Annotated in this window: 57 protein-coding genes and 4 pseudogenes (2 of these 61 only partly in view); 27 read left to right on the top strand and 34 right to left on the bottom strand. The window is 57.4% G+C overall.

Translation table 11 applies throughout. The features are described from left to right. The 7 genes in view from CKA81_RS12145 to CKA81_RS12115 are tightly spaced (at most 43 nt apart) and all read left to right on the top strand, a layout consistent with a single transcriptional unit that may run on beyond the window. Window positions 1-1465 carry the 3' portion of a class I adenylate-forming enzyme family protein gene (locus CKA81_RS12145; RefSeq protein WP_128355494.1) on the top strand. 110 nt of this gene lie to the left of the window's left edge, so the window shows 1465 of its 1575 coding nt (coding positions 111-1575); its start codon lies off the left edge, out of view; it ends in the stop codon at window positions 1463-1465. 21 nt (window positions 1466-1486) lie between these two features. Further along, window positions 1487-2653: an ABC transporter substrate-binding protein gene (locus tag CKA81_RS12140; protein ID WP_128355493.1), complete on the top strand. Its 1167-nt coding sequence runs from the start codon at window positions 1487-1489 to the stop codon at window positions 2651-2653. 15 nt (window positions 2654-2668) lie between these two features. Beyond that, a complete protein-coding gene (locus tag CKA81_RS12135) occupies window positions 2669-3541 on the top strand; it encodes a branched-chain amino acid ABC transporter permease (RefSeq protein ID WP_128355492.1) in 873 nt (290 codons plus the stop codon). Continuing rightward, window positions 3538-4491, top strand: a complete 954-nt coding sequence (locus CKA81_RS12130) for a branched-chain amino acid ABC transporter permease (RefSeq protein WP_128355491.1) — start codon at window positions 3538-3540, stop codon at window positions 4489-4491. The genes CKA81_RS12135 and CKA81_RS12130 overlap by 4 nt, the downstream gene beginning before the upstream one ends. Then, window positions 4478-5188: an ABC transporter ATP-binding protein gene (locus CKA81_RS12125; RefSeq protein ID WP_128355490.1), complete on the top strand. Its 711-nt coding sequence runs from the start codon at window positions 4478-4480 to the stop codon at window positions 5186-5188. Before CKA81_RS12130 ends, CKA81_RS12125 begins: the two co-directional genes overlap by 14 nt. Continuing rightward, on the top strand, window positions 5185-5886 hold the full coding sequence (locus CKA81_RS12120) for an ABC transporter ATP-binding protein (protein WP_128355489.1): 702 nt from the start codon (window positions 5185-5187) through the stop codon (window positions 5884-5886). Before CKA81_RS12125 ends, CKA81_RS12120 begins: the two co-directional genes overlap by 4 nt. Before the next feature lie 43 nt (window positions 5887-5929). Then, on the top strand, window positions 5930-7102 hold the full coding sequence (locus CKA81_RS12115; RefSeq protein ID WP_128356774.1) for a TIGR03862 family flavoprotein: 1173 nt from the start codon (window positions 5930-5932) through the stop codon (window positions 7100-7102). Here CKA81_RS12115 and CKA81_RS12110 read toward each other — a convergent pair. From CKA81_RS12110 to CKA81_RS12035, 16 genes are all read right to left on the bottom strand, one after another. Continuing rightward, the gene (locus CKA81_RS12110; protein WP_128355488.1) at window positions 7088-7711 is read right to left on the bottom strand and encodes an ANTAR domain-containing response regulator; all 624 of its coding nucleotides are present in this window, start codon (window positions 7709-7711) and stop codon (window positions 7088-7090) included. The genes CKA81_RS12115 and CKA81_RS12110 overlap by 15 nt on opposite strands. A gap of 6 nt (window positions 7712-7717) precedes the next feature. Then, window positions 7718-8869, bottom strand: coding sequence for a transporter substrate-binding domain-containing protein (locus tag CKA81_RS12105; protein ID WP_128355487.1), 1152 nt, complete (start codon window positions 8867-8869; stop codon window positions 7718-7720). 65 nt (window positions 8870-8934) lie between these two features. Continuing rightward, on the bottom strand, window positions 8935-9267 hold the full coding sequence (locus CKA81_RS17570) for an FmdB family zinc ribbon protein (protein WP_128355486.1): 333 nt from the start codon (window positions 9265-9267) through the stop codon (window positions 8935-8937). Window positions 9268-9336: 69 nt separating this feature from the next. After that, window positions 9337-10560 carry a formamidase gene (fmdA, locus tag CKA81_RS12095; protein WP_128355485.1) on the bottom strand — a complete coding sequence of 408 codons (1224 nt, stop codon included), beginning with the start codon at window positions 10558-10560 and terminating at the stop codon, window positions 9337-9339. Between the two features lie 87 nt (window positions 10561-10647). Then, window positions 10648-11337 carry an urea ABC transporter ATP-binding subunit UrtE gene (urtE, locus tag CKA81_RS12090; RefSeq protein ID WP_128355484.1) on the bottom strand — a complete coding sequence of 230 codons (690 nt, stop codon included), beginning with the start codon at window positions 11335-11337 and terminating at the stop codon, window positions 10648-10650. Between the two features lie 7 nt (window positions 11338-11344). Further along, a complete protein-coding gene (urtD, locus tag CKA81_RS12085; RefSeq protein ID WP_128356772.1) occupies window positions 11345-12082 on the bottom strand; it encodes an urea ABC transporter ATP-binding protein UrtD in 738 nt (245 codons plus the stop codon). A gap of 59 nt (window positions 12083-12141) precedes the next feature. Continuing rightward, window positions 12142-13194, bottom strand: coding sequence for an urea ABC transporter permease subunit UrtC (urtC, locus tag CKA81_RS12080; protein WP_128355483.1), 1053 nt, complete (start codon window positions 13192-13194; stop codon window positions 12142-12144). A 2-nt stretch (window positions 13195-13196) separates the two neighbouring features. Further along, a complete protein-coding gene (urtB, locus tag CKA81_RS12075; protein WP_128355482.1) occupies window positions 13197-14099 on the bottom strand; it encodes an urea ABC transporter permease subunit UrtB in 903 nt (300 codons plus the stop codon). 120 nt (window positions 14100-14219) lie between these two features. Beyond that, the gene (locus CKA81_RS12070) at window positions 14220-15416 is read right to left on the bottom strand and encodes a transporter substrate-binding protein (protein WP_128355481.1); all 1197 of its coding nucleotides are present in this window, start codon (window positions 15414-15416) and stop codon (window positions 14220-14222) included. A 384-nt stretch (window positions 15417-15800) separates the two neighbouring features. Continuing rightward, window positions 15801-18407, bottom strand: a complete 2607-nt coding sequence (locus tag CKA81_RS12065) for an EAL domain-containing protein (RefSeq protein WP_128355480.1) — start codon at window positions 18405-18407, stop codon at window positions 15801-15803. Next, complete coding sequence (locus CKA81_RS12060) at window positions 18404-19720, bottom strand: HD domain-containing phosphohydrolase (RefSeq protein ID WP_128355479.1); 1317 nt, start codon at window positions 19718-19720, stop codon at window positions 18404-18406. Before CKA81_RS12060 ends, CKA81_RS12065 begins: the two co-directional genes overlap by 4 nt. Then, window positions 19717-20979, bottom strand: a complete 1263-nt coding sequence (locus CKA81_RS12055) for an ATP-binding protein (protein ID WP_128355478.1) — start codon at window positions 20977-20979, stop codon at window positions 19717-19719. The genes CKA81_RS12060 and CKA81_RS12055 overlap by 4 nt, the downstream gene beginning before the upstream one ends. 190 nt (window positions 20980-21169) lie before the next feature. Next, the gene (locus CKA81_RS12050) at window positions 21170-21550 is read right to left on the bottom strand and encodes a RidA family protein (RefSeq protein ID WP_128355477.1); all 381 of its coding nucleotides are present in this window, start codon (window positions 21548-21550) and stop codon (window positions 21170-21172) included. Window positions 21551-21599: 49 nt separating this feature from the next. Continuing rightward, window positions 21600-22574 carry a tripartite tricarboxylate transporter substrate binding protein gene (locus CKA81_RS12045; RefSeq protein ID WP_128355476.1) on the bottom strand — a complete coding sequence of 325 codons (975 nt, stop codon included), beginning with the start codon at window positions 22572-22574 and terminating at the stop codon, window positions 21600-21602. Window positions 22575-22588: 14 nt separating this feature from the next. Beyond that, window positions 22589-23506 (bottom strand): fumarylacetoacetate hydrolase family protein, encoded by a 918-nt coding sequence (locus CKA81_RS12040; protein WP_128355475.1) that lies wholly within the window; start codon window positions 23504-23506, stop codon window positions 22589-22591. A gap of 5 nt (window positions 23507-23511) precedes the next feature. After that, window positions 23512-24180 (bottom strand): GntR family transcriptional regulator, encoded by a 669-nt coding sequence (locus CKA81_RS12035; RefSeq protein WP_128355474.1) that lies wholly within the window; start codon window positions 24178-24180, stop codon window positions 23512-23514. 140 nt (window positions 24181-24320) lie between these two features. Between CKA81_RS12035 and CKA81_RS12030 the strand changes: the two genes are divergently transcribed. Beyond that, window positions 24321-24665 (top strand): zinc ribbon domain-containing protein YjdM, encoded by a 345-nt coding sequence (locus tag CKA81_RS12030; protein ID WP_128355473.1) that lies wholly within the window; start codon window positions 24321-24323, stop codon window positions 24663-24665. Between the two features lie 46 nt (window positions 24666-24711). Continuing rightward, window positions 24712-25398 carry a type 1 glutamine amidotransferase domain-containing protein gene (locus CKA81_RS12025; protein WP_128355472.1) on the top strand — a complete coding sequence of 229 codons (687 nt, stop codon included), beginning with the start codon at window positions 24712-24714 and terminating at the stop codon, window positions 25396-25398. Window positions 25399-25450: 52 nt separating this feature from the next. Here the strand turns inward: CKA81_RS12025 and CKA81_RS12020 are convergent, their stop codons facing one another. After that, window positions 25451-26158: a TerC family protein gene (locus tag CKA81_RS12020; RefSeq protein WP_128355471.1), complete on the bottom strand. Its 708-nt coding sequence runs from the start codon at window positions 26156-26158 to the stop codon at window positions 25451-25453. A 227-nt stretch (window positions 26159-26385) separates the two neighbouring features. Further along, window positions 26386-27144: a class I SAM-dependent methyltransferase gene (locus CKA81_RS12015; protein ID WP_228255711.1), complete on the bottom strand. Its 759-nt coding sequence runs from the start codon at window positions 27142-27144 to the stop codon at window positions 26386-26388. 311 nt (window positions 27145-27455) lie between these two features. Between CKA81_RS12015 and CKA81_RS12010 the strand changes: the two genes are divergently transcribed. Both CKA81_RS12010 and CKA81_RS12005 read left to right on the top strand, forming a co-directional pair. After that, the gene (locus CKA81_RS12010; protein ID WP_199287540.1) at window positions 27456-28946 is read left to right on the top strand and encodes a hypothetical protein; all 1491 of its coding nucleotides are present in this window, start codon (window positions 27456-27458) and stop codon (window positions 28944-28946) included. A gap of 11 nt (window positions 28947-28957) precedes the next feature. Then, window positions 28958-30019: a coiled-coil domain-containing protein gene (locus tag CKA81_RS12005; RefSeq protein ID WP_128355469.1), complete on the top strand. Its 1062-nt coding sequence runs from the start codon at window positions 28958-28960 to the stop codon at window positions 30017-30019. Between the two features lie 76 nt (window positions 30020-30095). On the opposite strand, the gene CKA81_RS12000 is transcribed toward CKA81_RS12005, so the two are convergent. The 3 genes from CKA81_RS12000 to CKA81_RS11990 are packed head-to-tail and all read right to left on the bottom strand — an operon-like array spanning window position 30096 to window position 32283. Continuing rightward, entirely contained in the window at window positions 30096-30905 is an 810-nt protein-coding gene (locus CKA81_RS12000) for an HpcH/HpaI aldolase family protein (RefSeq protein ID WP_128355468.1), read from the bottom strand. Continuing rightward, window positions 30902-31237, bottom strand: coding sequence for a cupin domain-containing protein (locus CKA81_RS11995; RefSeq protein WP_128355467.1), 336 nt, complete (start codon window positions 31235-31237; stop codon window positions 30902-30904). The genes CKA81_RS12000 and CKA81_RS11995 overlap by 4 nt, the downstream gene beginning before the upstream one ends. A gap of 56 nt (window positions 31238-31293) precedes the next feature. Further along, a complete protein-coding gene (locus tag CKA81_RS11990) occupies window positions 31294-32283 on the bottom strand; it encodes a Bug family tripartite tricarboxylate transporter substrate binding protein (protein ID WP_128355466.1) in 990 nt (329 codons plus the stop codon). Between the two features lie 207 nt (window positions 32284-32490). Here CKA81_RS11990 and CKA81_RS11985 point away from each other — a divergent pair, with 207 nt between their 5' ends. The 7 genes and pseudogenes from CKA81_RS11985 to CKA81_RS11955 all read left to right on the top strand — a co-directional run bounded on the left by CKA81_RS11985 (window position 32491) and on the right by CKA81_RS11955 (window position 38330). Beyond that, window positions 32491-33333 (top strand): helix-turn-helix domain-containing protein, encoded by an 843-nt coding sequence (locus CKA81_RS11985; protein WP_128355465.1) that lies wholly within the window; start codon window positions 32491-32493, stop codon window positions 33331-33333. Continuing rightward, entirely contained in the window at window positions 33330-33851 is a 522-nt protein-coding gene (locus CKA81_RS11980; RefSeq protein ID WP_394342513.1) for an anti-virulence regulator CigR family protein, read from the top strand. Before CKA81_RS11985 ends, CKA81_RS11980 begins: the two co-directional genes overlap by 4 nt. A gap of 104 nt (window positions 33852-33955) precedes the next feature. After that, entirely contained in the window at window positions 33956-34534 is a 579-nt protein-coding gene (locus CKA81_RS11975) for a DJ-1/PfpI family protein (RefSeq protein ID WP_128355464.1), read from the top strand. 13 nt (window positions 34535-34547) lie between these two features. Beyond that, a complete protein-coding gene (locus CKA81_RS11970) occupies window positions 34548-35453 on the top strand; it encodes a LysR family transcriptional regulator (protein WP_128355463.1) in 906 nt (301 codons plus the stop codon). Window positions 35454-35639: 186 nt separating this feature from the next. Then, the gene (msuE, locus tag CKA81_RS11965; protein WP_128356767.1) at window positions 35640-36242 is read left to right on the top strand and encodes an FMN reductase; all 603 of its coding nucleotides are present in this window, start codon (window positions 35640-35642) and stop codon (window positions 36240-36242) included. A 50-nt stretch (window positions 36243-36292) separates the two neighbouring features. Further along, a pseudogene (locus CKA81_RS11960) lies at window positions 36293-37275 on the top strand (DUF1852 domain-containing protein). Window positions 37276-37301: 26 nt separating this feature from the next. Then, window positions 37302-38330, top strand: a complete 1029-nt coding sequence (locus CKA81_RS11955) for a methionine synthase (RefSeq protein WP_128355462.1) — start codon at window positions 37302-37304, stop codon at window positions 38328-38330. Between the two features lie 56 nt (window positions 38331-38386). Here CKA81_RS11955 and CKA81_RS11950 read toward each other — a convergent pair whose 3' ends face one another. Beyond that, window positions 38387-39070 (bottom strand): TonB-dependent receptor domain-containing protein, encoded by a 684-nt coding sequence (locus CKA81_RS11950; RefSeq protein ID WP_128355461.1) that lies wholly within the window; start codon window positions 39068-39070, stop codon window positions 38387-38389. On the opposite strand from CKA81_RS11950, the gene CKA81_RS11945 reads away from it, so the two are divergent. The 5 genes from CKA81_RS11945 to CKA81_RS11925 all read left to right on the top strand — a co-directional run bounded on the left by CKA81_RS11945 (window position 39051) and on the right by CKA81_RS11925 (window position 44923). Further along, entirely contained in the window at window positions 39051-39674 is a 624-nt protein-coding gene (locus CKA81_RS11945; protein WP_228255710.1) for a TonB-dependent receptor domain-containing protein, read from the top strand. The two genes, CKA81_RS11950 and CKA81_RS11945, sit on opposite strands and share 20 nt — an antisense overlap. Further along, a complete protein-coding gene (gene cobN, locus CKA81_RS11940) occupies window positions 39674-43534 on the top strand; it encodes a cobaltochelatase subunit CobN (RefSeq protein ID WP_128355459.1) in 3861 nt (1286 codons plus the stop codon). The genes CKA81_RS11945 and cobN overlap by 1 nt, the downstream gene beginning before the upstream one ends. Window position 43535: 1 nt before the next feature. Then, window positions 43536-44036, top strand: a complete 501-nt coding sequence (locus CKA81_RS11935) for a MotA/TolQ/ExbB proton channel family protein (protein WP_128355458.1) — start codon at window positions 43536-43538, stop codon at window positions 44034-44036. Beyond that, window positions 44036-44353 (top strand): DUF2149 domain-containing protein, encoded by a 318-nt coding sequence (locus tag CKA81_RS11930; protein ID WP_128355457.1) that lies wholly within the window; start codon window positions 44036-44038, stop codon window positions 44351-44353. Before CKA81_RS11935 ends, CKA81_RS11930 begins: the two co-directional genes overlap by 1 nt. 72 nt (window positions 44354-44425) lie before the next feature. Then, entirely contained in the window at window positions 44426-44923 is a 498-nt protein-coding gene (locus CKA81_RS11925; RefSeq protein WP_128355456.1) for a Fur family transcriptional regulator, read from the top strand. Between the two features lie 18 nt (window positions 44924-44941). On the opposite strand, the pseudogene CKA81_RS17565 reads toward CKA81_RS11925, so the two are convergent. From CKA81_RS17565 to CKA81_RS11905, 5 genes and pseudogenes are all read right to left on the bottom strand, one after another. Further along, window positions 44942-45022 (bottom strand): annotated as a pseudogene (locus CKA81_RS17565) (nucleotidyl transferase AbiEii/AbiGii toxin family protein); the annotation flags it as partial. Between the two features lie 7 nt (window positions 45023-45029). Continuing rightward, window positions 45030-46270 (bottom strand): annotated as a pseudogene (locus CKA81_RS17360) (TRAP transporter large permease). 13 nt (window positions 46271-46283) lie between these two features. Beyond that, window positions 46284-46835 carry a TRAP transporter small permease gene (locus CKA81_RS11915; protein ID WP_164878388.1) on the bottom strand — a complete coding sequence of 184 codons (552 nt, stop codon included), beginning with the start codon at window positions 46833-46835 and terminating at the stop codon, window positions 46284-46286. Continuing rightward, the gene (locus CKA81_RS11910) at window positions 46832-47827 is read right to left on the bottom strand and encodes a TRAP transporter substrate-binding protein (protein WP_128355454.1); all 996 of its coding nucleotides are present in this window, start codon (window positions 47825-47827) and stop codon (window positions 46832-46834) included. Before CKA81_RS11910 ends, CKA81_RS11915 begins: the two co-directional genes overlap by 4 nt. 13 nt (window positions 47828-47840) lie before the next feature. Continuing rightward, window positions 47841-48956, bottom strand: coding sequence for a mandelate racemase/muconate lactonizing enzyme family protein (locus CKA81_RS11905; RefSeq protein WP_164878387.1), 1116 nt, complete (start codon window positions 48954-48956; stop codon window positions 47841-47843). A gap of 146 nt (window positions 48957-49102) precedes the next feature. Between CKA81_RS11905 and CKA81_RS11900 the strand changes: the two genes are divergently transcribed. After that, entirely contained in the window at window positions 49103-49822 is a 720-nt protein-coding gene (locus tag CKA81_RS11900; RefSeq protein WP_128355452.1) for a FadR/GntR family transcriptional regulator, read from the top strand. A 339-nt stretch (window positions 49823-50161) separates the two neighbouring features. Here CKA81_RS11900 and CKA81_RS11895 read toward each other — a convergent pair. Further along, window positions 50162-50900 (bottom strand): annotated as a pseudogene (locus CKA81_RS11895) (nucleotidyl transferase AbiEii/AbiGii toxin family protein). A gap of 98 nt (window positions 50901-50998) precedes the next feature. On the opposite strand from CKA81_RS11895, the gene CKA81_RS17560 reads away from it, so the two are divergent. Both CKA81_RS17560 and CKA81_RS11885 read left to right on the top strand, forming a co-directional pair. Then, window positions 50999-51097 (top strand): antirestriction protein, encoded by a 99-nt coding sequence (locus CKA81_RS17560; RefSeq protein WP_128355451.1) that lies wholly within the window; start codon window positions 50999-51001, stop codon window positions 51095-51097. Window positions 51098-51178: 81 nt separating this feature from the next. Continuing rightward, on the top strand, window positions 51179-51397 hold the full coding sequence (locus tag CKA81_RS11885) for a hypothetical protein (protein ID WP_237183385.1): 219 nt from the start codon (window positions 51179-51181) through the stop codon (window positions 51395-51397). Between the two features lie 120 nt (window positions 51398-51517). Here CKA81_RS11885 and CKA81_RS11880 read toward each other — a convergent pair whose 3' ends face one another. From CKA81_RS11880 to CKA81_RS11870, 3 genes are all read right to left on the bottom strand, one after another. Further along, on the bottom strand, window positions 51518-52111 hold the full coding sequence (locus CKA81_RS11880) for a hypothetical protein (protein ID WP_199287537.1): 594 nt from the start codon (window positions 52109-52111) through the stop codon (window positions 51518-51520). Beyond that, window positions 52104-52319, bottom strand: a complete 216-nt coding sequence (locus CKA81_RS11875; protein WP_128355450.1) for a hypothetical protein — start codon at window positions 52317-52319, stop codon at window positions 52104-52106. Before CKA81_RS11875 ends, CKA81_RS11880 begins: the two co-directional genes overlap by 8 nt. A gap of 135 nt (window positions 52320-52454) precedes the next feature. Then, entirely contained in the window at window positions 52455-52757 is a 303-nt protein-coding gene (locus CKA81_RS11870; RefSeq protein ID WP_228255709.1) for a tyrosine-type recombinase/integrase, read from the bottom strand. Window positions 52758-52825: 68 nt separating this feature from the next. Between CKA81_RS11870 and CKA81_RS11865 the strand changes: the two genes are divergently transcribed. After that, window positions 52826-53554, top strand: a complete 729-nt coding sequence (locus tag CKA81_RS11865; protein WP_237183384.1) for an IS3 family transposase — start codon at window positions 52826-52828, stop codon at window positions 53552-53554. 1274 nt (window positions 53555-54828) lie between these two features. On the opposite strand, the gene CKA81_RS11860 is transcribed toward CKA81_RS11865, so the two are convergent. From CKA81_RS11860 to CKA81_RS11850, 3 genes are all read right to left on the bottom strand, one after another. After that, window positions 54829-55383 carry a GIY-YIG nuclease family protein gene (locus CKA81_RS11860; RefSeq protein WP_128355449.1) on the bottom strand — a complete coding sequence of 185 codons (555 nt, stop codon included), beginning with the start codon at window positions 55381-55383 and terminating at the stop codon, window positions 54829-54831. A gap of 18 nt (window positions 55384-55401) precedes the next feature. Continuing rightward, window positions 55402-55923, bottom strand: coding sequence for a hypothetical protein (locus CKA81_RS11855; protein WP_128355448.1), 522 nt, complete (start codon window positions 55921-55923; stop codon window positions 55402-55404). A gap of 231 nt (window positions 55924-56154) precedes the next feature. Beyond that, window positions 56155-56158, bottom strand: partial view of a hypothetical protein gene (locus CKA81_RS11850; protein WP_128355447.1) — the 3' end only. Its footprint extends 368 nt past the window's final position; only the last 4 of its 372 coding nucleotides appear in the window; its start codon lies beyond the right edge, outside the window; it ends in the stop codon at window positions 56155-56157.

Raw genomic sequence — 56158 nt, 5'->3', positions numbered from 1 at the left:
CGTGACGCTCAGCTACAGCCAGTTGAACGAGGCGTCCAGGCAGGCGGCGCTATGGCTGCGCGACTACGGTGTACGCCCTGGCGATCGGCTGATGGTGGTCGCCGAAAACTGCATCGCTCAGCTTGTGTTGCTGTTCGCTGCGGCCCGTATGGACGCCTGGTTGGTCAACGTCAATGCACGGCTGTCGGCTCGCGAAGTGGATGCCATCGCGCAGCATAGTCAGCCCAGGGTGGTGTTGTATACCGGGCATATTTCGGCGGAGGCCATGGCCCATGCCGAGCGCGGTGGCGCCGAGCTGCACGAGGTGGCCGGGGCCGGCTTGGTGCAAGTGGGACCCTTGCACACCGATTGCGAGCCGGAGCCGGTGCACGCCTCGGGCAATGAGCAGGTCGCGGCGCTGATCTACACGACCGGCACAACCGGGCAGCCCAAAGGCGTGATGCTGACGCACCGCAACCTGCTGTTCATTGCCGCGACCTCCAGCCACGTGCGTGGCCTGACGCCTGCCGATCGCGCTTACGGCGTACTGCCCGTTACCCATGTGTTCGGGTTGGCATCGGTGGCGCTGGGCACGCTTTACGCCGGTGCCACGCTGTATCTGGCCGCGCGCTATTCGCCGTCTGCCGTGGTGCGCGCCATCCAGCATGACGAGCTCACCATCTTGCAGGGCGTGCCCGCGATGTATGCGCGGCTGCTTGAATACGATTATGGCGACTGGGATCCCTCGAATTCAAGCCTGCGCTTCATCTATGCCGGTGGGTCGCCGCTGGATCCCACCCTCAAGCACGAGACGGAACGGCTGTTCGGGCGCACCCTGCACAACGGCTACGGCATGACCGAAACCTCGCCCACCATCAGCCAGACGCGTATCGATGCGCCGCGCACCGATACGTCGGTGGGATCTGTCATCCCGGGTATCGAAATACGTATCGTGGATGATCAAGGTGTGACGGTGCAACGGGGCGAGCCCGGAGAGCTCTGGGTGCGTGGCCCTAATGTCATGAAGGGCTATTACCACGATGACAAGCTGACGGCGCTAACGGTGAACCCCGAGGGTTGGCTGAATACCGGCGACATCGTGCGCCAGGAAGCGGATGGCGCGCTGTTCCTGATAGGGCGCAGCAAAGAACTCATCATCCGGTCCGGCTTCAACGTGTATCCCATAGAAGTGGAGGCGGCGCTCAATGCGCATCCTGCCGTGGTGCAGTCCGCCGTGGTGGGCCGCGACGGCACGGACGGCAATGAAGAAGTGATCGCTTTCGTCGAACTGGATCCCGCACAGGACGCACCGGCGGCGCAGGCCTTGCACGAGTGGCTGCACCCTCGCTTGTCGCCGTACAAGCGGCCATCGCAGATTGTCATCATGCAGGCCATGCCGGCCGCGGCTACCGGGAAGATTCTGAAGGGCCAGCTCAAGCAGTTGGCACAGCAGTTGCGCAAAGAAGCGCTCCATCCGGAGCCTTAATAAAACCAGGAGGAAGAGACAATGAACAAGCTATGCAAACACGTGCGATGGGCGGCGTTGGCGCTGTCGGTCTATAGTGCCGGAGCGTACGCAGAAGAATTTTTGGTTGGCGAACAAGAGCCTTTGACCGGCGCGCTGGCTCGGGTGGGTACGGGCATGCATGAAGGTATTGCTGTGGCGGTCGAGGTGTTCAACCAGACCAACGGCAAGCACACCATCAAGGTCTTGACTGAAGACGACGAATCTTCGCCAGCCAAAGCCATCGCGGCGGTGGAGAAGCTGGCTTCCCAAGGCGTCGTAGCCTTTACGGGCGGGTATGGATCGAACAACATCGGCCCGGCTTCCGATGCGGCCAACAAGCTGGGCCTGCCCTACATTACGTCGGGCGGCGTAGACAATGGCCTGGTGCAGCGCGGCTACAAGACTTTCTTTCGCATCAACAACACGGCGGGCTACCAGAAAGCCATGGTCGGTGTGTTGGGCGACATGAAGGTCGATTCAGCCTCCATCATCTACTCCACCAAGGAAGCAACCGCCCATCTGGCGCAGGACGTACAGAAGGACTTGACCGCCAAAGGCCTCAAGGTGGGCATGCATCCCTTTGACCCGGGCATCTCTGATTTCAAGCCCGTTGTAAACAAGGTGCGTCTGATCGATAAGTCCGATGTCATCCTGATGGTCGGCTACGAGAACGACTACGTCGGCATACTGCGTGCCGCCAACGTATTGAAGCCTGACGTCAATGCCATGATAGGTGTGTGGTCGTTGGCAACGCCCAAGATGGCCGCTGACTTTCCCGATCTGATGCCCAAGGTGTATGGCACGGCTTTGCTGCCTTATCCCACCAAGTTCAACACTGACGAAGGCAAGGCCTTTTACGACGCCTACAAGAAGCTCTACAACAAGGATCCCGACTACCTGGGCCAGTTCGGTTATGTGCAGTCCATGCTGTTGTTCGAAGCCATTGCGCGGGCTGCCGACAAGGGCACGGTGAAGCAGGGCGGCATTGCCGAAGAACTCGCCAAGACTGACCGCAATACCCTGATAGGCCGCGTGCAGTTCACGGAAGGCGATAACCTGAATTTCGAACATCGCATGGGGCAGCACCAGGGCGACCGTATCGAGATCGTTTGGCCCGTCGATACCGCAACCGCCCCGATGCAGTATCCCGGCGTACCCTGGAAATAGGCAGCGGCGCCACCCATGACAGAACTTATCCTGCAGGCCTTGTATTCCGGCGTGCTTCAGGGCGGCTCGTATGCCCTGATCGCGCTGGGCCTGGCACTGGTCTTCGGCACCATGAAGATCATCAACCTGGCGCATGGCGAGCTGGTCCTGCTGGCGGCCTACATTGCTTATACCGTAGAGTCCGCCAGTGGGCTCAGCCCGATATTCGCCATCCCCGTCGCGCTGATCATTGTGTGCATGACAGCGGTGATCATGTATTTTCTTGTGAGTCTGATCAAGACCGACAGGGAATTGAACTCACTTATCCTGACCTACGGCATCGGCGTTATCCTGACCAACGCCATCCTGCTGATCTGGTCCGCCGAGATCAAATCGACCTCGTCGGCCTGGATGCAGGACGCTGTCGTGGTTGGGCCGCTGTACAGCATGCGGAGCGAACCGCTGTTCTTTATCATCAGCGTTCTGTTGATGGGTGGCATGTGGTGGTGGCTGTCGCGCAGCTGGTATGGGCGCGCGGTGCGGGCCGTAGCCGGCAATCGGGATGCTGCCCGCTTGATGGGCATCGACCCCCGACGCACTGAAATCGTGTCCTTCGTAATCGCCGGCATCCTGGCAAGTTTTGCAGGTGTGGCCATCTTCAGCTATGGCGTTATCCAGCCCTCGCTGGGTCATGTGCTGACCATCAAGGCCTTCATCATTACCGTATTGGCCGGCATAGGCTCCATACCGGGCGTGCTGGTGGGGGCGCTATTACTGGGCGTGGCAGAGGCGCTGACCATCACCTTGGCCAGTTCCGCCTTGCAGGAACTGGTCGGCATGGTGCTGTTTCTGCTGGTGTTGTTTGTATTGCCCAACGGCCTGTTCGGCGCGGCAGGGAGACGAGGATGAAGACTGGAATCATTGCGCTGCTGGTTCTTGCGCTGGCCTATATTGCCGTGCCCTTGCTGCTGGGCCAGAACAACTATGTCATGAGCCTGATCATTGCTTCGCTGATCATAGGCGGCATCGCGCTGGCCTGGGCATTGCTGGGCAACCTGGGCGGCATGGTCAGTTTTGGGCATTCCGCATTCTTTGGCGTGGGCGCCTATGTATCGGCTCTGCTGACCATAGAAGCGGGCGTACCGGTGATGTGGGGTTTGTTGCTGGGCGGCGTGGGCGCGGTGGTGGCTTCGGCTGTCATGCTTCCGGTGCTGCGATTGCGCGGGCCTTATTTTGCGCTCGCCATCCTGGCCTACGCCCATATCTTCAAGATCGTCGCTATTGAATGGTCGTCCGTAACGGGCGGATCAGGTGGCTTGTCTCGCATTCCCGCCTTTCCGACCGTGTTCGGCTTCGACCTGGCCGGCAAGGTGGGCAGCTACCTGATCGTGCTGACCTTGCTGGTGCTGTTCGTGCTGGCCTACCGTGCCATAAGGGGCAGTTACTACGGCATCGCCCTGCGGGCCATGCATGACAGCGAGGACGCCACCCGTGTGGTCGGCGTCAATAGCACGCTGTTGAAGGCCATGATGTTGTTCGTATCGGCTTTCATGACCGGCGTAATCGGCGCCTTCAATGTGCATTACATCAGCTTCCTGGAGCCGGACTACGCCTTCAATGGCGTATGGGTCACCTTGCCCATTATTGCGGCAATCTTCGGCGGCTATCGCACCTTGCTTGGCCCCATCGCAGGCGCGTTGACCGTCTACCTGGTCGATCAACTGATATTCAAGAACCTGATCTCGTCGGGGCACCAGCTTATTCTGGGGGCGCTACTGGTCGGGATGATTATTTTTAGTCCGCGCGGCCTGTTGCCGCTGCTGGCCACCGGCTTCAGGAGAAAACATGCTGCAACTTGAAGCTCTGACGGTGCGCTTTGGCGGTCTGACGGCAGTCGATGGCGTTACGCTTACCGCCAACCGCGATGAAGTGCTGGGCCTGGTGGGGCCCAATGGCGCCGGCAAGACGACTTTGTTCAACGCCGTGTCGGGGCTGGTGCAACCCTCGTCCGGACGTATCCATTTTGACAATGCCAGCCTGTTGAATACGCCGCTGCATCGGCGTGCTCGCATGGGCATAGGGCGGACCTTCCAGGTTCCGCAACCTCTGCACGAACTGACCGTGCGTGAAAACCTGCTGGTGGCCCAGCGTTTTGGCACCGGCAAGGTCAACGAGGCTCGCATCGCCGAAGTGCTGGAATTTACCAATCTGGCCTCACGTGCGGACCGCAATGCCGCAACCGAACTGGCGTTGACGGAGCTGAAGGCGCTGGAGATCGCCAAGGCCCTGTGCACCGACCCCAAGCTCTTGTTGCTGGATGAGGTGTTGGCGGGGCTGGAAACAGCCGGCAAGCGCCGCTTCATGACCATGCTGCAGGAACTGCACAAGAAATTCTCGGTGGGCATTTTGATTATCGAGCACGACATCGAGACCATCAGCCGCCTGTGCGATCGGGTGGCTGCTTTGGATTTCGGCCGGCTGATTTCTTTGGGTACACCCGACGAGGTCTTCAACGATCCGGAAGTGGTGCGCAGCTATACTGGAGCCCAGTCATGATAGAAGTTCAAGGCTTGCGCGCTGGTTACGGCGCCATCAATATTTTATGGGACGTGTCCATCTCGGTACGGCCGGGCGAACTCACTACTATCATCGGGCCTAACGGGGCCGGCAAGACGACGCTGCTGCGCGCCATTATGGGCCTGCTGCCCGTCAGCCAGGGCACCATCCAACTGAATGACAAGCCGCTTAGCGGCATACCCACCTGGAAGATGCCTGACCTGGGCGTCGTGATGATCCCTGAAGGACGCATGGTTTTCAAAGACATGACAATTGAAGAGAACCTGATGCTCGGCGCCTTTACGCCCAAGCATCGGGCGGGCTCGCGCCGGCAATGCGACAAGGCGTACGACATGTTCCCGCGCCTGCGAGAGCGCCGCAATCAGCGGGCCGGCACGCTATCGGGTGGCGAGGCCCAGATGCTGGCCATGGGTCGCGGCCTGATGGCCGACCCGCAGGTACTGATCATTGACGAGCCTTCACTGGGCCTGGCCCCCGTAGTCGTGAACGAATTGTTCCAGACGCTGGGGCGGCTGAAGGCCGAAGGCCGCACGATTATTCTGGTCGAGCAAAGTACCCATCGGGCGGTGGGCGTGGCCGATCATGTGTACCTGATGCAAGGCGGCAAGGTGGTTTTGTCGCAGCGTGCTGCCGAAGTCGATATGGAACAACTGCACGAACTGTATTTTGCGCACTGACAATCTCAAGGTAGCCGTCATCGGCGGTGGACCGGCCGGCCTGATGGCAGCCGAAGTCCTGGCAACGGCTGGTGTCCATGTGGATCTTTACGACGCCATGCCATCGGTAGGGCGCAAGTTTCTGCTGGCTGGCCGCGGCGGTCTGAACCTTACTCATAGCGAGCCGGCCGCCGCCTTCCTGGCACGCTATGGCGATCGATCCGAGCAGCTGGCGCCTTGGTTGCGCGAGTTCGATGCGGCGGCCTTACGGCTATGGGCCCAGGAACTTGGAGTGGAAACCTTTGTCGGTTCCTCCGGTCGCGTGTTCCCTGAAGAGATGAAGGCAGCGCCCCTGCTGCGACGCTGGCTGCAGCGCTTGCGTAGCCAGGGCGTGGACGTGCATGCGCGCCATCGCTGGACCGGCTGGGATGAGAAAGGCGGTTTGCTGATCCAGACGCCCGACGGACCGCTTAGGCAATCGGCTGACGCGGTGGTACTGGCCTTGGGCGGCGCCAGCTGGCCGCGTCTCGGGTCGGACGGAGCATGGTTTCAGATACTGTCTGACAAAGGGGTGAGGCTGCGGCCGCTGCAGGCGTCCAATGGCGGCTTTCTGGTTTCCTGGACCGAACATTTTGCCTCGCGCCACGCCGGCGAGCCGCTTAAGTCCATCGCCATGGCGCCCTCCGGCGACCACAGCATGCGTCGCGGCGAGATCATGGCGACCGCCGACGGGCTGGAGGGCGGTCTTATCTACGCGTGGTCGTCCGTGCTTCGCAAGCAGTTGCAGGAGCAGGGCGAGGCATGGATACACATCGACTTATTGCCAGACCGCGACCTTCAGTTCATTAGCAAACAGGTGGCATGGCCGCGCGGGGCGCGGTCCTGGTCCAGCCATCTGGGCAGCCGGCTGGGGCTACGCGGCATCAAGCTGGCATTGCTGCGCGAGCATCTGTCACCCGAACAATTCAATGATTTCGATAGCCTGGCGGCGACGATCAAGCGGTTGCCATTGCGCCTTACCGGCATGCGCCCGATAGAAGAAGCAATCAGCACTGCCGGCGGCGTGGCTTTCGAAAGCCTGAACGATGCGCTGATGCTCAAGGCCATGCCTGGCGTTTTCTGCAGCGGCGAAATGTTGGACTGGGACGCGCCCACTGGCGGCTACCTATTGACCGCCTGCTTCGCTAGCGGGCGAGTGGCGGCGCAGGGCGTGCTGCGATGGCTAGATATTAAATGAAAGGATGCCGTTGGCATCGACGATGGCGGCCGCGATTTGCTCTACGGTAACGCGCCGCGCCATGGCTTGTTCGCGCATGACCTGGTAGGCGTCATCTTCCGATATGTTTCTTGCCGCCATCAGTATGCTTTTGGCTTCGGCCACTTTCCGCACACCCGAGAGCTTGGCTTCCAGGCGTTGATTTTGCCTGGCGAGCGTGCGCAAACTATTGTTGACCCTGCGTGCGACGACCAGGGTGGCCAGCAAGCCGAAGGCCTTGATCGGTGAAGCGATCACGCTTTCGGCACCCACCTTCAGCACGGCTTCGATGACCGTGGGGTTCTCGTAGGTCACTACCGCTATCACGGTCGGAGACGCGGAATTTTGCGATGACGTCCAGTCGGGAAGAACCATGTTGGGCCGTACCGCTAAAAAAACGACCTCTATTCCTTCGGGAAGCACTGGGAAGGGCGGCCAGAACGCCTGGGCGTGGCAGCCTATGCGGCGCAACTGCAGGACCAATTCCTTCCCGTCCTGATCTGCTGGATGGAAAACCGCGACTCGCAAGGTCCGCAAATCGCGCATGAGTTCTGCCGTAATCAGTTTGGCATCTCGTGCTGTCGTGGTCATGGCTTCTCACTCCAGAGCGCTCAAGCCCATGGTCCAGTCTCCCAGGGAATGCGTGACCAGGTAAGGATCGGGATGAACGGCTCGGACTGCTTGCCGCACTATGGTGAATTGACCCTCCTGGTTGAGGATTCCGATGCGAGGATACAGGCAAGTATGATGATTGGATGGATCAATGCGTATACGCCCTTGCGGGGCCTCGAACTCTGCGCCCAGCAGGAAGGGCATGATGGCGTCGATGGCATCGCTGCCCGATAGACGCATGGCATTGGCAAATAGATGCACCTGGAAATACGCAGCTTCCCAGCCCGCGTTGGGCACCACATCATTCCCGAAGCGACGACGAAAATTCGACAGGCTTCGATGGTTTACGGGCGATTCTATGGATTGGAAGTAGGGGGCCGAGGTGACATGCCCTGTCGCGACATCGAATCCCATTTGCGCGACCTCGGCCTCCAGCGTCGTGAGGCTGGCTATCGGCATCTCGCGCGGCTGCAGGCCTGCTTCTGCGTAGCTTTTATATAGATACTGCGTAGAGTTGCCCACCACCGTGGAAAAAATGAAGTCGGGCTGCTTATCCTTGATATCTGCGATGATGTCTTTGAAGTCCGCCATGCCGGCATTTAAAGGCACATAGCGTTCGCCGACTTTCACGCCGCCCGGGCGCTGCAGTACGAGGTCGGTCATGATGCGATTCGATTCGAACGGATAGATGTAATCGGACCCCACCATGTAAACCCGGGCACCGTAGTTCGAGGTCATGAATTCGGCTAATTGCACGCTGTTCTGGTTGGGCGCGGCACCGGTATAGATAATGTTGCTCGAGCACTCGAACCCCTCGTACAGCGTGGGATAAAAGAGCAGACGGTTCCATTTTTCAATGACTGGCAGGACGGACTTTCGGGTGCTGGATTTATAGCAACCAAAAACGATATTGATATTGTCCTGCAGTACTAGTTTCTCGGCCAATACACGATACAGGCCTGGGGATGACGCAGGATCGTAGCGTACCGGTACGATCTCGCGGCCATTGATGCCACCTGCCTCGTTGATTTCTTCGATGGCGAACAGCGTGCCCATTAACTGAGATGTTTCGATGGTCGAAATATCTCCCGTTTCTGAAAAAAGCACCCCTACCCGTACTGGATCGCATTCGGACAATTCTTCACCTTTCAATGGTTGAAAAGCGGCCTGCGATGCAAGCGCTTGCTAGTTCTGCTGGAGAGCTAATGGCCGACTTGCCATGGTCGAGAGGACGTCTGTCTTGCTTGCTGGTGTCCGTGATTATGATGGGATTCATGATGCCTGTCATGTTTGTCATGATGGTGATGGCCACAGCCCGCATGCGCGGCCGCTACCCGGGGTTCGTGAGCATTGCGTTCGTTCAGGCCGTGGGCGATGCGTTTGTTTCCCGGCATAAGATTCAGCTGCACCGCAGTCAACATGCGCGGGGCCGCAGCTTGGCATTGTGGGCAGGTGGCCGGAAGTTCGAATTGCGCCATGGGTCGGTGTTGTTCGAAGGGGCCGCAGGTCTTGCAGAGGTAAGCGTAAAGAGGCATTTAAGTGTCCTTTGGTTCTTGGAACGAGAAGGGGGCCGCCGAAGGCAGCCCCTTTGAATCAGCTATGCATCAGGTTTCATAGGCCAGGTCGCTCTTGGGCACATGCTTGGTCGGCCCCTTGGCGTTGGGACGGATGTCGAAATCGAAGATCCTGGTCGGGATCTGCACTGCTACGCAGGCGTTGGGAATATCGACAATGCTGCTTACGTGGCCTTCCACGGGCGCGCAACTCAGTATGGTGTAGACCTGCTCGCCGGTATAGCCGAAGTTCTTCAGATAATTGACCGCGTGCATGCAAGCCTGCTGATAAGCCAGATTCACATCCAAGTAGCGCTGGTTGCCATGATCGTCGACCGAAATGCCTTCGAACACCAGGAAGTCCGAATAGTTCGGATCCACGGGGCCAGGCTCGAACATCGCCTGTTTGATTCCGTATTTATTGCAACCATCCTTGATAAGATCGACGTGCATGTCCATCCATCCGGCCATCTCGATGGCGCCGCAGAAAGTGATCTCGCCGTCGCCCTGCGAGAAATGCAGGTCGCCCACCACCAAGCCCCCATCCTTCACATAGACCGGCAGGTAAACACGGCTACCGCGGCAAAGATTCTTGATGTCGCAGTTGCCGCCGTGCTCGCGCGGAGGCACGGTGCGTGCGCCTTCCTTGGCTGCCGCTGCGAGCTCGGCGCCTTTCAGGCTGCCCAATATGACGTCTTGCGGGTTAGGTGGCAAGGCCAGCGGCGGGACGCGATTCGGGTCAGTGGCGATCAGTTCCGCTTCCCGGCGGTTCCACTCGGTTAGAAGCTCTCGAGACGGCAGGCAGCCGATGATGCCCGGATGAGTCAGGCCGGCGAAGCGCAGGTTGGGTATGTGCCGAGATGTAGCGTAGATGCCGTTGAAGTCCCAGACCGCTTTCGCGGTATTAGGGAAATAGTCAGTCAGGAAACCACCGAACTTTTCCTTGCTGAAAATGCCGGTGTAGCCCCATTCCGAATCCTCGAATGGACCGATATCCAGTATGTCGACCACCAACAGGTCGCCCGGCTCGGCGCCGCGGACGCCTACAGGGCCTGATAGATGGTGGCACGGCGCCAGATTGACGTCGCGAATGTCGTTCGCGCTATCGTTATTTTCGATTTGCCCACCGGTCCAGTCGAAACATTCGACACGGAACGATTCGCCAGGATTGACGTACGCCGCCATTGGAATGTCGCAGTGCCAGCGGTTGATGATTACCGGATCCGGCTGTTCTGTCGGCAACTTTGTCCGGTCGATGCTAATTACCTTCTTCATGGTTACTTTCTCCTAAGATACGCTGCCACGAGGCGGCACTGTAAAAGTGAAAACAAGCGGGGTATTGCCACGGCAAGCGGACACGCCTTACACGGTAAGGAAAGCGCGTATTTCTTCGACATCTACAGCGTCTTTATGCCGTTCGTGCACAATCTCGCCGCGATCGATGACTAGAAAGCGATCAGCCACCTCCAGGGCGAAACTAAGGACCTGCTCAGAAACCAGAATGGAAAAATTTCGTTCCAGACGCAGGGCGGTAAGGCTACGGGCGAGCTCTTTAATGATGGACGGCTGTATGCCTTCGGTCGGCTCGTCCAGTATCAATACCTTGGGATTGGAGACTAGCGCCCGGGCTATCGCCAACATCTGCTGCTGGCCGCCGGACAGATTGCCGCCTTTGCGATGCTCCATCTCTTTGAGCACGGGAAAGAACCGGTATATGTACTCTGGCACCACTTTGCTCGAGCTGTGTTCCATTCCGGTCAGAATATTTTCGGTAACCGTCAGCAGGGGAAAGATCATGCGCCCTTGAGGCACGAAGGCCAGGCCGGCCTTGACGCGCTCGTAACTCGGGCGTTGCTGCAGCTGTTTGCCATCAAGCGATATGGTGCCGCTGCGCGATGGGAGCATGCCAATAATGGACTTGAGCAGTGTGGTCTTGCCCATGCCGTTGCGACCCATGATGGCCACGGCTTCGCCTGCCTGCAGAACAAGCGAGGCGTCACGGATGGTATGGCTTTCACCGTAGTAGACATTAAGATCTTTTACGTCGAGCATAGTGGTCTCATGCCCCCAAATACACTTCGATGACGCGCTCGTTGCGTTGCACCTGTTCGATGCTGCCGGCGCACAGCAGGGCTCCTTGATGCATGACCGTGACTTTCCTGGCGATCTGCTTCACGAACTCCATGTCGTGCTCGATGACGATCAGCGACTTTCCATGCGAAATCTGGTTAAGCAACACAGCGGTTTGCTCGCGCTCGCGCGGACTCATCCCCGCAACTGGCTCGTCCAGCAGCAGAAGTTCAGGATCCTGGATAAGCAGCATGCCGATTTCCAACCACTGTTTCTGGCCATGGCTAAGCTTGCCGGCCTTGGTGTCCAATTCGTCGAAAAGAAAAATCTGGTTGGCGATCTCGGTAATCCGGTCGCGCACCGGGCGAGTTCGCCTGAAAAACAAAGAACCCCATACTCCGCGGCCGCGTGGGAAGGAAATCTCGAGGTTCTCCAATACGGACAGATCCTCGTAAGTCGATGGCGTCTGAAACTTTCGTGCCACCCCCAGGCGGACAATTTGATATTCGGCTGCCTTGGTGAGATCCGTGCCGCCAAACATTACGCGGCCCGCGCTCGGCTTGGTTCTACCGCAAATGATGTCGAGCAGCGTGGTCTTGCCCGCACCATTGGGGCCGATGATGACGTGCAGCTCGTTATGGTCGATGGAAAGGCTCAGGTCTTTGACAGCCTGGAAGCCATCAAAAGAGACGGTGAGATTCTCTACTGAAAGAATGGTGTTTTCCATATTGTTTGCCGGTGTGGGCCTGGAGTCGCTGTGGATGTCCGAGGTCAAGGTTGCGCTCATCATTTTGCAAGCCTCCGTACTGGGCGGTAGCGTTCCAGTAGTTGGCCTGCTACGCCTGAAAGTCCGTTGGGCATCACGAGGACGACCAAGATGAAGACCATTCCGAGAAAGAACAGCCAGCTCTCGGGGAACGTTTCTGATAGATAGGAGCGCGAATAGCCAATAAGCAGCGCACCGACGACTGCGCCGGGAACGGAAAGCCTGCCCCCTACGGCGGCATAGATCACCATTTCGACCGATGCCATAACGCCCACCACCGATGGCGCAATCAAACCCACCTGCAGCGTGTACATGGCTCCGCCTATCGAGGCGAAAACGGCCGCTATTGTGAAGATGCACGCCTTCATCATGGCAGTGTCATAGCCGGAGAATCGCACGCGATCTTCTTTGTCGCGTATGGCGATCAACACTTTTCCATAGCGCGTTCGCACGATCAGGCTAGCCAGCAACATGACGACGAAAAGAAAGCCCAGTTGTATGAAGTACAACCATGTCTTGGACTCATCTTCGAGGATGTCCATGCCCAGCAATGTGCTGAAGTTGGTGATGCCGTTAAAGCCACCGGTATCGCCTTGCTGACCGACGATAAGCACGGACATGGTCAAGGCGAGCGACAAGGTCACAATGGCGAAGTAGACACCGCTGACGCGTTTTTTGAAGATGGCATACGAGAAGCCGAACGCCAGCACTGCGGGGATAATAAAAATGGCCAGCACGGTATTGGTGAAGCTTTGAAATGGTATCCACCATGTGGGCAAGGTTTCGACGCTGCTCCACACCATGAAGTCGGGCAGTTCGGGTGCCGAGGCCTCCAGCTTCAGGAACATGGCCATCAAGTAGCCCCCAATGCCGAAGAACACGCCCTGGCCAAGACTAAGAATGCCGCCATAGCCCCACATCAGAACGATGCCTATCGCTACAAAGGCCAAGGCCAGATATTTACTGACCAGGTTCAAACGATAGGGATCAAGCCATAAAGGCAGGATCACGACCAGCAACACGCCCAGGGCAAGATAGGCAAGCAGCTCGGATTTTTTATTTAATGTGTCCATGACTACGCCCTTACCTTCGACGAGAAGAGCCCCTGCGGCCGGAAGTACAGCGCCACGATCACACACAGCAGTATGGTGACTTTTGCCATCGTGCCGCTCATGAGGTATTCAAGCGTAGTTTGTGACTGTGCAATGGTGAACGCAGACAGCGCTGTACCCATCAGGCTGGCAACTCCACCGAACACCACCACAATGAATGAGTCGACGATATAAAGCTGGCCGGTGCCCGGATTGGTCGATCCGATCATGGTGAAGACGCTGCCCGCAATCCCGGCCAGACCGGAGCCCAATGCAAAGGTCAGCGCATCGACATTTTTCGTGTTGATTCCAACGGCCGCGCTCATGGGGCGGTTCTGCATGACAGCTCGAACTTTCAAACCCCAGCGACTCTTGTACAGCAGGAGGTAAACCCCCAGGGCCACCAGAATGGTCAGTCCAATGATAAAGATGCGAGTGAGCGGCAACTGTATGTCGGCGGTCGGTTCCCAGGCGCCTGTCAACCAGGAGGCGAGGGGAACACTGACCTCTTGCGCGCCGAAGACGCTGCGATAAAGCTGCTGCAGCAAGAGGCTTAATCCCCAGGTGGCCAATAAAGTGTCGAGGGGACGGTTATAGAAGAATCTGATGAAGCTGCGTTCCAGCAGATAGCCGAAAGCGAACGTCACGGCGAATGCGGCGAAAATGGCGACAAATATATATCCGCCCATCAGCGACGGAATGTACCGATCCAGGCCTATGGTCACCAGGTAGGTCACATACGCGCCCATCGCCATCAGCTCGCCGTGAGCCATGTTGATCACGCCCATCAAGCCGAACACAATAGCCAGACCCAAAGCCATGAGTAGCAATATGGTGAACAAGCTCAGTCCACCAAAGATCTGCATGATGATGATATTTAGGCTCATTGCTGCTCCTCGCCTCGTGCGTTTTCAACTTGGCGGTCCTGCCGGTCGAGGGAAAGGCCCCTCCTGCCTGGACGGGCTTGCGCTCGTCCAGGCCAGGCATGACTGCTGGCGTAGTTTCGTTTACAGCTTGGGGAAGGGGTTGGGCGGAACCAGATCCGGTGTTTCGTGCACGATGTCGAACTGACCATCTGCGCGCGCCCGACCGATGCGTACCCGCTTCCAGACGTGGTGGTTCTTCTCGTCGAAACGCACCTCACCTTCGGGCGCGTCGATGCTTAGTCCTGCACTGGCGGCAATGACGTCATCCGGCGCGAAGGAGTTCGCCTTTTCCACGCCCTTTTTCCATAGGTAGACGGAGTTATAGGCGCATTCCATCGGGTCGCCGACGACCCGATCCTCACCGTATCGTGCCTTGAGCGCCTTGATAAACTTGGCGTTAACTGGGTTGTCCAGAGACTGGAAATAGCCCATGCAGGCATAGAAGCCCACCGCGTTATCCTTGCCGATACCGTCGATCTCGTTTTCGGATACCACGGTGGACAGCAGCGTAATCTTGGATCCGTCCAGCCCGGCAGCCCTCAGCTGTTTGTAGAACGCCACATTGCTGCCGCCAACTACGGTGCTGTAGATGCAGTCCGGGTTGGCAGCCTTGATCTTGTTGATGATCGAGGAGAACTCGGTATGGCCCAGCGGCGCGTACTCTTCACCAACCACCGTGCCGCCGAGGCTGGCGATGGTGGGCTTGGCAATCTTGTTGCACGTTACCGGGTAAATATAGTCGGACCCCACCAGGAAGAATTTCTTGCCTTTTTCCTTGGCCATCCACGTGACCGCAGCGATTACTGACTGGGTCGCCTCCTGAGAGGTGTACATGCAGCGTTTGTCCTGCTCCTGACCCTCGTAGTAGGTGGGATAGTAAAGCAGTCCCTTGGCTTGGTTGACCGCCGGCAGAACTGCCTTGCGCAGCGCCGAGGAATAACAGCCGATAATCGCCACCACGTTATCGCGACGCAGCAGGATCTGGGCTTTTTCCGCGAAGACGGGACTTTCGCTGGCGCCATCTTCGATGAAAGGAACGATCTTGCGGCCCAATACGCCGCCTGCTGCATTTATTTCGTCGATTGCGAGTTTTTCAGCATCGACCATCGCTGCTTCCGCGATGGCAAAGGTACCGGTCAAGGAATGGAGCAGGCCCAGCCGAACTTCATTGGCTGTCACTCCCTTGAGTTCTTTGGAAAGGGATAGCCCCGGAAAGGCCGTGGCTGCGGCAAGCGAGCCGCCCACTTGCATAAAGCGACGCCGTGTCAAATGATTCATTGTTGTTCACCTGTTATGTAAGTTCAAAAAGACATCCATCAGCAGCAACACAACTTCATCGACAAACACAGCCGGGTTCATGGCACTAGCGCTATACGTACGTACTTTGCCCAGCCCGAGCTACATATTCCCAATGCTGATAAGCATCGAGATCACGCCAAACGATAAAAAAAAACGCCTCACCCGGACAATAAATGTCCGGGTGAGGCGTTTTTGCCTTGCACCTAGCTGGCAACATTGGCGGCTGGTGCGAAATTTTGGTGTGTGTAGTTAGCTCGTTAAGTGAACTCTATCGGGCTGAAAAAGCCTTGTCAATCGCTTTTGACGGCTTTGCGGGTTTACCATAAGAGGCCTAGGCCGACAGGCTGATGACCGCCTGCTTCGCTATTGAGCCAGTGGCGGCGCAGGGCGTGCTGCAATGGTTTCGGCGTTCTTGAATGCCAGCGCGATCTCTGCCCGCAAGCCTTCGTCATCCCAGGGTTTGGTCAAGAACTTGTAGATTGCGCCGTGATTGATGGCGTCCGTCACGGTCTTCAGATCCGTGTAGCCCGAGAGCACCAGCCTGACGGTTTCGGGGTAGATCTCTTTCACGCGGCTGAAGAACTCGGTGCCCGTCATGGTCGGCATGCGTTGGTCCGATACCAGCACTTGGATATCGTTTTTGGCCAACAGCGAAAACGCCTCTTGCGGGGTGGTTGCGGTCAGGATGCGATAGCCATCCCGGCGCAGCAGGCGCTTTAGCGCGCGCAAGATGTTCTCTTCGTCATCCAGCAGCAACAGGCATCGCCCGTCGCCCGATTCGCCTTGCGCGCCGGGCAGCGCCTGAGCGATTTCGCGTTGCTGCAGCCAGGGCAGCAGGTCGCCCAGAGGTATGGGCCGTGCAAACAGGAAGCCCTGGAATTGGTCGCACAGATTGCGTTTCAGGAACCAGTACTGGCCTTCTGTTTCCACGCCCTCGGCGATGACTGTCAAGTCCAGATGATGAGCCAGGCTGATGATGGCGCGCGTGATGGCGGCATCGTGCTGGTCGCTGATTACATCCTTGATGAAAGACTGATCGATCTTGACCTTTTCAATCGGCAAGCTTTTCAGATAACTGAGGCTGGAGTACCCGGTGCCAAAGTCGTCGATCGAGGCCTTGACGCCCAATGCCCGTAGCTCGTTAAGCTTTTTGATGGTGCTGGCGGTGTGCTCCAGCAATACGCCTTCGGTTAGCTCGACCTCCAGGCAGTCGCCGGTCAGCTCATGGTGTTCAAGCACCGCCTTGATGTCCCGCACGAAATCCTTGCGCTGAAAGAAGACAGGTGAAATATTTACCATCACGGGAAACCGACCCACATTACGGGCCTTAAGCAGCTTGATGTCTCGGCAGGCCTGGTCCAGCACCCAGGCGGTCAAGGGAATGATCTGCCCAGTCTGCTCCGCCAGGCCGATAAAGGCCGCGGGCGGTATGGGGCCGCGCACGGGATGCATCCAGCGCAGCAGGGCTTCCACGCCGACAACGCGGCCGCTATGCCCCTCCAGCAAGGGCTGATAATGCAACGTCAGTCTATGGGTGTCCAGCGCTTGCTGCAGATCACTGCGCAGGTCCAGGCGTTCGATCACCGACACACTTAGCTCGGCCGAATACTCATGCCAGGTATTGCGTCCGTCACGCTTGGCGCAGGCCGTCGCCAGATCGGCTTGGCGTATCAGTTCCATGGGATCGCTGATGGCCCCGCGTTTTGTCGTGATGCCGGCGCTTGCTGTCAAGCGCAGCCTGGCCGCGCCGATGCGATAGGGTTTGGCGATGGTGGAGATCAGGCCGCCGGTGATACGGACCACCTCGTCCGAGCTGACCGCACTTAGAACGATGACGAACTCGTCGCCTTCCAGTCGGCAAATAAAAGCATCGTCTCCTGCGCGATCCGCAATGCGCCCGGCGACTTCCTGAAGCACCTGGTCGCCCACGTTATGGCCCATGGAATCGTTGATCAGCTTGATGCCATCCAGGTTGACCAGCACCACCCACAAGGATGCCTCGCCCTGCGAGGTGCGGGCACAGAGCCGTTGCAGTTCGGCTTCCAGGCTTTTCTTGTTGGGCAACCCCGTCAGCGCGTCATGGAACGAGGCGTGGCGTAGCACGCGGGCGCGTTCGGCCAGGATCGCGGCCGTTCCCAGCGTCCTGGCCATGATGATCGTAAACGCCAGGCAAACCAACAACACCAGTTCGCCCAACGCATCCGTAAATGCCAACAGATCGGTCATGCCGCTGCCTGCCGAAGCGCTCAGGGCGTGGCGATAGATGTCGGTCAAGGCGTACCACATCAGTACTGAGGCCAGCGTGCCCACCAGGCCAAAAAACATGACCTGCCTGTGCACCAGAGGCGAGCCAGGCATGCTGCCGTGGCTGGATCCCGCCACGGCAGCACCCGCCAGCACGCCGATGATCAGGGCCAGGTCCGCCATGAACAGGGATTGCCCGGCAAGCTGCACGAACCCCGGCGGAAAGCGCTGCACGACGGCCACCACGATGGAAGCCAAGGCAAGCACCATGGCCACTTTGCGCCAGCTTGAAGCGCGGCCGGCCATGAGCAGGGCCAGGGCCAGCAGGAACAGCTGCAAGCTGCACATGACATCCAGCCGCATTGGCGTGTCCAGCGGCAAGGTATCGGCGTGCGGCGCCATCCCGTTCATGCCGGCCAGCATGAGCAGGCCAGTGATCCCCAGCGCCACCGCCGCCAGCGTCCGCGACACGGATGGTTTGGCGGCAGACAGCAGCATGGCTGCACCGCAAAGCGCCAGCAGCGCTGCGCAGCTTGGGGCAATAAATGCGTCGGTGCCAACCAGATATGGATAGAGCAATCCGACCGCGCCCGTCCACATCAGCGTGGCGGCTGCGGTATAGAACAGAGATTGTTTGGAATTGTATTGCGGATGGCTGCCAATGACGTCTGGTCGGGGATCCTGCGGCGGCAAAGCGGGTGTTGTGGCGGTGGCGCCAGACGTCATGATAGTTCTTCCGGATCGGGGCGCCGGACGAAGACTGCATAGGAAGAGGCTTCAATCTCTTGCAGGTCGCGCAGCTTTTCAATAAGTCGTTCGGTCAGGACAGTGCCACTTTTAAGCAGCAGCGTGCCGCTATTGGCATGCAGGTCTTTGCCGGTGACCATGCCTGGCTCCAGCGCCAATACGCTGAACTCCTGAACGATGTATGAATGTGGCTCGGCCTGAGTGGCCATAATCTGGACCATCGCGATAAAACGCTCGCAAAGCGCGGGATCGTAAATGCGGCCGGCCAGCTTTTGCATCCCGCTCTGGACGTCCTCGGACGATGCGGGACGACGAACCACCAGGCCCATCTGCATCTCTACATAGTCGACCGCCAGCCGCAGGATCCGCGAGCCCAGCGGGATGGCTGGGCCGGAAAGGCCGTCCGGAAAACCGGCGCCATCCCAGCGCTCTTGATGGTGCCGGATAATGACGGCGGCGTTGCCTGCCGGCTCCAGCGCCATCAGCAGGCTTTCTCCCAATCCGGGGTAGCGCTCATAGTGATCGCGTTGCTCGCGATCCATGGCTTCGACAGGCATGGCGATAAGCGTGTCGTTCCACGAGAGCTTGCCGATGTTGTACAGGGCGGCTGCCATGGAAAGATCGTCGGTAAGCTCCGGTGGTGCCTTCTTGAATCTGCAGAAGGCGGTTACCAGCGCAAGGACTTCGCGATTCGGCTGCCGATTGGCGGGCAGCCGCTGATTGATCACGGACGAGAACACCTCGGTAGCGGTCACAAAGCTGCGGTGCAAACGGGCATGGGCCACGGTAAGCTGTTCGGCGGTACGCGCCAGTTCGGCGGTGCGTTCCTGCACCCTGGCTTCCAGCGTGGCATTGGTCTGTTGCAGTTCGGTGTTGCGTTCATGCGTTAGTTGCTGAAGCCGCTGCTGATCGCGTTTCATCTGCCGGTAAGCCAGGGCGTCATCGATCGCCTGGCAAAGTTCGCGCTCGTCCCATGGCTTGCTGATATAGCGGTAGATTCTGCCGTTGTTGATGGCCTCTATGGTGGCACCCAGGTCGGGCTGTCCAGTCAGCAGGACACGCATGGTATCGGGCCATCCACGCTGCGCTTCGGCCAGCAGGGTAGGGCCGTCCATGCCGGGCATGCGGTTGTCGGAAATGATCAGGTCTATAGTCTGGCTGGCCAGTATCCGGAGTGCAGCAGCGCCGTCCTGAACGGCGATGATGTCGTACGGCTTCAGGCGCAAGGCACGCTTCAGGCTGCTGATGACTGCCGGCTCATCGTCCACGAGCAAGATGGTAGCTTTGGTCATCCTGCGGTCTCCAGAGGGACAGCCGTCGCGCTTTGTGTTTGCGGAAGCCACAGTCGAATGCGGGTGCCCCGGCCCGGCTCGCTGTCAACTTCCGCCGAGCCGCCGTGGTGCTCCAGTATGCTTAGTGATACGGAAAGGCCCAGCCCGGTTCCCTGGCCCACGGCCTTGGTGGTGAAGAAGGGCTCGAAAATCCGGCTGGCTACCGACCGCTCCATGCCCTGGCCCGTGTCGTCCACTTCCAGCCACACCCATGGCGCCTCATGCCCGGTACGTATTGTGATCACGCCAAAGTTGTCAATGGCCTGGGCGGCATTGACCAATAAATTCATGAGCACCTGGCTGATTTGGGAAGCGTTGCATTCGACGTCCGGAATGTCGCCATACACCTTCACCACTTCCGCCTTGTACTTGACCTCGTTGGCGATGACTTTCAGGGTGGTCTCTATGCATCGGTGCAGATCCACCGGCCGGTATCCGGGTTCTTCGGGATGAGAGAAATCTTTCAGGGCGCCTATGATCTTCTTGACTCGATCTATGCCTTCTTCCGATTCGCGGATCAGGGACTCGACATCGCTGCGTATGTATTCGTACTCGGGACAGTTCCGTAGCTGACGGAACTCGTCCAGGCTTTTCACGGTGTCGACCGCATCAATCAAATTGAGCATCTCGCGTACATAGCTGGCCAGCGTACGCAGGTTAGAGAATATATAGCCTATGGGGTTGTTGATCTCATGGGCGATGCCTGCAGCCAATTGGCCTATGCCGGCAAGCTTCTCCACTTCAAGCAGATGATCGTCTTTATGCTCCAGCTTCAGAAGCAAAAGCTGCTGCTCCACCTGCAGGCGGAGCAGCCGGTTGATGGCTGACCCGAAACTACGATGAAAGGCCTCGGCATCCCGGGCATCATAAAAAAGCGCGGCGTACGAAAGCTCGTCATCGATGTCGGTAAACGGAAAGCAGACCATGCATTCGATGGCCCCGCTGGGTGTAGGAATCTGGATAAGGCCTTTGGCCGGGAGGCCGTTGTCGACAGCCCCGCGGCCGTGGGGGCCTGAAGGCAGCGCGTCAAGCAAGCATGCCTGCAGCGCTGCCGCGCAAGCTGGAAAGGCCAGTGCAAGGCTGGCCCCCAATGCCTGCCCTGCCGTCACACCGGTCCATTGCGCCATGCGGGCGTTCATGTAGCGAATGACCATGCCCCTGTCCACGATGACCAGGCCAGCGTTCGTGTCGTTATCCAGCGTATCTATTATCTTTTTCATCGATGGCTGAGGGGCTCTACATAACCGACGATTCTAGCTTACAAGCACACTACTTTTGCATACTTTTGTCATAAGCAACGGAAAAGCCACCGCCAGGTATGGCGGCTGGGCGGGTGCGGTCCGTCATCCCTTGTGCCCGCTGGGCGCAAAAAAACCCAGCGCGTAGGCTGGGTTTCTTGGGAAAAAGTGCTTACGCCGCAGCGATACACTCGATCTCAAGCAGGAAGTCCGGGTTGCCCATATCCGCAGCGATGGTCGTGCGGGCGGGGTATTCTCCCTCCTTGAAGTAGGTGCGATAGATGTCGTTCATTTTGCCGAAATCTTCCGCACGCTTCAGGATCACGTTGGCTTTGACGATCTTGTCCAGGCTGGAGCCGGCCTCTTCAAGCAAGGCCTTGATGTTGGCCATCACCTGATGCATTTGTGCGTCGAAGTCGTCCTTGGCGATCTCACGATCACCAAAAAACGCGGGCTGGCCCGAAACAAACACAAAGCCGCCGGAGCGCACTGCCGGCGAGAGCGGCGCGCGTGGGGGCGTGACTTTTGACGAAGTGATAATTTCTTTACTCATGGATATCTCCTTGATAACAATGGGATGATTGGTGGACGACGGCCAGCGCTTATTGCGCGCTTGCGTTCGAGGTCTTCACCATTTTTTCGGCCTTGTCCATTTCAGACTTCAAATGTTCGGCGAACTCGGCGGGCGTGGTGCCGGCGGGCTCCAGGCCTTGGGCTGCCAAGCGCTCGCGTATGTCGGCCAGGCCTAGAATGCGTACGAACTCGGCACTTAACTGATCAATAATCGGCTGAGGCGTGCCTGCCGGCGCAATAACGCCGTACCAAGAGTTGGAGTTGAAGCCCTTGACGCCGGCTTCCGCGAAGGTTTCCACATCGGGTGCTGACGCAGTGCGTGTGTCGTCCGCCAGGGCGATAGCGCGCAACTTGCCCGACTGAATGTGCGGAAGGACATCGGGAGTATTGGCGAACATCATGTCGACGTGACCGCCCAGCAAGTCGTTAAGCGCGGGGGCCTGTCCACGGTATGGGATATGCAGTACATCGATATCGGCCTGGGTTTTAAGCATTTCGATCGCGATATGCGGTGAGGTGCCCGCGCCGAACGAAGCAAACGACAGCTCGCCCGGTTTGGCCTTGGCCGCCGCTATGATGTCCTTCAAGCTCTTGACCGGCACATCAGGATGAGCAACCAGCATGTGCGGAGTATAGGCTACCCAGCTGATGGGCGCGAAATCCTTCACGGTGTCATAGCGCAACGACTCGTGCAGGCTGGGGTTAATGGCGAAACTGTTGGCCACCATGCCCAGGGTATAGCCGTCGGGTGCGGCGCGGGCCACGATTTCGGTGCCGATCAGGGTGCCGGCCCCGGGCTTGTTGTCGATGATAACTGGCTGCTTGAAGCTTTCGCCCAGTTTCTGGCCCAGGCTGCGGGTCAGGTTATCGAGGGTGCCGCCTGCGGGGAAGGGCACAACAATGGTAATGGGTTTGCTTGGGTAAGCCTGCGCAAGCGTAACTGACGGAACTACCGCCAAAGCGCTTAATGCAACCAGACCAAGACGAATCATGTTCAAACGCATAGCAATCTATCCTTTTACAGTATGGTGGTGACAAGTTCACCGATGGATTCAATACGGGCTCTAATGACGTCGCCCGGCTCAAGCGAGCGCGGCGGCGTCAAGGCAAAGCCCACGCCGGACGGTGTGCCGGTGGCGATGATGTCGCCTGGCTCCAAGGTCATGCCGGCAGACAATTGAGCAATGATGCTGGGTACGTCAAACAGCATGTCCGATGTATTGGCCGACTGGCGCGATTCGCCGTTGACGTCCAGCTCCAGCCCCAGTTCGTTCGGGTTCGCGATGGCTGCTTTCAACGTGACAACCGGGCCGATAGGACAAGTGCCATCCAGGGACTTGCCTTTGAACCACTGGCCATGCAGCGCTTGCAGATCGCGGGCTGTGATGTCGTTCACGATGGTGTAGCCAAAGACGTGATCCAGCGCGTTTTCGGGGCTGATATCCCGACCCGCCTTACCAATTACGATGCCAAGCTCTACTTCATAGTCCAGCATGTTGGTGTGCTTGGCGTGCCGGCTTACTTGCGCCTGGTGTCCGACCACAGTGGTGGGCGCCTTGGTAAAGAACTCCAGTGCCTTGGGAAATTCGTCGGCGGGGCGGCCGCGCGCCAGGTTGCCTTCGACAATATGTGCGCGATAGTTTCTACCCACGCAGAAGATGTTCTTCGATGGGTTGGGAATGGGCGCCAGGACGGAGAGGCCTTCCGCGCTCAGTACGGGTTTGCCGGCTTTTTCGGACTGTTCCATCAGGCTGGTCAGGGCCTGGAGGGCCGGCTCGCCAAGACAGATGGCATCAAACACTTCGTTGGGCGCTTGAACGCCGTTCAGCAGGTGGTCATAAGTAGTCCAGGCTTGCGTAAGGTCGACCACGCGGCCATCGGCAAGCATGCCGCCCAAACGCGTTGCATCGTCATGGGCGAATGTAAGTAACTTCATAGAAATTAAGCTCCTGTTCTAGTGTGGGGCGGGCCGCCCAGTGTTTGCGTCAGCAAACCCTGGACATGCTCGCGGGCCAGGCGATCGGCGAGTGCACCGTCGCGTTTTTCGATGGCATCGATCAGCGCCAGGTGTTCCGCCAGCGAGTGGCGGGCGCGGTGTAGACGCTCTATGGTCTTGCTCTTGAGCATGCCGCGATGACCAAAGGACTTCCAGATTTTTTCCAGCAGATGGTTCTCTGCCAGGCGGACAATGGCTGCATGAAAATCGACGTTGGCCTTGGCATAGGCTTCAACATGCGCGTCCACGTTGTCTTCATTGAATGGCGCGAACAGGGCGCGCAAGGCATCGACATCCCGCTGCGAAGCGTTAAGCGCGGCTTCGCGCGCTGCAAAAGCTTCGAGCTCTATTCGTAGTTTCAGCCATTCGACATAGTCTTCCAGCGTCAGGGGTGACAGTAGCGCACCCCGCCGAGGCTCCATGTTAAGGATGCCTTCCTGTCCCAGCCGCAACAGCGCCTGGCGAACTGGCGTACGACTCACATTAAGCTTCTTGGCCAGTTCTTCTTCGCGAATACGTACCGGCGCTTCGATGTTCTTGACCAAGGCAAGTACGTGAGCGCGCACCGATTCGTAGATGTCGTCCTTGTGCTCCGTGGATTTTGTCGTAAGCATACGAGCCTCTCTTTTTGTATTCGCTGTGTATTATTGTATACGATATATCATGATCGTGCACGATGGCGTGTGTAGTACAGTCAGGAGACAGCATCTGCGCGGCCATTAACGGGCCAGTTGCATCGTTTCAAGGAGAGCTCATGAACCCATTACCGCCCTGTCCCAAATGTCAGTCTGAATACACCTACGATGACGGCGTCCTGTTGGTTTGTCCGGAGTGCGCACACGAGTGGCCCAAGCATGAAGAATCAGCCGGCACGTCTGATACTAAAATTTATCGGGACTCCGCCGGAAACGTGCTGGAGGACGGCGATACCGTTACGGTAATCAAGGACCTCAAGCTGAAGGGCTCAAGCGGCGTGATCAAGATGGGCACTAAAGTCAAGAATATCCGCTTGGTCGATGGCGACCATGATATTGATTGCAAGATCGACGGCTTTGGACCCATGAGCCTGAAGACAGAATTCGTGAAGAAGGTGCTCTGACCTGGCGAGCCGGTAGCGGCCATTCATTCAAACAGGAGTAAGCAGCATGAAAGTTCTGATGATTCTCACTTCGCATGACCAACTGGGCGACACAGGCCGCCAGACCGGCTTCTGGCTTGAAGAGCTGGCCGCGCCTTACTACGCCTTTAAAGACGCTGGCGCCGATATTGTGCTGGCATCACCCAAAGGTGGGCGGCCGCCCCTGGATCCCAAGAGTAATGAGCCGGACTTCCAGACCGACGAAACGCGTCGCTTTGAGGCCGACCAGCACGCCATGGCGCAGCTGGCCGACACGGTGCGCCTTAGCACCGTGTCGCAAGCGGATTTCGACACGGTGTTTTATCCGGGCGGCCACGGCCCACTATGGGACTTGGCGGAGGACGAGCATTCCGCCGCGCTGATAGCGTCCTTCCTGGACGCGGGCAAGCCGGTCGGGCTGGTGTGCCACGCACCCGGCGTGTTGCGTCACGTCAAGACACCAGCGGGTCGTCCGCTGGTCGAGGGCAAGCAAGTTACGGGGTTCAGCAACTCGGAGGAAGCGGGCGTCGAGCTGACCGATATCGTGCCATTCCTGGTCGAAGACGAACTCAAGGCCAAGGGCGGCATCTACTCGAAGGGGCCGGATTGGGCGCCTTATGTGGTCAGTGACGGTTTGCTGGTTACCGGCCAGAACCCGGCTTCCTCAACCGCGACGGCGCAACGCCTGCTTGAGCAACTTGGCGCAGGCAAGTAAACGTAGCGCCGGCCTCTGCGGCGGCTGACAAGACGCAGAGGCCACTCCTCAGTTAAACGCTTCCCGTGGCGGCCTGCTTGCGCTTGCCCAGCCAGCGACCCACCACGACAATCAGCACAGCCCCGATAATTTCGGCTGCCAATTTAAGCGTGCCGGAAGGCTCGCCGAACCGCTCCACGATGAGGATGTCGGTGATCAGCATTCCGCCCGCTATCCAGCCCAGCAGCGCTGCCCCGAAGGTGACCACGCTGGGAAAGCGGTCGATCAGTTTCAGCACCAGCGTGCTGCCCCAGATAATGATGGGTATGCTGATCACCAGGCCGAAGATGACCAAACCCAGTTGGTGATCGGGGTGTGCGCCCTGAGCCGCGCCGGCAATGGCCAGAACATTGTCCAGGCTCATGACGAAATCGGCCACGATAATGGTTTTGACCGCCGAGAAAATGGATGCGCTGCCGCTGATGTTGCCATGTGCATCCTCTTCTGGAACCAGCAGTTTGATGCCAACCCACACCAGCAATAGTGCGCCGGCAATCTTCAGGAAGGGTACGCTGAGCAGCGTCAGTGCGAAGGCAATCAAGGCTACGCGCAGGATAATGGCACCCGCAGTGCCCCACAGGATTCCCTGTAGGCGATGTTTCGGTGACAGGTTGCGGCAGGCCAGAGCAATAACTACGGCATTATCGCCACCCAGCAGTATGTCGATCAAAATGATCTGGAACACCGCAGCCCAGCTTAGGGTTTGTAAAAATTCAAGCATAAGTCGCCCTTAGAGTTTGATGTGCGAGGGAAACGGATCTGGCCGATCGCAATAGCGTGCCTGAATGCAAAAATGGCCTGATCCGTCAGGACACAGGCCACAGCTATCGCTGGAGTACAGACCTTGCCCTTGATGGCAAGGTCTTGCTTGCAACACGGATGTTGCCCGAGCACCGGGAGCTTGCATTTACTGCAAGACAGCCGTAATGACGATGCTTCGGAGGTAAGCTACTCCCCTTGATGGGCGCCAGTATAATCTAATACTGACTGAAGTTCTTCGTTCTCGAAGTTCAATGTAAAGCGGGTGGGCGGGCCATCCTTGGTTTCTCGTATCGTCAGCGCCAGAGCGCCCCCGCACAGCGTGGCGCTTTCCAGCTTGACGGCCTGGTCAGCCACCCAGGCGCTACCCCATACCTCCTGGTATTTTTGCTGCAGCTCGACACGGTAGGGCTTGTCGTCCACACCGTCCCATTTCCAAACGCCTTCGACCTTGGCCGGCACTATCCATTTGTAGATATTGATGCCGCCCAGCTCCAGGCGTTCGTCTGCTACCCAGTCGCCCATATCGAAGCTATGTGAAACGATGCGGGTGCCGGGGCGTAGCTGGCTTAGCAGACGTGGCCGCAACTGTATATTTATTGACTCCAGCAGGTATAGCGTTACTACCGTTGCTTCGCTGAAGTCGGCAGTGAAGATGTCTTCTTCGACGAAATCAACCAGGTATTCAACACCGGCGTATCCCGCTTCGTCCATGGCGTCTGCGATACGCAAGGGGTCAATTTCGACACCAATGCCGCGGGCACCGCGGTCTTTGGCTGCCTTGATCAGAATGCGACCATCGCCTGACCCAAGATCGTAAAGCACGTCCTGTCGGCCGATCGCGGCAAGGTTCAACATGGCCTGGACGACGGCGTCATCCGTGGGCACGAACGGCACATCCAGCAATTTCTCGGGTTGTGCGGAATAGTCGTCAAGGTCGTCAATCAAGTCTCTAAACAATGGCGTTCCCTGAAAGATAAAGTCTGGGGGTGGCAGCCTAGCCGCGCTCAGGCGTGATCACGCCATGGTAGTCAGACAGCTGTTATCGTAAAAAGATCCGCTCATGCTTCTGAGCTCGCGCCACATCGTTCCATAGAATGCGGGCAAAACACCCTAATCTACGGCCGGATCTGACAAAGCTTTAGCCCTCTGGCAGCGGTTTGGCGGCACCTGCGTTCCATGTAACAATCCCCTCCAATAATGCCTTACCCATCATAGAAATGGAGGCTATAGGCTGCCAAAAGAAGGGGGGCTTTGTCTTGCACGCATCCGTTATCGACCTGCCGGCCATCAAGGTCGACCACCGTGACATCGAGGTGCAATATAGCTTTTCGATAAGCCACGCGGCACAGCGCAGCGCCAACGATATTTCCGCAGAAATTCAGACGGGTTTAGAGCGCGTAGAGCGCGAGATCCTGGCGGGGGACGATCAGGCCGCGCTGCTAGACCAGGAGATTGATCGCCTCACAAATCATGCCGACAAGGTAGACAACCTCGTAGCCGTAGGCAGCGGCTTGCTGGCCGGGCTTGTCGATATCTTCTGGGTGGGCGAGTTCGATTTTCAGCGCGGCAAGGCCTGGAGCAACCGCACTGTCAACGACTTTGTCATGAAGACCGCCAAAGCACAGGGGTATACGGGTGACCGTCTGGACGGCGCCATCAAACACCTGGAAGGGAAATTCCCTAGTCCCACAGACAACATCTGGAAGGGAAAAGACATAGGCGTGTCTGCCAAAAGTCATCATCTGGATGACCTCGCGCATCATCCTACGCCTTTGGGTCTGTTCTTCTCGATCCTGACGCAGTTCACCAAGAAAGGCTACTTCCAGAATGGCGATGGCAGTTTCCTGCCCATCAGCATTGACGAGAAAGGCTTGGAACTGATCGGTACCGACATTCCTTCCAAGATTTTCTGTGGCACCGTTAATTGGTTCTTCCATTTGGTCAGCGACATGTCCGGCAGCAATAAGACGGCGGGCGTCGGCATGGGCATCCCTGGACCGATCGTGTCCTTGTTGAAAGAGTTGTCGGCCATCCCAGGCCTGAACAAGACGGGCTTGCCGCAGAAACTGAAAGAAGTTTTTGTCAAAGAGCGCTTCGACCTGCGCAGCGAAATGGCTGTCATGCACGAGTTGGGACGGCAAGCCATGCCGGTACTGCTTAACGAGGTGCTGGTCCGCGCCTTTTACTTCATTCGGCGCCTGGTCGCCGAGGTAAAGGCCAAAGGTTCGTTCCAAAACATAGAATGGAAGCGGACGCTGCCGTGGAACAACCGCACGATTGCCCGCATGCTGACCATCGCTACCGGCACCTTCACGGCCGTGGATCTGGCCGATGCTGCCATCCGGGCAGGCATGAAGTCCGGCGGCAACATGGCAACCTTTGGTGTGCAACTGGCGCTGCGGGTGAACTTTGTCGGCATAGGCCGCTTTGCCTTTGCCGTTTACTCGGATGTTTCCATGGGGGCGCAGCGTGGCAGCTTGCGCGATGACCGTATCGCACTATTAAGCCAACAACTGCATAGTCAAAGTGCAAAAGTCTCTTATATGCAAGGCGACATGTGGCAGGCCGCCGCGCACACGGAGTCCGCGCTGCACGGGGCCGAACAGATGATGCAACAAGCCATAGAGGTTTCCGTAAGCGCCTGGAACGCGGACCGCGCCTCATTACGCCGGATTGGTGAAATGAAACCCAATCTCGACCACCATAACCCGGGACTTGTTCTCGATATTCGAGACATCCTCGCCTAATGACTACCCCCATGCCTGATATGCAGGAAGCAGCGAGCTCGCTGGATACACAGGCTTTTGCCAGCACAGCGCGCTTGCCAGAGCTGATCCGTACTCAGATGGACAAGCTCAAAGAGCTGGACGACAACGTCCAGTCCGCCCTTAGCGCAGCCGGCGACGCCGAAAGCTCCGCCAAGAAGGCACAGGCGCTGTCTGCAGATCGGGGGTTCTTTACAGACAAGAAAAGAACCGCCATTGAGGGCTTGCAAGCTGCGGGCATTGAATTGGCCAAGGCTGTGCAAACCAGCGCCAAGGCGCAAAAGACGGCATTCGAGTTTCAAGAACGTCTGGCAGAAATTTCGAGCAAGCTGTTTGGTTTGGGTCTGCAAAACATCGCGGCGCGCCAGATAGTGGTGCGCGAACTGGAAGCGCGCCTGAAGGGCGCATCTGAAGAAGAGCTTTCCGAGCTGGCACGCCAGGAACTCCTGGGTGTCGTCAGGCAGTTGAAAGAGCAGGAGAGCCTGCTGAGGAAGCAGGACGCACTGAAAGAACAACAAGACAAGCTGGCTTCCGGACTGGCGTCACACGACAAGAAAATCGCGTATTTGCTGCAGCATACCGACGACTTGCACGCCATTCTCGTCGGCAGAATTGGTGGTATGGAGCAAGACGCAAAGCGCCAAGAAGAGGACATACAGTCATTGCGACAACATATGTCGGAAAACCAGGCCCAGGTGAGCCTGGCGCTCACAGAGCATGGCTCGGCACTAGCTGCCCTTGTCGAGAGGGCCGGCCGCGTAGACTTGAAGTTGAACGACCATGCAGAACAACTACAGGTCTCTGCGAGTAAAGCCCATGGGCTGGGCAAGGTAGTGGAAGAGCGGAAAGAAGAGACCTTCGCGTTGCGCCAACAGATCTCGGAGCAGCAGCTTCTTCTGCAAGGGCTGTCCAGGGCACTGGCCTTGGCCGAGGCGAAGGCCGAACAGGCCACGGCGGGCTTGAGTTCGTCGTTGGACAGGAGAGTGAATGTATTGCTCGCTGTCTCGGTAACGATGGCGATGGGCTTGGCTGTCGCGATGTATTTTCTGCACTGACATTCCTTAGCAAACCGGACTGATAGAAAAGTGGCAGGCAAAAAAATGCCCAGCGTCTCGGCTGGGCATTTTGCTGTTAACTGGTTTGCTTGTTAGCGGCTACGATCGCCTGCGCTGCGGCCTGCTTAAGCAGACTCTGATCCGAGCCGATAATGAAGATGCTGAAACCCCGTTGCTGGAATGCCGCCACTTTGGACGCATCTGGCAGGAAGATGCCCAGCGGCAGACCGTGCTCTTGGCCTACCGCCGCCACCCTATCCACCGCCGCTTCCACGGTGGGGTCATCTATTCTGTCCACGCCATAAGACACTGCCAGGTCGGCTCGGCCGATGAAAAGTGCGTCGACTCCGGGTACGGCCGCTATATCTGCAACGTTTGCTACCGCGGTAGCGGTTTCGATCTGCACCATGACAGCGGTTTGCCGGTCGCTGCTGACAATGTGTTGGGCCAGGGTTGCGCTGCCATATCCACCAGCACGGGGTGAGTTCGAGAACCCGCGTTGGCCGCCGGCCTCCCGGTATCTTGCGGCGTCAACAACTTGCGCCGCAGTGGCTGCGTCGTCAACGTGAGGAACCAGCACGCCGTGAGCGCCGCAATCCAACGCCTGGAGAATGTGTTCCGGCCGGTGAGAAGCCGTGCGCACCATGGCAGGCATCGCATGCGCCCTCGAGGCCAGGCAACACGCATCGAGGGCTTCGCGCCCGAAGGGAGCGTGCTCCGCGTCCAGGACAAGGAAATCCAGACCCGTCCCGGCCAGAAGCTCGACGGTTTGGTAGTGCGTGGTTTTGACGAAGGTGCCAAGGGCGCGCTCGCCGCTGATCAGTGCACTACGCAGATTGATGTCGGGGGCGGCGCTTCGCACTGAAACTTCGCGGTCTTCAGTCACGCGTCGTATTCCGGGCGTGCCGGCGTGAAGACGTCCAGGTTCAATACCGGTTCGTCGCCCACCACCGTGGCGCAGTGAACAACGTTGGGTGGAACCACAACGATGCCGCCCGGGCCCAAGCGCAAGACTTCGTCGCCGACGCGAAAGTCAACCGTGCCCTGCATGATGTAGGCGATCTGCTCGTGCGGATGCGAGTGGGGAAGCACTTCATGGCCGGGCCACAGGCGGTGAAGCGCCATGGTGGCACCGTTACCGCTGAATGCTTTGCGCTCGATACCGCGGCGCGCTGTCCTCCATTCGATAGCTTCCCAGTCTATTTGTTTGATGTCCATTTTGGTACTCCGGTAGGGGCCGATTGGGGTGCGAGGCGGTGCCGCCTCGCCTTCATTCAGTGATTCGAGATGTCGAGGGATTCAATTGTTTTGGACCAGAGCTGATGATCTTGATCCAGGATTTCCGCCAGCTTTTCCGGGCTCACCGGATTAGGCACCATGCCCATTCCGCTCAGGCGTTCAGCGACATCGGGTAGGGCCACAATACGGTTGATTTCCGCGTTGATCGCCTTCACCAGTTCAGGGTCCATGCCTTTGGGGCCGAACACGCCATACCAGTTCGTCACAACGAAATCCGGCACGATGTCCGAGGCGCTGGGTACACCAGGTACCAGTTCGCTTGGTGTCGACTCCGTTACGGCGATCAGTCGTACATTGCCCGGTTCGGCGTGGCGCAACAACAGCGATGCGCCGCCCGCAAACATGTCGACTTCGCCTTGAAGCAAGGCGGTCACGGCAGGGCCGCCGCCTTTATAGGGAATATGCACCATTTCCAGGCCGGCTCTCTCTTCAAGCAGCGCCAGGGTCAGGTGATTATGTGTGCCGATACCGCCGGATGAATAATTGACTTCGCCCGGGTGGGCGCGCACGTACTCAATGAGTTCCTGGAAAGTCTGTGCCGGGAACGAAGGCTTGACCGCAATGACATTGATCGCTTGGGCCAGCATGGCGATGGGTACAAAATCTTCCATGGGTCCAAAGTTAAGCGACGTATACAGGCTGCCGTTCATGGCGTGGGTAGACATCGCCCCAATCTCGAGCGTATGGCCGTCGGGCGCCGCCCGGGCTACCCGCGCAGCGCCGATGTTGCCACCCGCGCCCGGGACATTCTCGACGATGGCATTTGCGCCCTTGTCTTTGAAGTAATGCTGCGCGATCAAGCGACCGAAGATGTCAGTGGACCCGCCCGGCGCGAATGGCACCACCAGCGAGACGGGCTTGTTCGGATAGTCAGTTTGTGCAGACACCGCTGGTGCGGCCAGCATGGTTGCCATGGCCGTGCATGCTGCGATCAGCGGTTTATAAATTCTTGGTAGCTTCTTCATTTGGATTCTCCATTAATGACCGGCCTGCCTACCTTGTAGGCGTCCCAACCATCTGGTGCTGTGTTCATAGATATCGAACGGTAATTCAGTGTAGAGAGGCGATATTCCGCCCGCAACGCTGTAGGCGACAGATTCCGCAGCGCGGAATATCGGTACAATCGGCTCTTCTTTAGCCTTCGTGGCGGCAGAACCCAGGATGATGAGAATATGGCCGTGATTCAGTCGGTGCGCCGCGCGTTCATGGTGCTTAGGGCAATGAACGAACGGCCTGTTTGGTCGTTGCAGGAGCTCGCGCAGCGCACCGGGCTGGCGAAATCCACCCTTCACCGCACGCTGGCAGCTTTACAGCAAGAGCACTACGTGCGGTCACACGAAGGCATGTACGGCCACTATGAACTCACGAGCGCCGTCACCGAGCTGAGCAAAGGCGTTGTGCAACAGAGCCGGCTCGTCGATGTTGCGGCGCCCATACTAATCTCCACGACCAAGCGCATCAAATGGCCGCTGTCGGTGGCTACGGTCAATGGCTCCGATCTTCGCGTTGATTTTTGCACCATGCCCTACAGCCCTTATGCCATCCGCCCCAGCAGCTATGGAAGACGGTACGGGCTGTTCGATTCGGCCTTGGGCCGCGCCTACTTCTCGTTTTGCGACCGGGACGAACGGCGCATCTTGTTTGACTTGCGCCGAGCACAACACCAGGACGATGGCCAGCTCCCGCCGTCGGACCTGCGCTACTTGATTCGTCAGACCCGCAAGCAGGGCTACGGCGTGCGCCGCGGGAATCGGGATTCAGAAAGTAGCGCCTTGGCCGTGCCGATCTTTGCCGGCGATTATCTGCTGGGTGCGTTGGCCTATTCCACGTTCTCTCGTACGCTGAACGACAGCGTGGTCTCTAGATTCGCGCCCATTCTTCAGGAGACGGCGCGCAGGATCGGGGATGGGTGGCTGGCGGGGGAGAGGCCGCCGGTCTTAAGTGCTATGGACTTACACGAAGCGAGAAGCAATCCGGTAAAACATACAAATTGCTACACGACGGACTTCTTATGAAACAGGATAGGCGGTACGCTTTGGCTGTTTTGGTCCTGAAGGAACGTATTATGCGAACACGTATGGTGTTAGCTGCATCTGTTATGGCAGTCTGCTCACTGGCGTTGTCTGCCCAAGCAGCGCCGCCTGAGGGCAAAGGCTCTGATAACCGGGCAAATAATTCCGGCAACCCGGACAAGGGTGGCAAGGGCAACCCGCATGCATGGGATAACTCAGGTAATAGAAATCCCGGACTTGGTGACCTCGTGTATGCCGGGATCACCGCTGTCCTGGCTCGCGAGTACGCGCTGGATTTTGGACTGAGCGGCTATTCTACGCTGCCGCCCGGTATACGAAAGAACTTGGCGAGAGGCAAGCCCATCCCTCCTGGGATCGCCAAGAAAATGGTGCCTAGCTCGCTCTTAGGTCGTCTGCCAAGACACCCCGGCTACGAATGGCGTGTAGCGGGTACTGATTTGATCCTGATCTCTGTGGCTACAGCAGTCGTTGCCGATATCTTGTACGACGTCTTTGATTAAGGAAAAGCATAAGCCATGCCTCAATGGTAATCTCGTCCCTACGGCAAGTTACCCCTTGCCGCAGACCCTTCACCCAGTGGACCTACATGCCAAAGGAGGCACAAATGGCCAAGAAGCTATTGATGTTGGTGGGAGATTACGCAGAAGACTACGAGACCATGGTTCCGTTCCAGGTCTTGCTGACAATCGGCCATATCGTGCATGCTGTCTGCCCCGACAAGAAGTCGGGCGATTCGGTGATCACTGCCATACACGATTTTGAAGGCGATCAGACCTATAGCGAGAAGCCGGGTCATCGATTCACTCTTAACCACGATTTCGACGCGGTGAACCCGGCCGACTATGACGGTTTGGTAATTCCGGGCGGTCGCGCACCGGAATACTTGCGCATGAACGATCGTGTGCTGGACATCGTGCGTCACTTCAACGACGAGGGTAAGCCTATTGCAGCGGTCTGCCATGGCGCGCAGATTCTGGCGGCGGCCGGCATACTTAAAGGCCGTACCTGCTCGGCGTATCCGGCCTGCGCGCCCGAAGTGCGGCTTGCCGGGGGCACCTACGCCGAGATCGCCATCGATGCGGCCCATACCGACGGCAACCTCGTCACGGCACCGGCCTGGCCGGCGCATCCGGCGTGGATGGCGCAGTTCCTTAAGGTGCTGGGCACCAGGATCGAGCCCTAGCACGCTGTTCACAATGCTAGAGCGATCTCATCTTGAAGTTCTGCGGGCGGTTGAAAAGCACGGTACCGTCACGGCCGCTGCCGAATCGCTTCACCTGACGCAGTCTGCGTTGAGCCACACGATCGCCAAGCTCGAACGGCTTTTTGGTGTGCCGCTCTGGCTGCGGGAGGGCCGTTCCTTGCGGCTCACGCAGGCGGGGGAATATCTGCTGGCCATGGCGCAACGCCTGCTTCCGCAATTCGAGACCGCCGAAGCCTTCCTGAAGCAGTATGCGGAAGGCGAACGCGGCACCTTGCGCATAGGCATGGAATGCCACCCCTGCTATGAGTGGCTATTGAAAGTAGTGTCACGCTATCTGGGAGACTGGCCGGATGTCGATATCGACGTGAAGCAGAAGTTTAGCTTCGGCAGCATGGGGGCGCTCTTCAATCATGAAATTGATCTCATCGTCACGCCCGACCCATTGCTCACTCCTGGCGTCAGCTATCTGCCCGTCTTCGACTATGAACAGGTGCTGGTGGTGGGGCGCGGGCATGCGCTTGCGACGCAACGCCATGTGCTGCCCGCTGATCTCGTTCCAGAGACGCTGATCACCTATCCGGTCGAGCCGGCCCGGTTGGATGTGTACAGCCAATTCCTGCTGCCAGCAGGCGTGATGCCGCGCCGTCACAAGACGTTGGAAAGCACCGATATCATGCTGGAGATGGTGGGGGCAGGCCGCGGTGTGGCAGCCCTACCCCGATGGCTGGTGCTGGAGTACGCAAAACGTGTGAACATCGTGCCGGTGAGCCTGGGCAAGCGCGGCATACACAAGCAGATTCATCTGGGCCGCCGTGGCTCAGATCACGAACCAGAATATCTGAAGGCGTTCATAGACGTCGCCCGGTCGATGACTGTCGAAATGCCGGTCTCTGAATAGGTGGTGGGAAGCGCTCGAGCGTTATTGATGATGATATTTCATATAACCATGAAATAATACCATTTTACTTCATGTATTGCTCGCGGTTAGCATCCGTTGTTCACCAAAAAACTCTCGAGCCGCCCAGGAAAACAGGGTGAGCGCTGGCCCATCAAGCGCCGCAAAGACCACTTCATGAAAGACAACATCACACGCCCACTTCGCTTAGTCGGGGTTTCAGGTGGATTGCACCCCACTTCAAAGGCAGCAGCCTTGACAAAGCGCCTTCTGGAACTGATTGCTGACCAGGTTCACGTCGAACAGCACTTGATCGAATTGGGCAGGCTCACGCCGCAATTTGCCAGCGCGGTCAGCCGATCCCAATTGCCCGATGCCGTGGAGGCTGCGCTCACAGCGGTTGAACGGGCTGACGTGCTGGTGGTGGCTACACCAGTCTACAGGGGCTCGTACACCGGGTTGTTCAAGCACTTTTTTGACTTCGTTCACCAGGATGCTTTGATCGACAAGCCAGTGTTGTTGGCCGCGACGGGAGGCAGTGAGCGTCATGCATTGATGATTGATCACCAGCTACGGCCACTTTTCAGTTTTTTCCAGGCACGCACGCTCCCCATTGGGGTTTATGCCACAGACAAGGACTTTGAAAACGGACGGCTACAGGATCGGGCGGTGATTCAGCATGCAGCACTGGCAGTTCAACGCGCCTTGCCCTTCTTGGAATTCACGCCACCAAACGTGTCTGGCAACCGCCCACTGGATGATCTGGCTTGCGTCCACGCGAGCGCTGCGTGAAGGTACCGAGCTAGATTTATTGATTGTTAAGATTCAGGACACCACAGCAAATGGAAACAGAATTCCTTTATACCGTTCACAGCATTGCCTTTGATGAGAATTATCGTCCAGCAGATGCGACCCGTCTTACGACAAATTTTGCGAATCTGGCCAGGGGGAGAACCGCCAGGAGAATCTGCGAAACACCTTGAAGATGATTGATAACCGCTTTAATAGCCTGGCGCACTGGGATAACCCCACCGGTGATCGCTACGGTGTTCAGTTGGAAATCATCTCTGTGGAAATGAGCCTTGGTGCCGACAGGAATGGCGGTGCGTTCCGGCTGATGGAAGTGCTAAGACCGAATATTCTTGACAAGAAAACCGGAGAGCGCACAGAGGGGATAGTAGGGAATAATTTCTCTTCATATGTGCGTGATTATGATTTCAGCGTTCTGCTACGGGAACACAATAAAGATAAGCCTATTTTCGAGGTTCCTGATGACTTCGGAGATTTGCATGGAAAGTTGTTCCAGCAATTCCTGAACTCGGAAGCCTACAGAAAGCACTTCCGCAAACTGCCAGTTATTTGTCTGAGCGTTTCCAGTAGCAAGACCTATTACCGGACAGAGAACCGGCACCCCGTATTAGGGATGGAATATCGGCAAAGCGAAGCGTCATTGACCGATCAGTATTTCGGGAGAATGGGCATGCGGGTACTGTACTTTATGCCGCCTGGCAGCGTGGCTCCCTATGCTTTCTACTTCATGGGTGATCTGTTGAACGATTACAGCAATCTGGAACTGATAGCGACCATCAGCACCATGGAAGCCTTCCAGAAGATATACCGCCCTGAAATCTACAACGCCAACTCGACGGCCGGCAGCGTCTTTAAACCCAGCCTGGACAACCAGGACTGCTCATATACAAAAATCATCTATGACCGGGAAGAGCGCGATCATTTGGCGGTGAAGCAAGGGCAATACGCAGAAGCGGAGTTCATCAGCCCTCGCCGCGACTTCCTTGAGCAATGGGTCGCCGACTACGCACTTTAATCATCTACGACATACGAGAAAAAATCATGGAAAAAATATTACCCACATCCACAGCAGGCAGCATGCCTAAACCGTCCTGGTTGGCTGAGCCCGAAAAGCTCTGGTCGCCCTGGAAGCTGGAGGGAGACGCGCTGATCGAGGGAAAGCAGGACGCGCTGCTGCTGGCACTAAAGGAACAGCAACAGGCCGGTATCGACATCGTCAGCGACGGGGAACAGACTCGCCAGCATTTTGTGACCACCTTCATAGAGCATTTGAACGGCGTCGATTTTGAAAAGCGTGAAGTCGTCAAGATTCGGGATCGCTACGATGCAAGTGTGCCGACAGTCGTGGGTGCGGTAAGCAGGTCAAAGCCGGTCTTCGTCGAAGACGCGAAGTTCTTGCGCCGTCACACGACGCAACCGATCAAGTGGGCACTGCCAGGCCCCATGACGATGATAGACACGCTGTACGACAACCATTACAAAAGCCGCGAAAAGCTCGCCTGGGAATTTGCCAAGATTCTGAATCAGGAGGCCAGGGAGCTGGAGGCAGCGGGCGTCGACATCATCCAGTTTGATGAGCCCGCCTTCAATGTGTTCTTCGATGATATGAATGATTGGGGCGTGGCAGCCTTGGAAAGGGCGATTGAAGGGCTTCAGTGCGAGACTGCCGTGCACATTTGCTACGGATACGGCATCAAGGCCAACACCGATTGGAAGAAGACGCTTGGGTCGGAGTGGCGCCAGTACGAAGAGTCATTCCCGAAGCTGAAGAAGTCCAATATCGACATCATTTCTCTAGAATGCCATAACTCGCATGTGCCGATTGATTTACTTGAACTCATACGTGGCAAAAAGGTGATGGTAGGCGCCATCGACGTCGCTAGCAAAACCATTGAAACGCCTGAGGAAGTCGCTGCCACCCTACGAAAGGCGCTTCAGTTTGTGGACGCTGACAAGCTGTATCCTTGCACCAACTGCGGCATGGCGCCGTTGTCTCGTGCCGTGGCAAGAGCGAAGCTCCAGGCTCTTACGGCCGGAGCGGAAATTGTTCGGGCAGAAATATCAATCTAAGCTGAAAATGCCGCCGACTTCGAAAGAAACTCATCCGGGCACCCGTTGATCGTTCCTTACCATTTGAGCTGTACCCCGCCATAGACCGCGATACCGGTGCCAAGATTGAAGATCGCCGACGAGGCATCTGCCGTTCCGGCTATCGCAACGTTGGCGATGTAACGCTTGTCCAGGAGGTTGCGCCCCTCCAGATAGAAGGACGTCTTCGAGTCGGGCGCGCTATATCCAACCCTTAGGTTCAGCAAGGCATAGGAATCCACTTTCACCTGATTGGCGTTGTCGGCGAAGTAAGATTTCGGCATCCATTCGACATTCGGGCCCGCGTAGAACCCGCTAGGATACTTGTAGAGCACTTCAGCGCGCAGGTGCTGCGGCGGTACGCCAGGCAAGCGGTTATTGCCGTAGCGGGAGTCATTGTCGAAAAAGAAGTCGTTGTAGGTGTACGAGGCGTTAAACCAGAAACGGTCTCCAGGAACGATGCCCGAGCTCAGAAAGACGAAACCAGCGCCTGCTTCGATCCCTTGATGCACGGTGTGGTCGGCATTGACAACCGTGCAAGGGCTCCAGGGCGCGGTAGTCAGGCATTGCAATTCGTTCTTGATCTCGGCGCGATACAGGGCCAGCTCCCACCAGCTCTCTGGCCGCTGCCCGCGCGTACCGATTTCATAGGTGGTCGCCGTCTGGGCATCTACGTTTGAACTGATAGGCGAGGAAAAGAAGTTGGCGTCAAAGGTCGGCACTTCGGCGCTGCGCGCCCTGGGGCCGCCGGAAACGAATCGATCTTACGAACTGGGAGCGGACTACGAACAAGGGCGATGGTCGGCTAGCGCCATGTTGTTCCGCAACGATGTTCGCAATCTGGTAGAAACCGTGCGTCAGCCCAGCTGCGATGTGCGCGGGCGGGTCTGCCTGGAATACGAGAACCTTTCCCGCGCCCGCCTGCAGGGCCTGGAACTGACGGCGGGGGTGAATATCTCCCGTAAATGGAGACTGGACACCAACTACACCTATCTGGATGCGCGGGACCTCACCAACGATGAACGCCTGGCGGACCGTTCCCGTTATCGTGCCAACGCCACGCTGGGCTGGACGCCAACGGAGCAGCTAGGCACCCGTGTTCGGGTCGAATATATCGGCGAGCAGTACCGCTCGGCGATTCTGGAGGAGCGCCCCGCTTATACGTTGCTGCACTGGTATGTGGATTATGAAGTCCACCGCAACCTCAGTCTGCATGCAGGTATCGAGAACCTCACCGACAAGCGCCTTGCCAATGACGACGCGAGCATCTATGGTCGGGCAGATGAAGGTCGACGTTATTTCATCGGCCTGACGGCGAGCTTCTGATGGCTGTGCTGTCGAAATACCAGTGGCTGTTGTGCGGCAGCCTGCTGGCCGCTACCTTGGGTTTGCATCCCGTGCAGGCCGGCGAGCCTGCTTTGCCTGTGGTGCAGGTGCTGCATAACGACTTTGTTTCTGCCGAGAAGTTCCAGCGGCTGGAGCGGCCGGCTGCCGACTCGGGGCTGGCGCTGCGTCACCTCAACGTCGAGAAGAGTACGCCCGAAGCCTTGCGCCAGGCTGTCGCCCTTGCGGCCTTGGTGGTGCTTGATGTCCCCCGGCCCGGCGACCGCAGCATGGTGGAACAGCGCCTGGAGCAAGCGGCGGTCGATCCTGCCCGGCCCCGCCTGACCGTGGGTGGCGGCAGACCCGCCTGGGAACGCATCGTGCCGGACTATGCCGGTCTCCTGGCAACCCACTACGCAGCCGGCGGCCAGGAAGGCTTCCGGCGCTTCTTCGCATTGGTCAAGAGTGTGCATGAAGGCGCTGCGCCGTCGCCCGATCTGCTGGAACCTGCCCGCCGCCTGCCGTCCACGGGCTTCTATCATCCGCAAGCGCCGCAAATATTCACCCGACTGAATGACTATCTGGACTGGCAGGCAGGACGTTCGCAAAATATGGTGTCCACGGGGCGTGTCGCCTTCCTGACTCACCCTGGCCCTGTTGCCGACATGCTGACCCGCGACCTGGATGAACTGATCGGGCGTACGGAGGCCGCGGGGTTGATTCCTGTGGTGTTCTGGTTTGATGCCACCGCGCCGGAAGGGTTGGCCGGGGTGTTGGGTTCAGGCGAGATTGATGCGCTGGTCAATCTCGGGCATATGCAGAGTGGCGCGGCACGCAGTCGCGACTTTCTCACGCTTGATGTGCCGGTCATGCAGACCCTGCGCTTTCGTGAAGGCGAGGCTGCAGAATGGCCCGCCGCTGTCAGCGGCGTGTCGGCGCGTACGACCGCGGTATTTCTGGCGGGGCCGGAAGGCTGGGGCCTGAGTGACCCGGTCGTGCTGTCGGCTCGTACCGACGGTGTGCAGGACGTGTTGCCGGAGCAGGCCGATGCCTTGATCGGCAAGCTGAAAAGCCTCGCCGCCTTGCGTCACACCCCTGCAGCGGAAAAGAAACTGGGGTTGATGTTCTGGAACTATCCGGTTGGCGAACAGAATCTGGGGGCGTCCAACCTGAACATTCCGCGCAGCATTCTATCGATTCAAGGCGCACTGGCGGATCAGGGCTACGACAGCGGCCAGGCCGTAACGGAAGGGCAGGTCATCGCGACGGCGCAGCGCATGCTAGGCGCCTTGTATGGCAGCGTATCACTGGATGCGCTGCTGGCCGAAGATCTGGCGGGTTTGCTGCCGCTGGCGGATTACAAGGACTGGCTGGGGGCGCTGCCGGCAGCGCGTCGCCAAGACATGCTGCACTTCGGCCCGCCTGAACGCCATCAGGCCGTACGCGAGATCGACGGCATACGCTACTTCGTGATTCCGCGCTGGCAACTGGGTAATCTGCTGATCATGCCGCAGATGCCGCGCCATCCTGGGTCGCACAAGCACTACCATGACAGCGCCACTGCGCCGGACCATCTTTACATGGCCGCCTATCTGTACCTGAAGAAACAGGCAGCGGTGCATGCCTTGATCCATCTGGGTACCCACGGTACACAGGAATGGTTGCCCGGCAAGGATCGCGGTCTGTCCGCCCACGATTATCCCTGGCTGGCGGTGGGCGACCTGCCGGTGTTCTATCCCTACATCCAGGACAACGTCGGTGAAGCCATTCAGGCAAAGCGGCGCGGACGGGCGGTGACGATCAGCCACCAGACGCCGCCGTTTGCGCCTGCCGGTCTTTATGACCAGTTGCGCGATCTGCATCACCTGATTCACGAGCATGGGCAAGCCGATGAAGGCATGGTCAGAGAGCGGCTCGCCGCGCAGATTCGCAAGGCGGCTTTCGAAGCCGATCTGCATGCCGACCTGGGCTGGAGCGAAGAACAGGCCGAACAGGATTTTCCCGGTTTCATGCAGGCGTTGCACGACCAATTGCACGAACTTGCCCGCAGCGCCATGCCGTTGGGCCTGCATACCTTTGGTCAACGTGCAGACGAAGGCCAGCGTATCAGCACAATTTTGCAGCAGCTGGGCGAACCGTTCCTGACGGCGCTGGGCGTCGATCAAGAAGAGTTGTTCGTGGCCGATGCTTCGATGCTGCCGGACAATCCGGCATATCAGGCCGTGCAGCAGATGTTGTCGCCTGCAGCCACAGTTTCGCTGCCCGAAGCGGTGGCTGCCTTCACCGAGCGGGCGCAGCAACTCGACCAGCGCCTGCGCGACACCCAGGAAAATGAGGCCTTGCTAGCCGGGCTGGCGGGCCGCTATGTGAAGCCAGGAAGCGGCGGCGACCCGATCCGCAATCCTGATGTCGAGAGCGGGCGCAATCTCTATGCCTTCGAAGCCGACAAGATCCCGGCCCGCGCTGCGTATGAATCCGCAGCGACGGCCTACGCGCAACTGGTAGCGGCCTTTCGTGCCGAACATGGCGGCGCGTGGCCGCAGAAAATCGCCTTCAGCCTGTGGTCGTCCGAGGCGATCCGCCATCTGGGCGTGACCGAAGCGCAGATTCTGCACGCACTGGGTCTGCGCCCGATATGGGATGCCGGTGGCCGCGTATTGGAGTTTGAAATCATCCCGGCGACCGAACTCGACCGGGCGCGCAGCGATGTGGTGGTGCAGGTCACCGGCGTGTATCGCGACCAGTTCGATCATTTCATGCGCCTGCTCGACGATGCGCTTGCCCGACTGGCCGAACTGGATGAGCCCGATAACCCTATCGCTGCCAACAACCGCCGCATTGCGGATGCCCTGGAACAACAAGGCATGCCGGCAGGGGATGCGGCCGACGCCGCCCGCTATCGCATCTTCGGCAATGAGCCAGGGAGCTATGGCACGGGCGTGCCGCAGCTGGCGTTGGCTTCCACCGAATGGGAAGACACTGCCGTGCTGGCCGAACAGTTCCTGTCCAGCAGCCGCCACGCCTATGGCAACCGCGCTGCGGGGCCAGATTCCGCCCAGGTCAATCTGCTGGCTGAACAGTTGCGAGGCACGCAGGCGGCGGTCATGTCGCGCTCCTCGAACCTGCATGGTGTGTTGTCCACCGACCATCCGTTTGAGTTTTTGGGTGGATTGTCGGCGGCCGTCCGCCATCTCGACGGCCAAGCGCCGCAGCTGCTGATCTCCGACCTGCGCAGCCGCGAAGTGCGCACCACCGGGCTGGCGCGCTTTCTCGCTGATGAGATGCGCGTGCGGTATCTCAACCCGCAGTGGATCAGCGCCATGAAGGCGGAAGGCTACGCCGGTACGCTGGAAGTGCTCAACGTCACCAACAATCTGTTCGGCTGGCAGGCCCTGGACGCTTCCACGGTGCGCGACGATCAGTGGCAGGCGCTGTTCGACACCTATATTCATGACACCCGTGATCTCGGCACCCGTGAGTGGTTCGAGCAGCATAACCCCACCGCGCAGGCGCAGATACTGGAACGCATGGCTGAAGCCATCCGCAAGGGTTACTGGAATGCGTCGAAAGACACCCGCCAAGCCCTGGCGAAGCGTTGGCAAGAATTGGAAGACTTCGGGCTGTCTGCGCTACCCGCAGTAGAAGCCGGTAGTACGGCGTCCGGGCAGGACACGCCTGCGGCCCCCACCGACGTACAGCCAGCCCTGGAAAGCGTGCAGGGCCAGGTGCTCGAAGCCGTTGAGCCGCCCGTACACGACGATTCACGCCAGCACTGGGTGCTCGCCCTCATGTTGCTGCTGATCGTCGCCGGCGGCTTACGGCAAGCCTTTCTCCCTTCATCACGACCTCTCTTCCGAGTATGAAATGAGCTTCTTCTCTTCTATAGAAAACCTGCTTTACGATGTCTCGCGCTTGTTTCTTGCACCGGTGATGCTGCTGATCGCCGCTGCACTGACCTATGCGCTGGTGATGCTGGGCGGCTTTGCCGTTGAAGCGTGGCAGCGGCGCAAAAGCACTCACCCGCGCGAACTTCTTGTCCATGCACAGTCGCAGGGTAGTGAGGTGGTCGGCGATGATCTGGAACTATGGATACTGCAACGGCTGGAATGGCTGCGCATCGTCTCGCGCACCGCGCCGATGCTGGGCTTGATCGCGACCATGATTCCCATGGGGCCCGCCCTGCTGGCGCTGGGCGGCGGCAATGCCGCTGAGGTAGGGCGTAACATGGTCGCCGCATTCTCGGCGGTGATTCTCGCCTTGCTGGCGGCCAGCATCTGCTTCTTCATCCTGACCATCCGCCGCCGCTGGCTGCTGCAGGATTTGCGCGAACTGGAACGTGGCCGCCAGGCAGCAGGGGCCGCCTGATGCGCTTTCTATTTGAAGAAGACACCGACCCGATGCTGTCGGTCGTCAATCTGATTGACGTCTTCCTGGTCATCATCGGTGTGTTGATGATCGTGATCGCCCAGAACCCACTCAACCCCTTTTCCCAGGAAGACGTGGTCGTTATCGAAAAGCCGGGCGATGCCGATATGCGCATCACCATCAAGAACGGCCAAGAGCTGACGCGCTACGAATCCAGCGGCGAGACGGGGGAAGGGCGGGGGGCACGCGCAGGTGTCACCTATCGTTTGGACGACGGGCGCATGATATACGTGCCAGAGAGTGAGGCCGGCTCGTAAGCGGGTTTGAGTTTCGGTGCGCTGTATCGTTCGACATTGTCTGGGCGCCAAAGGCGTAGTGCGTTGTAAACTATGCAGATGGTCACATCGCGAAAATCTTCCGCTAAAACAACGGCTTCAGCTATCGCCTCGCGACTTGAGGCGGCCCATGCGCATTGCCGAGCCCGCGGAAGTCGGCTGACGACTCAACGTAAAGAAATTTTGGAGCTGCTGCTGCTACGTGGCGGGTCGGCGAAAGCCTATGACTTGCAGGATGACATGCGCGCACGTCACGGTCGAGTGGCACCTTCGACCGTTTATCGCGCCCTGGAATTCCTAATGGCACAGCATTTGGTGCATCGCGTCGATGCTTTGAACACCTTCATTGTGTGTAATGCCGATCATGTCGCACATCACCCCCTGTTGCTTGTGTGTTCGAATTGTGAAGCTGTTACTGAGCTGCAGGACGACGCAATCTATAAGACTGTGCAAAGCACGTTGCGCCACGCGGGCGCCAGCTTTGTGGAGTCGGAGATTGAGGTGAAGGGCATCTGTGGAAAATGCCAACCCCAACAGCGGGAAGCTCGTTAGGGAAACATTCCTACAGCAAAAGGCGCGGTATGCCGTCGAAATGTCCTTGTCGCTGCCCAATAGCACTTCATGCGGAAGGCGGTTGTGACCCGCCAGGTGGCTTCAGTCACTTCAGGAAAAAATCAGGAATAAACGTCACAATCGGAGGCACATATGCGGATAAAAGTAGAACCGCGAAAATAGCCGCAAGATATTTCGGGAGATAGCGGCACGTTTCGACGAATGATGACTTGGCAATGCCGGACGTAATAAACAACAGAACACCTACCGGTGGCGTTACACCAGCGAACACCAGAGTAATGACAGCCACGACACCAAAGTGAACAGGGTCGTATCCCATTTGGGCCGCTATCGGAAACAAAATAGGGATCAGGATGATCGCAGCCGCGACTGTCTCTATAAAGCACCCCACGAGCAATATAAAGATGATGATCAAAAGCATGATCACGTGTGGATTCGTTGACAAGGTCGTGAGATATGCAACGATTGACTGTGGCACCTGCGCGGCGGCCAACAGCCAGGAGCATACGGACGCCGTGGCCACAATCAGCATGATCATGGCCGTACTGGCACATGCGTCCAGAAATATCTGGTGCAGGTCGCGCCAAGTGATTTCTCTATATACAAACAGCCCTATCAATATGGCATAGAATGCCGCCACCACGCCCGCTTCAGTCGCAGTAAAAAGCCCTCCAAGAATGCCTCCGATAATAACCACCGGAAGAACCAATGCCCATATGGCATCCTTGGTTACCTTCAAGCGGACTGCCGGCGAAGCCTTCTTCTCTCTCGGAAGATTGAATCTAATACTATCGTGACGAGTCACAAGCATCAGGGCAACAACGATTGCGATGCCCGGCCCAATTCCGCCTAGGAATAGCTCCGAAATCGAAATCCCCGTCAACGATCCGTATATGATCATGACAAGGCTGGGGGGATGATCGGGCCCAGTGCCCCGGCGCAGGCCTGAAGCGCGGCCGCCCACCCCCTTGGATAACCCTTTTCCTTCATCGCGGGAATAAGTAGAGAGCCAATGGCTGCCGTATCCGCAGCCGCAGAGCCGGATATTCCGGCAAAGATAGCGCTCGCCAAGATCCCGACCATGGCTAGTCCGGCCCTAAAGTGCCCAACTAGGGCATAGGCAAAATCCACGAGCCGCTGCGACGCTCCTCCCTTGCTCATCACCTCGCCCGCAAGAATGAAGAAAGGAATCGCCATCAGGGGGAACGAGTCGATATTTACGAGCATCCTCTGCGGCACCACCACCATAGGCAAAGAGCTACCCAGCAAGAGCCCGACGACACCAGCCAAACCCAGGGCGAAGGCTACCGGAATCCCCACAGCCATGAGGACGATGCTGCTAATTAGTATGTAGGCTCCCATGGAACTCACCTTTATCCTCTTGGGTTATGTTGTCGCTACCGTCAATCGTGTTGGTGATCTTGAAAATCAAGACGGCCAACATTCCTATCCCGCCCACAGGAATTGCCATATAAACAAGCCCCATTGGAATCCGCAGGGCTGCACTGGGCGTCCCCCAAGTCGCTCCCACAATGCGCCAACCGTAGACAATCAACACAAGAAGGAATACGCCCGTAAGGACCTTCGTCAATAGGTCCAGAATCCTTTTGGAGTTATCCCTGAGCATTGATGTCAGGATATCGACCTCAATATGCATCCCACGATGAAACGCAATAATGGCCCCGAGGAACGAAACCCATACGAACAGGTATCGGGCGAGCTCCTCGGACCAGACGAGCGAATCATTGAGGACGTATCTGAAGAAAACTTGCAGCAGGGACACAGCGACCATCAGGCAAAACAATGAGGAACATACATAACCCGTGAGCCGAATAAATATCTTCTCAAAGCGCTTCATGGATATTGGCGATGCCCTTCTGTATTCAGTCACTTGGCGGTCCGGACTTTGTCGACGAGCGCGGCAGCGTCATTTTGGTCAGAGAACTGCTTATACATGGGGGCCACCTTATCTTGCAGCGGCGTCACATCGAGCGTATTGACTTGCATTCCGGCGGCAGCCAGCCTCGTCTCGACCTCGTCGACCTGTTGCTGAATCAGACCACGCTGGTATTTCGCACTTTCCTGACCGGCGGCAACCATCGCATCCTGTATATCCTTAGGCAAACTGTTGAATTTGGCGGCCGAGATGAGCAAGACACCTCCTTCCCAACTATGCCCTGTTTTTGACAGAAATTTAGTCACTTCGTCCATCCTGAACTGCTCAACCACCGGCGATGAGTTCTCGAAGGCGTCGACCACCTTGGTTTGCATCGCCGTGTAGAGCTCACCCCAGGGCAGAGGGGTCGGATTGGCACCCAGAATCTTGAACGTATCGATGAACAGAGGTGCTTGCGGCACACGGATTTTCAAGCCTTTGAAGGACTCAATGGAGGTAATGGGGGCGACATTGGTTCCCACGTTGCGAAACCCCAGCGCATAGACACCTAGAGCCTTTAGCCCCTTGTCCTCTTCCAGTTGGGCGAACGTTTCATCCATGACTCCTTGATTCAGGACCGCATTCACCTGACCCCAGTTTTTGAAAATGAATGGCAGATTCATCACCGCGAGCTTGGGCTCATAGTTCGTCAGGACGCCGAAGGTGGTCACGCTCATCTCTTGTGATCCGAGTGTCAAACCTTCGGTGACATCGCGCTCGTTACCCAAAACGCCGTTATCAAATACGTCGATTTTTACTCTATCTCCGACCTTCTGCTGCAAGATCTCGACGAACTTTGCAACACCCGGCCCATAGCCGTCATCCGGCTTCTGGTCATGCGCAAGCTTGAGGACCGCCTCAGGTGCTGCGGAACTGGTGCCGTAACCGGCCACTAAACTGATTGCTACAAACGCTGTTGCTGCCAATCGTTTTACTTGTTTCGACATGTCGGCTCTCCTCTCATTTAACCCGAAAGCGGGATACAGTTTCCTCGTTCAATTCAATTCCAAGCCCCGGTTCAGACGGCAGATACACCACGCCTTTCTTCACAGAAATCGGATCAATCAATAACTCGTCGCGCAGGGGATTCTCATCCTGAGTGAGCTCAATCAGTTCACAGTTGCTGATCGCCGCACCGAAATGAAGGTTTGCGGCGAGCGACACTGCGGATGCCGAGAAGTGCGGTATGACCGGCTTGTTCCATGCGGAAGCGAGGGTTGCAATCCTGAGTGCCTCAGTGATGCCACCGGCCCAGATCGCATCGGTCTGCACAATATCGACCGCATGCCGTGCAATAAAATCACGCATGCCGAAGTGGGTGAGCTCAGTCTCATATCCGGCAATCGGAGTATCAAGCAGTTGAGCCAGACGAATGCTGTCTTCGATATGATCGCTGGAGACCGGCTCCTCGAAAAAAGCTATTCCTAGATCCTCGAACTTGCGGCCCATCTCCAGCGCAGTATTGAAGTCCCACACCGCGTTCGCATCAACGCCCAGACGGAGCTTGTCACCGATGACGTTCTGCACCTGCTTGATGCGCTCAAGGTCGACATCCAGCGGTGCTGCACCGACCTTCATCTTCATCATGGTGAAGCCTTGATCAAGGTAGCGTTGCGCTTCTTCCGTCAAAGCATCGATCCCGCGACCTTCTAGGTAATACCCACCGCTTGCGTAAGCTGTGATCTGATCCCGATAACCCCCTGCCAGCTTATACACCGGCTGATGACAGATTTTTCCCGATAAGTCCCAGAGTGCAATGTCCACACCACTGATTGCAGCGAGAACAATTCCGCGCCGCCCATAGCGGAAGGTCGTACGGTACATCTTGGCCCACAGCCTTCCGACGTCCCTGCAATCCTCGCCGACCAGCACAGGCTTGAGCGTCTCGTTTACGATCGCTTCCAAAGAGTCCAGTGAGCCCAATGCAAAACTCTCGCCGATACCGTACAGGCCCTGATCGGTGATGATCTTGACAAGGAACACGTCACGAGACCCGATGGTCGCCAGGCCATCGATCGGCTTATACCTCGGAATATATGAAAGTTTGATGCATTCGATGTCTCTGATGATCGCCATGTGCTTTCCCGCCGCCAAGATAATAAATATGATAAATAAGATATATAAGGTTTGTACTATCATATGCTCATGACTGTCAAATCCCCTTCTCTTCGCTCCGCTTCCATCCCTCAGCCGTCATCGACGCCACCAACGCCTCGACTGCCATGATGGGATCTCGACACGCCCATGTCACGGCAGAGCTGGGGCGACGTATCGTCGCCGGCCGGTATGCGATGGGGACCACTTTGCCGCTGGAAGCAGACCTGCTCCATGAATTCGCGGTGAGCCGGTCCGTTCTACGTGAAGCCATCAAGTCGCTCGAGGCCAAGGGCCTGCTTGAGGCGCGCCAACGACGCGGCACTACGATATTGCCTCGCAGTAACTGGCACTTCCTAGATATGGACGTTCTTAACTGGATCGCAAATTCCGGAGCGGATCCCAACATGCTGTTCCGTCTTACGGAACTGAGGGCGATCATCGAACCCGGGGCATGTCGGCTCGCAGCCTCACGGGCCAACGAGAATGAACTACGAGATATCGAGAATGCGCTGGAACGAATGTCGGCGGGCACCGAGAACCCGAGTGAATTTCAGAATGCCGATCGCGATTTCCATCTGGCTCTTTTAGCTGCCACGGGGAATGAATATCTGGCTGCGCTCGGTACGGCGATCTCTGCGGCGCTCGCCGCCAGCATCCAGCAAACCAATCCGACTATCCACACCAATCGGGCAACGCTGCCCGTGCACCGAGAAATCATGGACGCGATTCGGAATGGAGAAGGAGAGAAAGCAGCGCAAGCAAGTAGACGGCAACTGAACGAAACCCTCAGGTCGCTCCAACTGGCGGGCTCCGACGATGGACTGGACAACCCTCACGGTGCGTGATCCGGACGTATCCCTTCGAAGCGGCAAAAGTGTCGGCCCCAGCAGGTCTTGCGGGCTTCTGTATCCCACGGATAGCACGGTAGATCTTTGTCTAGCCCGCCCCGCAGCAGGCGCCTTTTCGGTTCGGCCGTCGGTTTCCAGTGCTGCTGCACTACGAGGTGCGAAGCATCCCTATTTTGCGGTTATCTAAGAAATGTTTTTGAAGGGCGTAAAGCAGCCGATGGGGTGGGTAGCGTACGCTGCGGCTCCAAACTAAAAAAGCCAGTAAAAAAACAACAAAAACGGTCTTTGGTCAGATTCCAGTATCATTTTTGTTCGACAACCGGGTCGGAACGAACATTATGCAAGGCCCAAGCCCGTTACCAGCGCATCTGCCTGTGCTGAAAAATCAGCCGGGCGACGTTTGCGGAAGGCTTCCAGATTGGTGAGCTTCCAGCGTAGAGCGGGAAGTTCTCTGGCATGACCGCATTCAAGCAATGACCAATCGGGTTCAGCGCGTACCAAGCCGCCAAGAAACTGCTTGTGCTTATCGGCCAACTTCTGCGGAAGATCGTTTCGCAAACGGGTGCGGGCTGCAAGCAGGGTATCCAGTGAGCATTCTACTTCTGTCATGCCCACGAACGCACGCTCATATTCCGCCGAAATGTCCTTGTCTTTGCCAAACAGTACTTCATGCGGAGGACGGTTGTGACCGGCCAAGTAGATGGTGAAGCATTCTGCCATGCCTTCCGTAAGGCCGCCTGATTCATACAGTTGCCATACGTCGAACAAATCGCGGGGATGCTGCCGATCCAGGGCAGCGACTAGTTTACCGGCGTACAGCTCATCATGGGCCAGAATGGGCGTCTCGAACCCGTCGGGAGATGGCAGTGAGTTCATCGTTGATGGCCTGCAGTGCTTCATCGCGTTGCGTTTGCCAGGGTCGGTAGACCACGTCGATATCAACGGACAGGCGGGGCATGTCCTGTACGAAAAGATTGATTGCCGTGCCGCCTTTCATGGCGAAGATGTCGTTGTTGAAAACAGCTGGCGTAACGGCCAGCAGCAAGCGGACAGTGTCCGCGTAGGTTTTATCCATGGGGATTCAAGCTCAATAAACTGCCATCGGGAAGCCGGCTCATCCAGCGTTTGTTGCTACCTGTGTGTATCGGGTATGGGCTGAATCACCTGTGTTCCATGAGGCATAACGATATGCTGATCGAGCGTTATCACGGGCTGTGCCAGTATGTGGGCCAGCACCCAGAGTCGAGCCAGATTTGGCGCGCTATTGACTGACGCCCGCCTTACCCGCACTTCGGTGCGGGTAATCCCAAGGCCATACTGATTTTTACGGCCTTTCTTCCGCAGTTTGTAGATTTGTCCAAACCGGCCGGGCCGCAGTTCGCCATTCTTGGACTGTTGTTCCTGGGCTTGGAGTGGATCGCCATTGCAGCCTACGCCTACATCGGGAGCCATCTCCGAAGCTGGTTCGCGGTGCCTGAGCGCCAGCGCGCCTTCAATCGTATCTGCGCCTCCTTGCTCGGTACTGCAGGCGTAGGTCTGCTTGTAGCAAGGCGATCTACCGCTGGTGCTTGATAGGAGCATGTCTGGAACGCCGGGATCGTTCAAGACATGCAGCATGAGACGGGGTCACCCGGATGCGGATGACCTCGGAAAGAGGTTCGTTCATGAAAACTCCTGTGTATGAGTACAGGCTTAACGTGCGATAGGGCGGAAGTATCCCTTGATGCAATCCAGGTTGCGGATGGCTATCTGGATGTGCGTGCGTCGATGGAACCCGGCACCAGGGTAAAGCTCAACATCTTCCCTGAATGGCGCCCTGACGGAGTCGTAGGGTGGCAGACCCTTGCCTTCCCGGTATGTGTGGACGGCAGTGATGACCTGACAATCTAGCTCCCGCCTGAGTTTGTCAGGCCCACCTTTGTTGGCAGGCAACGGTATACCCAGTTCGTTATAGCTTTCTGTCAGAATGGCGTAGGCTTCAGCTACCTCTTCAAGACCCGACCGAGTGGTCAAGTCCAGGCACAATTTCAGGTCAAGGACTGCGCCGACAGCGTCTGGTGTCTTGATTTTGGATTTCGCATTGCCCGTGCTGGCCCACTCGTATGCCCGTTGGGGATCATTTTCCCAGAAATAGATACCGTGACCCAGCCATTCGTACTTGCCGGCGCTAGGTTTGAGGTGCTTTGATGGGTCAGCGACCAGTGCGGTAACGGTTTCTTGCTCTGTTCCGTGGAAGCCGAGGATAAACGATGGCTGCGTCTGATACAAAAGCCACGATTTAGCCACGGATCAAATTCTTCCGCTTGCCTTCTGGTGTGAGGACGCCCAGATCAACGAGAAACTTGCGAGCGGCTTCAGGCGAGGCCGTGACCTTCTTGCGGTAAGCGCGCATATCTTTGAGCAAGGCTTCTCCCTCCAACATCTTGGTATGACTGACAGCCGACTCAGAGCGGCGTCGTATGCGATTTATGTTGCTGGATGTGGTGTTGCTCATGTTCACCCCCGTCAAGTTCAGACTGGTGTTCGTGTCCTGGTATTTTAGCATCGCTGCCTCTCCGGAATAGCACTCGTTCCCAATGGCCTTGGGGAGCACGGATTTTGATTGAATAGCGGTAGTTGTTGTAGGTACTCATGCTCTGAGCCGAAACGCGGATCTGGGCTTTTCGCGTATGAACTGCAGGACTTTGCTGTCCGGCTGGGGCAGCTTGCCGGCTTCCAGTTCATCCAGAAAGTTGGCCCATTGCTGAACCATGGTTTTCCGCTGGGCGATGAATTCTGCGCGGTCGTAGCTGCTGCCGAGTTCTTCATCGGATGTATGCGCCAAGTGGCGCTCGATGACATCCGGGTCCCAGCCCAGATGTTCTCGAATCATGGTGCGAGCCGTGGCGCGGAAACCGTGACCAGTGATCTGTTCCTTGGTGTCGTAACCCATGGTACGCAGGGCGACGTTGATGGTGTTTTCGCTGATATACCGGCTGGTTCGGTATTCCCCGACGCACGGTGTATTACAAGCCGGTTAAGACTGAGCCCAAGATAAACCCGCAGTTCGCCGAACCGATCAAGGCCATGATCGAAGAGTCACCATCCTTCGGTTACCGGACAGTGGCGTATCTGCTGGGTTTTAATAAGAACACCGTGCAGCGCATCTTTCAGCTCAAAGGCTGGCAGGTAAAGAAGCGAGCCATTGGTTTCAGGCCTCGCATCCAGGCCTTGCCGTCGGTGGCGAGCGCGCCTAATGAGCGTTGGTCCACGGATCTGTGCCGCATCTGGGCGGGCCGTGATAATTGGGCAACGCTAGCCTTGGTGATTGACTGCCATACCCGTGAATTACTCGGTTGGCATCTGTCTCGCAGCGGGAAGGCCACGACCGCCGGCAGCGCACTGGAGCACGCCTTGATTGCCCGGTTTGGAACCCTAGGCCGCGTTCCTGAGCCGTTCTTGCTACGGTCAGACAACGGGCTGGTTTTTACCTCTCGCAGCTACACGGCCTTGGTGCGTAGTTACGGCCTGCGCCAGGAGTTCATCACGCCCCACTGCCCACAGCAAAATGGCATGGTCGAGCGAGTGATCAGAACGCTTAAAGAGCAGTGTGCCCATCGCCACCGCTTCGAATCCATACAGCATGCCAGCCGTGTCATTGGCGACTGGATACGATTTTACAACCACCGGCGCCCACACCAGGCGTTGGCCATGAAAACCCCGGCCGAGGCATTCGCATTAGCCGCATAATCTGAGCAGGTTCCGCTGGGTCATTACATGCTCGCGCACCCTGGGTCGTTCAGCGGTGCTGAACTCCTTGCCGGGCTTGCCTTCACGTCCGACAGGTATGTCGGACTACAGCGGTACCCTGCCGGGTCCCTCGTGGCGCCTCCTGCGGCCTTTGGCCTCCCCTTCGGGGACCGCTACGCGGGCAGGCAAGCGGCTTTCTCATGTCGCTCAGTGCCTTGCACTGACCGCCACCGCCGACCCTACCCCAACTGCCGCTACGCAGCAGTCGTGGGCCCGTATAGGGTCGGCTTTCCAAAGCCCCTTGCCTGCCCCCTACCGGGTACAGGAGGCGGGCTGCGCCCCACTGAGATCTTTTTCTGCGTGTCGCCGGCGGCTCCGATTGCAGAAAAAATCCCAGCGGCTCCCGGGCTAGCGCCCCACGTTCTGGCCCCGCCAAACTCGTCGCTTTGCTCCGGGTTTGTTTGTCGGTTCCAGTACGCGGCTCCTGGGCTAGCGCCCCAACAGGATTTTTTCCGCGTGTCGCCGTTGGCTCCGATGGCGGAAAAAATCCTGTCGGCTCCCCTGGCTTCGCCCGCCGTCGTTCCGACGAACTCCTGACCAGCATGCTGCTGGACTGCCTGCGCTATACCTCAGGTGAATAGTGATTTCGTGCAGCGAAAAAAAATACATCAATCATGGTCGTACACACTGCCTATACTGTTTTGCATCCACTTTATGAAATCTGGTGGTATCCGCGGCAGGCAGTGTGCTTCCCGCAAAGGTAGTCCGAACGCACATGCTACGACAATAAACCTGATACGCCGGCAAAGATCATTTCAGAATATGGAAGCCGCTTGGCTGGTCGGGGCAACTAACGACAGCAGCCGGGGGATAGTGCTCTACTGTGGGAAAGCGTTTGAGACAGAGCAAAGGGTGGCGAAGCTAGCGCCCGAAACGCGAACGGCTGGCGGGTGAGTCGGCTCCATACCTTCGTAAATCTGAGGGGTGGGGGTTGAGTCTGAAGGCTATCCTGTGCTGGTGCACTAGGATGGCTGGGCTCATCCTCACCACCCTTCGTGTGTTTATTTGCGTAGTGCTTTGGATGAGCTAGAACTTAGATATCCTCACTACAGAATCAATTCCTCAATTGAGGATATGTATAAACTTTAAAATCCATATCCTTGCTAGAGGGGGAGGCTCAGCAAAGCTGAGGGGCGCTAGCCCCATAACACTAGCGTTAATGACGCGAATGATTGAGCATCGAAACCATGCACAATTCTCGATTCCCGTTTTACCTAGGCAGTTGCCAACTTAAAAGCCTCTAAGGCATGATTCAAGTCACATTGAAATATTTCTCTACACTCAACCAGTGAGCCGTTTTTGTTATATATCACAGGCTTTTGAAATTGTTCTAAAGCGGCATGGATCTCAAACTCTTTTTTTCCTGCGTCATATTCTAAAAACTTAATGCTCCTGATATCCCAGTCGACAATGCCTCCATATTTTTCATTTCGCAAGAATGCAGCACGATCTTGGGGGTGTTCTTTTGAGTAGCCGACCTTTATATAACCACTACTTTTAGAGTGCGCTATATAGATATGACCTTGAGCAGAATTACGTAGTTGGTAAGCAATTTTCGAGGTGTCGCACTGAATGCAATGACCGGCCTTTGTTCGAAGGGTGTGGCCACCAGCTGCACATGGAGAGCCGCCGTAATAGAAGCTCACTCCAAGTGCGGTCATTACGCGCTTTCGTTCTATCTGAGATAGACCGGATGCATCGAACACTGAAGCCGGTGAAATCTTTTGGGCTTTTAGAAACTGGGACTGTTCTGGGCTAAGTTTTGCCATTGGCTCCACCTCAAATGATCAGAAAAGCGGTGTCGCATCTTCTGCAGTTCTTTTCACGGCAGCCATTACGCATTGATGTTCACTGTGAGCCATCAATAGCCCACTGGGGCGATGAAAATTTGCAATGCGCTTTCCACTACGCACATCATATATTCTGATTGTTGAAAAGCCATTGAGACTTCCCCAGGTTTTGTGGCTGGTGACTTTTCCCATAACAAGTACATCGTAGCCTTTAACTCGAGCAAGCTCCAAAGCTACCTCCTCCGGAGCCAAATTGGCTCCAGATTGGATATCAGTGGACTCATGCCTCAACACGCTACCTTGAGCAATCCGATTGTCTAGTTTTGCCTCAAGTAAAGACACAAAATAGTCAGTGCTTTCTTCTACAAAATTTGGATTACCCTCAAATCGTGGAACGAAAATCACAGCGCCAGACGGAATGTTAGAGGCCTCATCTTGCTTGATATTAACGATAGAGGGGTTGGCACATGCTTGGAGCAAAACCAACAGAAATACAAAAATTACTTTGAAAATTGGCATATTGCTCCTGCGATATTATCTTTTAATAAATAGTAACAATTCTAGGCCATTTCCAAACGTAGCGCCTCGACATTCTCAAGGATGCATAAAAAGCCGCCAATGTCAGAGGTTTCGCCATCATCCTTTGCCAACTCCCATCAGCGGCGCTATCCGAAAAGCCGGTTCGCCTCGTGGGCAACGAGGCGAAGCCGTGGGTACTTAGTTTAAAAGTACCGGTGCGTCATGGTTGCGCTAC

This window comes from Pollutimonas thiosulfatoxidans (assembly GCF_004022565.1).
GTDB lineage: Bacteria > Pseudomonadota > Gammaproteobacteria > Burkholderiales > Burkholderiaceae_B > Pusillimonas_D > Pusillimonas_D thiosulfatoxidans.
This window is presented reverse-complemented; position numbering and strand designations above follow the sequence as displayed.

What these genes read in the sequence shown, in the direction of transcription:
- CKA81_RS12140 (WP_128355493.1), top strand. Translation starts at nt 1,487, where the DNA reads ATGAACAAGCTATGCAAACACGTGCGATGGGCGGCGTTGGCGCTGTCG.
- CKA81_RS12135 (WP_128355492.1), top strand. Translation starts at nt 2,669, where the DNA reads ATGACAGAACTTATCCTGCAGGCCTTGTATTCCGGCGTGCTTCAGGGC.
- CKA81_RS12130 (WP_128355491.1), top strand. Translation starts at nt 3,538, where the DNA reads ATGAAGACTGGAATCATTGCGCTGCTGGTTCTTGCGCTGGCCTATATT.
- CKA81_RS12125 (WP_128355490.1), top strand. Translation starts at nt 4,478, where the DNA reads ATGCTGCAACTTGAAGCTCTGACGGTGCGCTTTGGCGGTCTGACGGCA.
- CKA81_RS12120 (WP_128355489.1), top strand. Translation starts at nt 5,185, where the DNA reads ATGATAGAAGTTCAAGGCTTGCGCGCTGGTTACGGCGCCATCAATATT.
- CKA81_RS12115 (WP_128356774.1), top strand. Translation starts at nt 5,930, where the DNA reads ATGGCAGCCGAAGTCCTGGCAACGGCTGGTGTCCATGTGGATCTTTAC.
- CKA81_RS12110 (WP_128355488.1), bottom strand. Translation starts at nt 7,711, where the DNA reads ATGACCACGACAGCACGAGATGCCAAACTGATTACGGCAGAACTCATG.
- CKA81_RS17570 (WP_128355486.1), bottom strand. Translation starts at nt 9,267, where the DNA reads ATGCCTCTTTACGCTTACCTCTGCAAGACCTGCGGCCCCTTCGAACAA.
- fmdA (WP_128355485.1), bottom strand. Translation starts at nt 10,560, where the DNA reads ATGAAGAAGGTAATTAGCATCGACCGGACAAAGTTGCCGACAGAACAG.
- urtE (WP_128355484.1), bottom strand. Translation starts at nt 11,337, where the DNA reads ATGCTCGACGTAAAAGATCTTAATGTCTACTACGGTGAAAGCCATACC.
- urtD (WP_128356772.1), bottom strand. Translation starts at nt 12,082, where the DNA reads ATGGAAAACACCATTCTTTCAGTAGAGAATCTCACCGTCTCTTTTGAT.
- urtC (WP_128355483.1), bottom strand. Translation starts at nt 13,194, where the DNA reads ATGGACACATTAAATAAAAAATCCGAGCTGCTTGCCTATCTTGCCCTG.
- urtB (WP_128355482.1), bottom strand. Translation starts at nt 14,099, where the DNA reads ATGAGCCTAAATATCATCATCATGCAGATCTTTGGTGGACTGAGCTTG.
- CKA81_RS12070 (WP_128355481.1), bottom strand. Translation starts at nt 15,416, where the DNA reads ATGAATCATTTGACACGGCGTCGCTTTATGCAAGTGGGCGGCTCGCTT.
- CKA81_RS12065 (WP_128355480.1), bottom strand. Translation starts at nt 18,407, where the DNA reads ATGACGTCTGGCGCCACCGCCACAACACCCGCTTTGCCGCCGCAGGAT.
- CKA81_RS12060 (WP_128355479.1), bottom strand. Translation starts at nt 19,720, where the DNA reads ATGACCAAAGCTACCATCTTGCTCGTGGACGATGAGCCGGCAGTCATC.
- CKA81_RS12055 (WP_128355478.1), bottom strand. Translation starts at nt 20,979, where the DNA reads ATGAAAAAGATAATAGATACGCTGGATAACGACACGAACGCTGGCCTG.
- CKA81_RS12050 (WP_128355477.1), bottom strand. Translation starts at nt 21,550, where the DNA reads ATGAGTAAAGAAATTATCACTTCGTCAAAAGTCACGCCCCCACGCGCG.
- CKA81_RS12045 (WP_128355476.1), bottom strand. Translation starts at nt 22,574, where the DNA reads ATGCGTTTGAACATGATTCGTCTTGGTCTGGTTGCATTAAGCGCTTTG.
- CKA81_RS12040 (WP_128355475.1), bottom strand. Translation starts at nt 23,506, where the DNA reads ATGAAGTTACTTACATTCGCCCATGACGATGCAACGCGTTTGGGCGGC.
- CKA81_RS12035 (WP_128355474.1), bottom strand. Translation starts at nt 24,180, where the DNA reads ATGCTTACGACAAAATCCACGGAGCACAAGGACGACATCTACGAATCG.
- CKA81_RS12030 (WP_128355473.1), top strand. Translation starts at nt 24,321, where the DNA reads ATGAACCCATTACCGCCCTGTCCCAAATGTCAGTCTGAATACACCTAC.
- CKA81_RS12025 (WP_128355472.1), top strand. Translation starts at nt 24,712, where the DNA reads ATGAAAGTTCTGATGATTCTCACTTCGCATGACCAACTGGGCGACACA.
- CKA81_RS12020 (WP_128355471.1), bottom strand. Translation starts at nt 26,158, where the DNA reads ATGCTTGAATTTTTACAAACCCTAAGCTGGGCTGCGGTGTTCCAGATC.
- CKA81_RS12005 (WP_128355469.1), top strand. Translation starts at nt 28,958, where the DNA reads ATGCCTGATATGCAGGAAGCAGCGAGCTCGCTGGATACACAGGCTTTT.
- CKA81_RS11995 (WP_128355467.1), bottom strand. Translation starts at nt 31,237, where the DNA reads ATGGACATCAAACAAATAGACTGGGAAGCTATCGAATGGAGGACAGCG.
- CKA81_RS11990 (WP_128355466.1), bottom strand. Translation starts at nt 32,283, where the DNA reads ATGAAGAAGCTACCAAGAATTTATAAACCGCTGATCGCAGCATGCACG.
- CKA81_RS11985 (WP_128355465.1), top strand. Translation starts at nt 32,491, where the DNA reads ATGGCCGTGATTCAGTCGGTGCGCCGCGCGTTCATGGTGCTTAGGGCA.
- CKA81_RS11980 (WP_394342513.1), top strand. Translation starts at nt 33,330, where the DNA reads ATGAAACAGGATAGGCGGTACGCTTTGGCTGTTTTGGTCCTGAAGGAA.
- CKA81_RS11975 (WP_128355464.1), top strand. Translation starts at nt 33,956, where the DNA reads ATGGCCAAGAAGCTATTGATGTTGGTGGGAGATTACGCAGAAGACTAC.
- CKA81_RS11970 (WP_128355463.1), top strand. Translation starts at nt 34,548, where the DNA reads ATGCTAGAGCGATCTCATCTTGAAGTTCTGCGGGCGGTTGAAAAGCAC.
- CKA81_RS11955 (WP_128355462.1), top strand. Translation starts at nt 37,302, where the DNA reads ATGGAAAAAATATTACCCACATCCACAGCAGGCAGCATGCCTAAACCG.
- cobN (WP_128355459.1), top strand. Translation starts at nt 39,674, where the DNA reads ATGGCTGTGCTGTCGAAATACCAGTGGCTGTTGTGCGGCAGCCTGCTG.
- CKA81_RS11935 (WP_128355458.1), top strand. Translation starts at nt 43,536, where the DNA reads ATGAGCTTCTTCTCTTCTATAGAAAACCTGCTTTACGATGTCTCGCGC.
- CKA81_RS11930 (WP_128355457.1), top strand. Translation starts at nt 44,036, where the DNA reads ATGCGCTTTCTATTTGAAGAAGACACCGACCCGATGCTGTCGGTCGTC.
- CKA81_RS11925 (WP_128355456.1), top strand. Translation starts at nt 44,426, where the DNA reads ATGCAGATGGTCACATCGCGAAAATCTTCCGCTAAAACAACGGCTTCA.
- CKA81_RS11910 (WP_128355454.1), bottom strand. Translation starts at nt 47,827, where the DNA reads ATGTCGAAACAAGTAAAACGATTGGCAGCAACAGCGTTTGTAGCAATC.
- CKA81_RS11905 (WP_164878387.1), bottom strand. Translation starts at nt 48,956, where the DNA reads ATGGCGATCATCAGAGACATCGAATGCATCAAACTTTCATATATTCCG.
- CKA81_RS11900 (WP_128355452.1), top strand. Translation starts at nt 49,103, where the DNA reads ATGATGGGATCTCGACACGCCCATGTCACGGCAGAGCTGGGGCGACGT.
- CKA81_RS17560 (WP_128355451.1), top strand. Translation starts at nt 50,999, where the DNA reads ATGAGGCATAACGATATGCTGATCGAGCGTTATCACGGGCTGTGCCAG.
- CKA81_RS11875 (WP_128355450.1), bottom strand. Translation starts at nt 52,319, where the DNA reads ATGAGCAACACCACATCCAGCAACATAAATCGCATACGACGCCGCTCT.
- CKA81_RS11870 (WP_228255709.1), bottom strand. Translation starts at nt 52,757, where the DNA reads ATGGGTTACGACACCAAGGAACAGATCACTGGTCACGGTTTCCGCGCC.
- CKA81_RS11860 (WP_128355449.1), bottom strand. Translation starts at nt 55,383, where the DNA reads ATGGCAAAACTTAGCCCAGAACAGTCCCAGTTTCTAAAAGCCCAAAAG.
- CKA81_RS11855 (WP_128355448.1), bottom strand. Translation starts at nt 55,923, where the DNA reads ATGCCAATTTTCAAAGTAATTTTTGTATTTCTGTTGGTTTTGCTCCAA.